Genomic DNA, 57,671 nt, shown 5'->3' on the forward strand with positions numbered 1-57,671 from the left:
AAGTGGCCGACTTTTACGCCGCCCGCGACAGCACAATGCCGCCGCTACCGTGGCCGAGTATTGCTCCGCCGTTTACAAACCGAACGGGTCAGGCGAAAAACCTACCGGACCAGAAAACAGGCGCGCGCCGATGTGTTCGATTACATCGAGCGGTTCTACAACCCAACGCGTCGTCACTCGACCATTGGCTATCTAAGTCCTATGACCTTCGAGGAGCGAGCTATGAAAGCTTAAGTTGCCGTCCACGAAACCGGCAGCAGGCCAGTACACGGATGAGACGTCAACATGATCCGTCGCAAACATTGCGACGTAAGCTGTCATCAAGAATGGAGCACCCGGAAGTCGAATCCGCAAGAAAGCCGATCTCTGTGTTCAAACCACCAAGGGACAAGCCGACGCACAATCCAAGCCCAAGCAGAGCAGCAGAAATCAAAGCGGTGGCTATCGTCCAGCCAGACAACATTCTTCACAACATGATCATGCGTGAAGCCTGCGAAATTCACCAAGCCCCGCAAGGCGTTTCAGTCTTATGAACTACGAGGTCTCCGGACTGCCAAGCCTTGCCAACATCGCGTCCAGTGGTGACACTTCAGCTTGGCACAACCAGTGACATTTCAGAATGGTGTTTACAATCTGGAAGATCCAAAACCCCTTGCCGCTTTCCCAGACAGAAACCTGGGGTTCCAAATTGAACTTACCGCTGATTCCGGCGATGTGCATTTTTCCCTTGCCGAAACCGGTTTCGGAACCGACGGTAAGCCTTGGGAGGACGAAAATTGCATCCAGTCATGGAAGAATCGGCACGACAGCCCGCCGCGCGACGCGTCACCATCGCGGATGTGTCTGACGCTCTGGGCCTGACCAAAAGCACGGTCAGCCGGGCCATGAACGGCTATCCCGACATTGCCGAAAGCACGCGCGCTCGGGTCATGCGCATGGCCGATAAGATGGGCTATCGTCCGCTTTCCCACGCGCAGGCGATCCGGACCGGACGGGTCCGGTCCATCGGCTTCGTCATCGAAACCGCCGAGCATGATGCGCACCGTCCGTTTCTGGCCGAGTTTCTGGCCGGCATTTCCTCGGCCGCCAGTCTTGAGGGCTGGACCCTGACCGTCGCGGCCGCGTCCAGTCCCGGCAACACCCTGCAGATCATCGAGCGCCTGTGCGCCGACCGGAAGGCAGACGGGTTTATCCTGCCGCGTACGCTGCGCACGGACGATCGCATTGCGACCCTGCGCCGGCTGCAGGTGCCCTTCGTCATGTTCGGACGCACCGGCGATCCCACGGATTGCGCCTGGTATGACATTGCCGGCGAGGACGCGATGCAATCCGCCGTGCAGAAACTGGCCGCCTTGGGGCATCGGCGCATCGCCTTCGTGAACGGCGGAAAACAGTACAATTACACACACTTGCGGCACGAAGGCTATGTTGCCGGGCTGCAAGCCGCCGGTCTGACGTTTGACCCGGCGCTGGTGCGCGAAAACTGCATGTCCCCCGAAGACGGCCGCCGGGCCACCCGCGACCTGCTGGCGCTAGACCAGCCGCCCACGGGGATCGTCTTTGCGATGGATCGCGCCGCCCTGGGGCTCTACGACGCCGCGCGGGACCTGGATCTGCAAGTGGGACAGGACATTTCCGTCATCGCCTATGACGGCATCATCGAGGGCGCGACCATGACCCCGCCCCTGACCACCTTTTCGGTCAACATCCGCCGCGCGGGTGAACGCCTGGGGACGCTTCTGATCCGCCGCGTCCGGGGCTCTGCCCCTGAATCCCTGCGCCGGGTGGAACAGGCCACTTTTCTGGATCGCGGCTCGGCAACGGCGCCGGCCCGGTCGTCCGAAGAACTCGCGAACCTGCTTCGAAGCACCGCTGCGAAGCCCTGAACTTTCAATGGGAGGTAGAAGAATGACGAAACCGACTCTGCGCTTGTGGTCCACGGCGGCCCTGGCCCTTGTGCTCGCCGCACCGGGCGTGTCCGCCGAGGAACTGCGCTTCTGGACAACCGAAGAGCAGCCCGAGCGGCTGGCCAAGCAACAGGAAATGGCCGCCGCCTTCGAAACCGCCACAGGCCATTCGGTCGAGGTGATCCCGGTCACCGAAAGCGACCTCGGCACCCGCGCCACGGCGGCCTTCGCCGCAGGCGATCTGCCGGACGTGATCTATCACACCTTGCAATACGCCCTGCCCTGGTACGAGGCCGGAATCCTTGATCCGGACGCGGCCACCGATGTGGTCGAGAACCTGGGCGCTGACACTTTCGCGCAGGGCGCTCTGGCGCTGGCGGCCGTGGATGACGGCTATGCCTCCGTGCCGGTGGACGGCTGGACACAGATGATCGTCTATCGCAAGGATCTGTTCGAAGAAGCCGGACTTGAGCCGCCGTCCTCCTATGCCAACGTGCTGGCGGCGCTGGACGCCCTGCACAACCCGCCCGAGATGTACGGCTTCGTGGCTGCCACCAAGGTGGACGAAGCCTTCATGAGCCAGGTGCTGGAGCATGTGTTCCTGGCCAATGGCGTCAGCCCGGTCGACGAGAACGGCTTCGCACCGCTGGACGAGGCCAAGACCACCGAGATTCTGGACTTCTACAAGGCCATCGCCAAGGCCTCCCCTCCGGGCGAGCTGTACTGGGATCAGTCGCGCACGATCTATTTTGCGGGCGATGCCGCGATGATCATCTGGTCGCCCTTCATCCTTGACGAACTGGCCGGCCTGCGTGACAGCGCGCCGCCCACCATCAACGATGATCCGACCTCGACCGAACTGGCCTCGAAGACCGGTATCGTGACCAACTTCGCCGGCCCGTCCAATCCCGACGGCGCGGCCTGGGGCGACGTTCGGTACTTCGGAATCACCAATGATGCGTCGACCGACGCGGCAATGGAGTTTGTCGAGTTCAACCTGAGCGACGCTTACACCCAGACCCTGTCGATCGCACCGGAGGGCAAGTTCCCGGTCCGTCGTGGCGATGGTGAAAACCCCACCGCCTATATCGATGCCTGGGCCACCCTGCCCGTCGGCGTGGATCGCAAGGCACCCCTTGGCGACCTCTATGATCCGGCGATGATCGCCGAGATCGTCGGCGGTCTGGATGTGGCGCAACGCTGGGGCGTGGCCGAAGGGCAACTGTCGCTGGCCTCGAAGATGATCAACAGCCAGGTCATCAACCGCATCGTGCGGCAGTACATCGACGACGAGCTTGACGCCGCTGCCGCGGTCGCCGCGCTGAACGAGGAGCTGGGCGCGATCCAGTAAGGACCGCTTGCTTCTAACGGGGGTGCCGTGACCCAACGGTGCCCCCACCCCGAACACATCGGACTGTCACAATGACCACTGCATTGCCGCCTACGGGCACCGGGCCGCTCGCCAAGCGCGAGGCCCGGCTGGCCTGGGGTTTGCTTTCTCCCACCATCACCGCGGTCGCCCTTGTGGTGATCCTGCCGCTGCTGGCGGTGTTCTGGATCAGCGTCAAGCCCGTGGGGCTGGCCGATCTGCGCGCCGCCGCCCCCGTGGTGCGCGCCGACCTGCGCGGCGACGCCGCTGCCGCGGGCGACGAAATCACCGTGCGCTACCGCATCCGCAATACCAGCCAGGACAAGGAAATCCGCAAAGTCACCATGACCGACGGCTGGCCCGATGGCCTGACCCCGGTTGAACTTGATCCGCGCTGCGCCATTGACGAGGCCCAGTTGCGCTGTGACTTCGGCACCATGGAGGGCGGTTTTCGCGACCAGATCCTCATCCCCGTCACCGTCGGACAGGCCTTCCTGGACGCCGGCGGAGAGCTGGACGACATCGACCCGGTGTTGACCGGCAAGGCCGACAGCATCCTGACCAGCGGCGAATTCACCTTCGACAACTTCTCGCGCATCTTCGACGGGGACGAGTTCTGGGGCGTGCTCGGCGTCACCCTGTTCTACACGGTCTTCGGCACCATCGGCGCGCTGGTCTTCGGGCTGTTCGCGGCGCTGCTGCTGAACAAGTCGTTCCGGGGCCAGGGCATCCTGCGCGGGCTGTATCTGTTTCCCTATGTGGCGCCGGTGATCGCCGTTGCCTTTGCCTGGATCCTGCTGTTCGACCCGTTTTCCGGATCGGCCAACGCGCTGCTGATCCAGATGGGTGTGACCGAAGGGGCCATCAACTTCTTCGGCGAACGCCCGCTGGCCCTGATCATGGTGACGGTGTTCGAGATCTGGCGCTATTTCCCGCTGTCCTTCCTGTTCATCCTCGCCCGGATGCAGTCCATCGACGGCGACATGTACGAAGCGGCGGACATGGACGGCGCCTCTCCCTTCCAGAAATTCTGGTATCTTTCGGTGCCGCAACTTCTGGGCATTCTGTCGGTTCTGTTCCTGCTGCGCTTCATCTGGACCTTCAACAAGTTCGACGACATCTTCCTGCTGACCGGCGGCAACGCGGGCACCCGGACGCTGACTGTGAATGTCTATGAACAGGCCTTCGCGATCTCGAACATCGGCGCGGGCGCGGCGGTGGCAGTGGTGATCTTCTTCTGCCTGCTGATCTTCTCCTACGTCTTCTTCCGTTATGGCAATCAGGAGGAAGGGCTATGAGCTTCCTGCGCAACGGCCTTGTTACCAGCCCGCTTCTGGGCGCGCTGTGGACCTTCATCATCGCCACCACCGTGGCCGTGGCCATGTCCTTCATCACCGGGGCCGAGTTCCGCCCGTCGCTGCTGCTCTCGCTGTTCTGGGGCGCGGGGCTGGGTGTTCTGTGCCTGCCCGGACCACGGTGGAAACCGCTGGCCGGACTGGCCCTGCTGACGGTGCTGTCGCTGGTGGGCTTCGGCCCGCTGGTGATCGGATCCGAGGTGTCTTTCCTGTCGGGTCTGATCGGTGCGGTGGCAATGGCCGGGTTCAGCGCGCTGGGAATGGTGCGTATCCTGACGGAGTGCCCGCAAGGCACGCTGAACCGCCATGAGTTCGAGGCCGCGGTGATCCGCTTCCTGACCGGCTTTGGCTATATCTTCTTCACCGCCATCGTCGTCATCCCCTTCTACGTGATGGTGATGACCAGCCTGAAGAACCAGTCCGAGCTGATCCAGAACCCGCTGGATTTCTCGCTGGACCTGTCCAAGGGCTTTGACCTGTTCCGCAGCTACACCGAGTTGTTCAGCCAGTTCAGCTTCGGCTCGTACCTGTGGACCTCGTTCTACATCTCGGTGCTGACGGTTCTGATCACCCTGGCTTTCGCCGTTCCCGGTGCTTATGCGGTGGCCCGGCTGCGGTTCAAGGGGCGGGCGGCGTTCTCACGCTCGATCCTTTTGATCTACATGGTGCCGATGATCGTTCTGGCGCTGCCCATCTACATCGCCTTTTCCATGGCCGGGCTGCGCAACTCGATCACCGGGATCGTGATGATCTACCCGGTTACCACCATCCCCGTGGCATTGTACATGCTGCAGGGCTATTTCCGCGGCCTGCCCGCGGAGGTCGAGGAAGCCGGGCTGATGGACGGGCTGTCGCGACTGGCCGTGATCTGGAAGATCACCCTGCCGCTGTCGCTGCCGGCCATGGCTTCGGTGTCGCTCTATGTCTTCATGATTGCGTGGAACGAATTCCTGCTGGCCTTCATGCTGCTGGATGATCCCACGAAATTCACCCTGACGCGCGGCATCGCCTCGCTCAACTCTTCCGAAATCCCTCGCCAGCACCTGATGGCCGGTTCGGTGATCGCCACCGTCCCGATCATGGCGCTGTTCCTGGGGCTTGAACGTTTCATGACCAAAGGTCTCACAGCAGGATCCGTAAAAGGATGACACACCTCAACGAAACCGCCCGCGACATCCTTCGCAAGAACGATCGCGGAGGCTACACCGTGCCCACAGACGGGCTCTATCCCTACCAGTGGAACTGGGACAGCGTCTTTGCCGCCTGGGGGTTCGCAACCTTCGACAACGACCGCGCCTGGACCGAGGTCGAGACCCTGTTCTCGGGCCAATGGGACGACGGGATGGTGCCGCACATCATCTTCCACCAGTCCGATCCGGGATACTTCCCCGGCCCGGATGTCTGGGGCACCAACAAGACACCGCAGACCTCCGGCATCAGCCAGCCGCCGGTGGCCGCCACGATGGTCCGCAAGATCTACGAGATGGACCCGGAAGCCGGGCGGGCCCGCCTCGCCGCGCTCTATCCCAGGATGGTGGCCTGGCATCGCTGGTGGCACGACGTGCGCTGCGCCCCCGGCCCGGCCTGCATCACCCACCCTTGGGAATCGGGCCGCGACAACTGCCCCGACTGGGATGTGGGCATGGCCAATGTGGATGGCTCCAACGTCGGCCCCTACCAGCGGCGCGACACCGGCCATGTGGATGCCTCCATGCGCCCCGGCAAGGAGGACTACGACCGCTACATCGCGATCCTGCAATTCGGAAAGGCCTGCGGCTGGAACCATGCCGAGATCATGGCGAACGGTCCCTTCCTGATGGCCGATCCCGGCATCACCTTCATCTTGCTGCGCGCCCATCGCGACTTGATCGCGCTGGGGCAGGAACTGGGCGAGGATGTGTCCGAGATCACCGGCTGGGCCGACGCGCTGGAAGCCGCCGTGCCCAGCATCTGGAACCCGGATCTTGGCGCCTATGACGCCCGCGACATCCGCACCGGCACCTGGGCCAACAATCTCAGCTCGGCCGCCTATCTGTTCCTCTATGCCGGGATCGAGAACCCGGACATGGACGCGCAGATGCAGCGCACCTGGGACGCCGTGACCTACGGCATCCCCTCGTCCGATCCCGAGGCCGCGCATTTCGACCCCCGCCGCTATTGGCGCGGGCCGATGTGGCCGGTGGTCAACTCATTGATCGCCCTGGGCCTCAAGGACAGCGGCCGGGACGCCGACGAGGCGCGCCTGCGCCGCGAAACCGCCACCCTGATCGAGAAATCGGGGTTCTACGAATATTTTGATCCCGTCGACGGCACCCCCTGCGGCGGATCGAACTTCACCTGGACAGCCGCCATCTGGCTGACCTGGGCCGGGAGGGACTGATGGCATCCATCGAACTGAAATCCGTCGAGAAATGGTTTGGCGAGGTCCAGGTTATCAAGGGCGTCGACCTGACCATCAACGAAGGTGAATTCGTCATTTTCGTCGGTCCTTCGGGCTGCGGGAAATCCACGCTTCTGCGGATGATCGCGGGGCTGGAAGAAACCTCGCGCGGGCAGATCATCATCGACGGGCGCGACGCCACCGCCGAACCGCCGTCGAAACGTGGGCTGGCCATGGTGTTCCAGTCCTACGCGCTGTACCCGCACATGTCGGTGCGCGACAACGTCGGCTTTCCGCTGAAATCCGCCGGTGTTCCGAAGGAGGAGATCGACGCCAAGGTGGCCGAGGCCGCACGGGTTCTGAAACTGGATCCCTACCTCGATCGCCGGCCCAAGGATCTGTCGGGCGGGCAGCGGCAGCGTGTGGCCATCGGGCGTTCCATCGTACGCGACCCCACCGCGTTCCTGTTCGACGAACCGCTGTCGAACCTCGATGCGTCCCTGCGGGTCGAGATGCGCTACGAGATCGCCAAGCTGCACCAGACCCTGAACGCCTCGATGATCTATGTGACGCATGACCAGGTCGAGGCGATGACCCTGGCCGACCGCATCGTGGTGCTGGAGTTCGGCAAGATCGCGCAGGTCGGCACCCCGCGCGAGTTGTACGACAGCCCGGCCAATCTGTTCGTGGCGCAGTTCATCGGCAGTCCCAAGATGAACATCCTGCCCTGCTCCTCGAACGGCGGGCAGTACACCGTGGCCGGTGGCCGCGGCGGGCCGGTTTCGGGTGCAGCCGTGCATCTGGGCATCCGCCCCGAGCACATCGTGCTGGGTGCCGAGGGCACCGGGCAGGTCGATGGCGTGGTGGATGTTCTGGAATATCTTGGCGCTGACACCTTCCTGATCTTCGACTGCGGCGAGGCCGGGCAGGTGACGGTGCGGATCAACGGAGACACCGATCTGAAACCCGGTGACCGCCTGGGGCTGACGTTCGACCCGGACCGGCTGCATTTCTTCAGCGCGGATGGTTTGGCCATCTGAGGCTAAGTGCAAGCTGACAAGACACGGATGCCGCCCGAAGTCCGGGCGGCATCCGACACTTGTTATACTTCAAGTTGTTTTCTGTTTTATTACAGTGTGTTGCATCTATTTTCTCGCGCATATCATCGCATGATAAACCGACGTTTCCCCGGCGCAGCCCGTCGTCCAGCTCCAGCCTGACCCGTTGTCCCACCTTCCGCCCTTGCAGGACCCGCGCCGGGCGGGCAAGAACCAAGGCAAGGATCGCACGCCACGCGATACCACGGGAAGGGAGCGGGACATGTCGCCCACGGGCTGGCGCTCACAGATGACGACACGCGTCTCCGGCCTTGGGGACGTCGGCGACCGCTGGGCCGTCTGGCTGGCGTCGGGCCTTTGGGCGATCTGGGCATGGGCCACTGCATCGGGCAGTTGGACGGCCTTCACCCCCACAGACTTCCCCGTGAACGGTCTGCCGCACCCGGTTGCAGCCGCGGCGGCGCTGGCGGTTGTCCTTTTTTTCGGGGGACGAAGGGCGCTCGCGTTGCTCCTGCCATTGGTGCCGCTGGTGCCGCTGTTGGATCTGAACGGTGGGCTGCTTGCCGCCTCGCTCGGCAGATCCGACCTTGTCCTGCTGGTCCTGAACCTGATCCTCGGCACCAGCATCGGCGTGGCGGCGCTGTGGCTATCACGCCAGCGGGTCTGGCCCGATCCCTATCCGGTATTGATCGCGACAATGGCGGTCGGGCTTTCAGCGCTTGGGCCCGGGCTTTGGGGCATCCTTTGGTTGCTGTCGCAGGCCGAGCCTTCGATGCGCGCCGATCCTTCCGCCCTGCCACTGGCGTTGCAGCAATCGGTTCTGGCCGCCCTCGTCACCACGGCCGGGCTTGTCCTGATGGCCAGCGGCCATCGCTGGCTGTTGCGGTTGTCGGATCTGTTCGGCCTGATCCTGCTGGGACTGACGGCATTCCTGCTGACGCTGCCCGGCACGGCCCCCGGATTGACCCCGGTCCTGCTGGCGCTGCTGCCTGTCCTGTTCCTGCCTCTGCCGGTGGCCACACTGGGCCTGATGCTGGTGGCAGGCGCGATTGCGCTGTGGCCGTCGATCCTGACGGTCCTGCCCGCGCCTGAGCCCCTGGCCGGGCAGATGATGCCGCTGGTCGCCACAATGGCAATCTGGGGTCTGGTCAGCCGTCTGGCCAGCTTGCGGATGCGAGACTATCTGGCCCGGAGTGGGGCCGATGTCCGCCATCTCCTGCGAATGACCGACAGCGGGCGGCTGACTGTCGACCCGGACAAAGGCCTCGTCCACGCCGACCCCGATGCCGCGCAGCTGTTGGGGCTACCGCGCGAGTTTCCCTTGCAAACCCTTCTGGCCCGCCTGCCCGACACCCCGGATCTGTCAGAATTTCTGGAAGGCCTTGCCCTGCCGCCCGCTCCAACAGAACGGATCCGCCTGCAAGGCGCGGGCGCGGCGACTTTGGCCGGCTTCTGGCGCACCCCCGGCGGACGGGTCGAGGGGGTCGTGAGCGCCCTGCCCGCCACGACCAGCCCCTGAGTTTCAGACCAGGGACACCAACGCTTCGCAGATCCGAACCGGGTCATAGCGCGCCGCTGCCGCGCCGCCGCACAGGTTCAGACCGACGCAGGGCAGACCGTGTTCATTCGCGATCCGCCGCACATCAGCGTCGCGCAGTCCCCGCTTGTCACAGAGAACCGCCGTCAGCAATCGGTCCGCCGGACAATCCTGCCCGGCATCGGCGCGCAGGGCGGCCAACAGGGCCGTCACCTGGTCGGGCAGATCCATCCCCAGACATTCGGGATCGGCCCCGAGGCTGGGGATATAGAGCTTGGGCACCGCGCGCTGCGCCACGCTGCGGCCCACGCCGTGCGGCAGAAGGTTGGCAATGACGCTGGTGAACAGGCTGCCCGGCGGATAGCAAATCAGGTCGGCGCGTTCGATCAACCGGCGGTTGCGTTTGGGCAGTTTCACCGCGTTGCGCTCCAGCCGCACACCATCTCGGGTCAGGAACAATTCGCGGATGGGAGAGCCGATGGGTGGCACTTCCTTGCCGGTGATCTCGCGCTGGCCCTGCACCGTCTGACCGTCCGCCAGCACCGCGCCAAGGCCCAGGTTGCTGTCGATGATCGACCGTACCGTGCCCTGCACCGCCACCATCTTCGACATGATGAACAACACCGGTTCCAACGCCCGGTCGTGGGTCAGATAGCCGCCCGCCAGGATCAGGTTGCCGACGCTGGCTCCGGCGAAGTCGAACCCTTCTGGGCAATGCGCCGCGAAGGCCCGCAGATGCGACAGGATCAGGCTGCGCATGGGCTGGGACACGGCATCCATCAGCGGGTGGGTGGTGTCCAGAAGGGCGGCGAACTCCCGCTCCAGCTTCGCCCGGCTGGCCCCGACGGGAAAGCGATGGGTGAACAGGGCGAAGATATCGGGCTGGCCCAGATCGCTTTCATCGGCCAGCGCCATCAGGCGGCTGCGCAGATCGCCCACCGCGGGCATGTCGAAGGCCCGGCGCAGCACCTGCGAACTGCCGCCGCTGTCGAACGGCGTCATCAGGTGGATCGAATTGTGGGTATAGGCCTTCAGCCGGCGCGAAATGCCGTTCAGGGCGCTGCCGCCGCTGAAAAACAGCAGCCGTGGCCCCAGCCCCGGCGTGCTGCGCGCCCGCGCCACCCGCAATTCGTCGGGGATTTCGGCAGTCCGCGAGATGTGCAGGTGTGACACGGTGGTTCTCCCAGAAAATCGCCACACGGCCAGCGAATTGACATGCAACTGTTCTATCAAGGCTATATCACCCGCCCATGTCCGGCTTGAACCGCTTTCTCGACCAGATCCGTCCCACCGTGCGCGCCGTCATTCGCCGCGACGGGCGCTTGCTGGTGCAGGTCAAGCAAAAGCCCGGACAACCAACCTATCTGACCCTGCCCGGTGGGCGGCAGGACCCCGGTGAAACCCTGGAGGCTGCGGTTGCACGAGAATGCCGTGAGGAAATCGGCGCCGAGGTCGTGGTCGGCCCGCTTCTGCATGTGGCCGATGTTTTCAAACCCAAGCACGGCAAGCTGCGCCACCAGATCGAGGTTCTGTTCGCCTGCGAGGTGGCCGCGAACTACATCCCCCGCCTTGGGCTGAAACCGGACAAGTCCCAGATCGCCACCATCTGGGTGTCGCCGGATGATCCCGTGCGAGCCTTTCACCCGAATTATGGCACCGCCCTTGGCGACAGCGCGGCACCGATCTACCTCGGGCGGCTCGATGGCTAGGCTGCCGCACGCGATGGACGAGAACCTGCATTTCCTCTGCGCCGAGGTGGAGGGTCAACTGACCAGCCTGGAGGGATATTTCACCCGTCCCGACACCGCGATGGCCCGACAGTTGCTGTTACGGGCGGGTTATTCCCACAACCTGCAATCGCGGGTTCTGCGCGCCAGCCAACAGGCGCTGAGCCGCGGCAAACCGGCGGCGGCCCGCCAGCTTGTGCTGCGCAACGCGGCCCTGGTGGCGCGCAACCTCGATCTCATCAGCCGCATGGCGCGCCGCAGCCTGCTACATGCGGAGGAGGTCCGGCATACTCCGCTGCTGCGCCCCGAGGCCTACCCCAAACCCATCAAGCGCGTGCGCCAGGCGGTGACCGGGATCAATGCAGCGATCGATGCGCATGACAGCAGCGGCGCGGTAAAAATCGGCCAGGTGAAGGGCGATCTGGACGCGCTCTATGAGCATCTCTTCGCGGTCTACACGCAGGATATGCGCAAGTCCAAGCAGACCGAAGATCTGTCGAACGCCCTATTGGCCGCCAATGAAATCAGACGGATGGGCGACGCGCTTCAAGGGATCAGCGAGGCAATCCTGTCGGTCTCCATCGGCCAGCCGGTGCAATTTGAACGCTATTTCGCCCTCAAAGGCATCCTGTCGGATCAGACCATGGACGAGGCCGATCTGACCCTGAAGCCGCTGGCCGAGACCCGCTCTGGCAGCGGCATTTCGGGACTACGCGGCAAGACCGCTGCGGGCGATGAAATCAACGCGGTGTTCAAGGATGGCGAGATCGCCAAGGTGAAGGAGGAACGCCAGGGCGTCAAGAAATGGGACTCGGTCTATCCCGGTCTGGCGCCCAAGATCCTGTCCTATGAAAAGCGCGGCCAATCGGCGGCGCTGTTGATCGAATACCTGCCGGGGCACACCTTCCAGCATGTGCTTCTGAACGAAAGCGATGCGCTGCTGGCCGAGGCCCGAACCGCCCTGACCCGCACCCTGCGCGATGTCTGGCGCCGCACCCGCACCGAGGAACCGGCGGACATGGCCTCGATGCAGCAGTTGGCGCGGCGGATGCCCGATGTCTACCGCGTGCATCCCGAGTTCCGGCGCGGCGAGACACGTCTGGGCAAGCTGTCCCTGCCCGCGTTCGATGCATTGATCGCGCAGGCCGGGGCGCGCGAAACGGCTTTGCCCGCGCCGTTCTCGGTGCACATCCATGGCGACTTCAACCTCGACAACGTGATCTATGACCCGGCGGATCGGAAGATCCATTTCATAGACCTGCACCGGTCGCGCTTCATGGACTACGTGCAGGATGTGTCGGTGTTCATGGTGTCGAACTATCGCTTGCAAATCCAGGACGCGCAGTTGCGCAACCGGGTGGCGGTTGTTGCGGGCGATGTGCATGCCATGGCCGCGAAATTCGCCCGCGCGCAGGGGGACAAGACCTTCGAATACCGGCTGGCGCTGGGGCTGGCACGCTCCTTCGCGACCTCGACCCGTTTCGTCTTCGACAAGGCCCACGCCCGGCGGATGTTCCTGCGCGCGCGCTATCTGCTGGAACTGGCGCTGGCCTGTCCGCACGGCAAGGAAGCGCGGCTGCGGCTGCCCATCAAGGATCTGTTTGGTGACTGAGAAACGCATCGGGGTGATCGGCATTCCCGGCAAATGGTCGACCGAGGCGCTGGCCGATGCGGTCGCGGCGCGCACCGGGTTCCGTCTGGTGATCGACATGGCGCAAGTGGTGCTGGACCTGGGTACGGGCAAATTGATGTTTCAGGGTCAGGATCTGTGCCAATTGGACGGGCTGATCGTCAAGAAGATCGCCGAGGTCTACAGCCCCCACGCGCTGGACCGGCTGGAGATGCTGCGGCTGGCCGAGGCGCGCGGCGTGCGGATCTTTTCGCGGCCCGAAGCGATCCTGCGCCTGATCGACCGGCTGGCCTGCACCATGTCCCTGACCCTGGCCGGCGTACCGATGCCCGACACCGTCGTGACCGAGGACGCAGGCAAGGCGCGGGAGGCCGTCCGGACCTTTGGCACCGCCGTCTTCAAACCGCTCTACAGCACCAAGGCGCGCGGCATGTGCCTGATCAAGGACGGGCCCGGTGCCAAGGCGAACATCGCGGATTTCGCCGCCGACAACCCGGTGATGTACATCCAGAAGAAGCTGGACCTGTCGGGGCAGGATCTGGGCATGGTGTTTCTGGGCGGCGAGTACCTGTGTACCTATGCGCGGGTCTCCGGCGGCGGCACCTGGAACACCACCATTCACGACGGCGGAGTATACGTGCCCTTTTCCCCCGACCCGGCCCTGATCGCGTTGGGCCACAAGGCGCAAGCGCCCTTCGGGCTGGACTTCACCACCGTCGACATCGCCCTGACCGGTGACGGCCCCATCGTGTTCGAAGTGTCGGCCTTCGGCGGATTTCGCGGCGTGCGGGACGGCTGCGGGATGGATGCCGCTGCCCTGCTGACCGACCACGTATTGGCAAGGATCCCCGCATGACCCCGCTCACCAACACCGCCGAGGTTCTGGACCTGCTTGACCGGACGCCCCTGACCGATGTGCCACCGCTGTGTATCGCGGTCGGCCCGTGGCGCCTGCGCCTGCTGTGCCAACCGCCGCTGAGGGACGACCTGGCCGAATATTTCGCGGAAACCCTGGCCGGTGACGGCCCCTCTGATGCCACCGTCGAGGTTCTGGAAGGCCAGACCTTGGACCCGGCCCCGATCTGGCGCGACTGGCGGCGCGAAGCCGGCAAGACCGGCCGCAAGGATGCCACCTGGGATCTGACCGATGGCCGGCTGATCCACAAACGCCGCACCGGCATGACCTTCCTGCAATCGCCGCGGGCTCTGATTGCCTTCGGGCCGTGCCGCGCCAACCCGCAGCAGATCATCAATTTCATCAACACCCAGATCCTGAACCACGGCCAGCGCGCGGGCTGGCAGATGTGCCATGCGGCGGCGGTCACCAACGGCCCGTGCGGCCTTGCCATCGCCGGGTTGTCGGGGGGCGGGAAATCGACCTCGATCCTGCGGATGCTGGACATTCCCGGCACCGCCTTTGTCACCAACGATCGCCTGCTGGTGCGCGCTGCGGACCGGGGCACCAAGGGCCTTGGCATTCCCAAGCAGCCGCGCATCAACCCCGGCACCATCCTGCACAACTCGCGTCTGCATCCGCTGCTGTCCAAGGCCCGGCGGGCTGAATTGGCCGCTATGCCGCCGGCAGACCTTTGGGCGCTGGAAGAAAAGCACGACCTGATCGTGCCCCGGATCTACGGGCCGGGCCGGGTGCGCCACGATTGCGCGCTGACCGATTTCTGGGTGCTGAACTGGCAGCATGACAGCCCCGCACCCGCCACGGTGCGCGACGTGTCCCTGCCCGACCGTCCCGATCTTCTGGCCGCGATCATGAAGGCCCCCGGTCCGTTCTATCAGGATGCCCAGGGCCGCTTTCGCGCGGATACCGACTCGCTGGATCCGGCGGCCTATCTGGCCGCGCTGGACGGGGTGCGGGTGCGCGAGGTCGCGGGCCGGGTCGATTTCGACACGCTGTATCGGGCCGGTGTGGATTTTCTGGCACCGGGTTGAGAGGGATTGGCGCAGGCGCCGTCGTGGGCTATCCCCGCCGCATAAACACGCAACAGGAGCAGGCAGCCCCATGGCCGCGACCGACGGAAAGTTTCGCCACGAATCCCTGCAGGATCGCAAGTCGATCAAGGCCTTGCTGGAAGCCATCACCAAGGGCATCGGCAAGGGCGAACTGACGTTGAGCGAGGGCGACGACTGCCTGACCCTGCCGCTGGACCAGCTGATGACCCTGCGCGTGAAGGCCGACCGCTCGGACGGGACCTGCCGCGTCGATCTGCGCATTTCCTGGAGCGAGCGCCAGACCGATCTGGCAGAACGCCCGGCCCCCACGGTCAAGTGAGCCACGGAAAAGGCCGCCCCGAAAGGCGGCCTTTCAACGCGCGTCCGACGGCTCAGGTGCGTTGCGAGAACACCGCGCCCTTCACCAGGTTGCCATAGGGCCGCGCGAGGGTGAGGTAAGCGTTGTAGCTTTCCTCGACCTCGGCGAACACCGGGTTCTCGGCGGCAAGGTCCTGCATGACCTCGGCGACGGCGGTCTTCAGGGCGTCGATGACATCCTCGGGAAACACGTCGAATTGCACGCCCTGTTCCTTCAACTGCTGGTAGGCCACCGCGTTGAAATATTCGAACTGCGCCGTGGTCTCGACCGATGCCGCTTCGGCCGCATTGGCGATCACCGCCTGAAGATGCGCGGGCAGGCTGTCATAGGCGTCCTTGTTGACCACAATCTCCAGCGCCGCCGAAGGCTCGTGGAAGGCGGGCATGTAGCAATAATTGGCGACCTTCTGCAGACCGAAGGCCTGATCCAGCAGCGGGCCGACCCATTCGGCGGCGTCGATGGCGCCGGACTGGAAAGCCGGGAAAATCTCGGGCGGCGGCAGCAGCACCGCGTTGACCCCCAGCTTGCGCATGGCCTCGCCGCCCAAACCGGCGATGCGCATGTTCAGACCGGCCAGGTCGTTGACAGTGGTGATCGGGGTCTTGAACCAGCCCGCGGCCTGCGCGCCCGAGTTGCCGGAATAGAAGGGCACCAGCCCGCGCTCGGCGTAGATCCGGTTCCACAGGTCCTGCCCGCCGCCATAGCGCAGCCAAGCTGTGGTTTCGACGGCGGTCATGCCGAAGGGCACCGCCGAGAAGAAATGCAGCGCCGAGTTCTTCGAGGCCGCGTAGTAGGGCGTCGAATGACCGATCTCGGCCGTGCCCTGCTCCACCGCATCCTCGACGCCGAAGGGCGGCACCAATTCGCCGCTGGAGAAGACCTTGAGGGTCAGCTGGCCGTCCGACATGGCCGCCACACGCTCGGCAAAGGTGGTGGCATTGGTGCCCACCCCCGGCGCGCGGGCCGGGAAGGAGGTCGGCATTTTCCAGGTGATGTTGCCCTGGGCAATCGCCGGCACGGCCAGCGCGGTGGCGGGCAGCGCAAGCGCGCCGGATTTCAGAAGGTCACGCCGTTTCATCACGGTCTCCCTGTGGTTGGATTTGGTCAGAACAATACTCCGGGCAGCCATGTCGCCAAGCCCGGAAACAGCGCCAAAAGTCCGATTGCGGCAATCTGGATCGCCACGAAGGGCACGATCGCGTGATAGATCGCGGCGGTGCGGATCTGCGGGGGCGCGACCGAGCGATAATAGAACAGCGCGAAGCCGAAAGGCGGCGTCAGGAAGCTGGTTTGCAGGTTCATCGCCACCAGCACAGCGAACCACACCGGGCTGATGTCCTGTTGCAGCAGGATCGGCCCGACGATGGGAATGACGATGAAGATGATCTCGACGAATTCCAGAAGGAACCCCAGCAGGAAGATCACCAGCATGGTCAGCGCCAGCATCCCCCAGGTGCCACCGGGCAGACCCTGCAGCAGGTCAGCCACCATCTCGTCGCCACCGAAACCGCGAAACACCAGTGACAGGATCGACGCAGCGATGATGATCCCGAATATCATGCCTGAGACGATCAGTGTCTCGACAATGGCCGGGCCGAGGACCCCGGCGCGCAGCAGCACCGCGCAGGCATAAAGCAACCCCAGCCCCAGCAGCGCCACCAACCCACCCAACAACAGGGTATGCGGCCCGATCATCAGCGCGCCCGCGCCGAATTCGGCCCGGATCCCTGCCGCCGAGGCCAGCAGCAACAGGCAGGTCAGCCCGGCCAGCGCCCCGGCCAGCCACGCATGGCGGCGTCCGGTCTGGGCCAGCGCGATCAGCAGGGTTCCGGCCACGCCCACCCCCGCGGCCTCGGTGGGCGTGGCGACGCCCATCAGGATCGATCCCAGAACCGCCACGATCAGTGCCAGCGTCGGCAGCGTGCCCAGAAGCAGTTCGGACAAGGCCATCGGTTCAGGCGCGGGCGCCTTGGGCGCAGGCGCAGGCCCGCCGCGCAAGCGGACCACAGCGTATAGCGCATAAAGCACCACCAGCAGCAGCCCTGGCAGCAGGGCACCCGCGAACAGGTCGCCCACCGTTACCGGATCGGGGGCAAAATTCCCGGCGATCTGCTGCGCCTCGATATAGGCGTTGGACACCTGATCCCCCAGCAGGATCAGCACAATGGACGGCGGGATGATCTGGCCCAGCGTGCCGCAGGCGCAGATCAGCCCGCTGGAGGTGCGCGCGTCGATCCCGGCGCGCAGCATGCTGGGCAGGGTGATGGTGCCCAGCATGACGATTGTGGCCCCGATGATCCCGGTCGAGGCCGCGATCAGGGCCGAGACAAGGATCACCGACAGGGCCAGCCCGGTGCGCGATCCGCCCACGGCGCGGGTGATGTTGTTGAGCATCCGCTCGGCCTGCTTTGAGCGGTCCAGCATCACGCCGACCAGCACGAACAGCGGCACCGCCAGCAGCAGGCGGTTTTCCATGATGCCGAAGATCCGCTGCGGCACTGCCTGGAAATAGACCGGCTCGAACGCGCCGAACAGGGCGGCGATCAGCGCGATCAGGGTCGGCACCCCCGCGATCACGAACAGCACCGGCACCCCGGACAGCAACGCGGCCAGAAGCGATCCGGCCAGAAACAGCACCCACAGGGTTTCAGCTTCCATGTTCGGCCCTCCGCCGCCGCAGCAGCGGCACCAGATCGGCCAGTGCGATCAGGATGACCAGCAGACACAGCACCACCACGGTGGACTTTACCAGGAACAATCCTGCCAGCCCTCCGGTCTCGCGCGAGCCTTCGTGGATCGCCCAGGACGCGGCGACCAGAGGCCACGCGTTGACCAGCAGCAAGGCAAACACCGGCAAGGTCAACAGCAGATGCCCGGCACGATCCACGCCGGCCTGCCAGCGCGGCGGCATCCGTTCGCGCAACACATCGACACGCACGTGACGGCCCGCGCGCATGGCCAGCGGGATGGTCAGCACCACGAGGCAGGCGAAGGCATAGCTGACCGCGTCCTGCAGCTCCAGAAACCCGACGCCCAGCACATAGCGCAGCAGCACGATCGTCACCTGCCCGGCGAACATCACGGCGAAAAGCCCGGTGCAAAGGGCCAGAAGGCCACGGTTCAAGACATCGACCAACTGGTTCACAACAGGGCCCCTTTCGGGCCGAGCCATGCCCGATTTCCAGTGCCGACGCAAACCGCTTTGCAGCATGCCTGCGGCCCGGTTCTAGAAGGCGCGGCTCAGCAACAGGCAGGTTTCGCTGTTCAGGATGCCGGGGATTTCGCGGATCTCGCACAGGACCCGATCAAAGTCCTCAAGGCTGGTGGCTTCAAGCTGCGCCACGAAGTCCCACGCACCGTTGGTGGAGTGCAACTGCCCCACCTGTTTCAGCCGCCGCAGCCGCACCGTCACCTGCCGGGCCAGATTGCCCTGAACCTCGATCATCATGATGGCGCGGATCAGATCCTCGGCACTGGTGTCGGCCAGATCAACGGTAAAGCGCTGGATCACACCCCGGCGCTGCAGCCGGTCCAGATGGGTCTGCACGGTGCCGCGCGTCACGCCCAGTGCAGCCGCCAGCGCGGTGATCGAGGCGCGCCCGTCCAGCCGAAGCTGTCCGATCAGCGCCTTGTCAAGGGCGTCCAACTCACTCACGACCGACCACTTTGCATGCCAAGCTGAACAATTTGCTGGATCTCCATCGCAATTCGATCACCTTTCGATCTAAACGCACACCACCCCGGCGGGTCAATATGGGGCGACACTTCCTGCGAGTTGACCCATGACCCGAAAAACCTGTTGCCTGATTGGCGCCCCGGTAGATGAAGGCGCGGTGCAGCGCGGATGCGTGATGGGCCCAGACGCCTATCGCACCGCCGGGCTGGCCGAGCAGTTGCGCGACCTTGGCCATCTGGTCGAGGATCGCGGCAACCTCTCGGCGGCACCCCGGCCCGCGTCCCATCCCAACGCCGCGCTGAAGAACCTGCCCGAGATTGCCGGTTGGGTGCCGGTGCTGGAACAGGCCGCCTATGAGGCCGCCGCCTGCGACATGCCGATCTTTCTGGGCGGCAACCATGCGTTGTCGGCGGGCACCGTGCCCGGCGTGGCACGCCGGTCTGCCGAACGTGGCCAGCCGCAATTCGTGCTGTGGCTGGACGCGCATCCCGACCTGCACACACTGGCCAGCACCCGCTCGGGCAACCTGCACGGCACGCCCCTGCGCTATCTGATCGGCGATCCGGGGTTCGAGGATGTCTTCCCTCCCATCACCGCCCCGGTGCCCGAGGCGCATGTGTGCTTCATGGGTCTGCGGTCGGTCGATCCGGCCGAGCAGGCCCGGCTGCACGGATCGGGCATGGCGGTGCACGACATGCGCGCGCTGGACGAACGCGGGGTCAGCGCGCCGCTGCTGGCGTTTTTGGACCGGGTGAAACAGGCGGGCGGCGCCTTGCATGTCAGCCTTGATGTGGATTTTCTAGATCCGGCCATCGCCCCTGCCGTGGGCACTACGGTGCCCGGCGGTGCCACCTTCCGCGAGGCCCATCTGATCATGGAACTGCTGCATGAAAGCGGCCTCGTGACCTCGCTCGATCTTGTGGAACTGAACCCGTTTCTCGACGACCGAGGCCGCACTGCCCTGCTGATGGTGGACCTCTGCGCCTCGCTTCTGGGCCGCAAGGTGCTGGACCGTCAAACCCGCAGTGCCGCCTGAACCGGAGACCCCGCATGAATGCTCTCACGCCCCAACCCTCGCATCTGGCCATGGTGCCTTTCGTCAGCGTCGCCAACATGCTGAAGATCGTGAACCGCATCGGCCCGGCGCAGATGATCGCCGGCATCGCCGCCTATCTCGAGGACGACTTCCGCCGCTGGGAGCAGTTCGACAAGACCCCCCGCATCCCGGCCCACAGCCGCGACGGGGTGATCGAGTTGATGCCAACCTCGGACGGCGAAATCTACGGCTTCAAATACGTCAACGGCCACCCGGCCAACATGGCGCGCGGCTATCAGACCGTAACCGCCTTCGGCGTGCTGTCACGGGTCGAAAACGGTTATCCGGTGCTGCTGACCGAGATGACGGTGCTGACCGCGCTGCGCACCGCCGCGACCTCGGCGCTGGCGGCGAAACACCTGGCCCCCCAAGGCGCCACCACCATGGCGATGATTGGCAATGGCGCGCAATGCGAGTTTCAGGCGCTGGCCTTCCAGAAGGTTTTGGGGATCGACACCGTGCGGCTGTATGATCTCGACCCGGCGGCCACCGCCAAGGCAGTCCGCAATCTGGCCGGATCGGGCCTTACAGTCGTGGCCTGCGCCAGCGCGGAAGAGGCGATCACCGGTGCCCAGATCATCACCACCTGCACCGCCGACAAGCAGAATGCCACCGTGCTGACCGACAACATGGTCGGGGCCGGGGTGCACATCAACGGCATCGGTGGCGATTGCCCCGGCAAGACCGAATTGCATCGCGATATCCTGCTGCGGTCAGATATTTTCGTCGAATACGCGCCCCAGACCCGGATCGAGGGCGAGATCCAGGCGCTGGACCCCGACCACCCGGTCACCGAGCTGTGGAAGGTCATCACCGGGCAGGCCGAGGGCCGCCGGGACGCGCGGCAGATCACGCTGTTCGACAGCGTCGGTTTCGCGATCGAGGATTTCTCGGCCCTGCGCTATCTGCGCAACCAGTTGAGCGACCCCGGCGAGTACATCGAACTGGATCTTCTGGCCGACCCCGACGATCCCCGCGACCTGTTCGGCATGGTGCAGCGCGCCCGGCCCTGAGACCGGGACCGGGGCCAGACGTCATGCCTGCGTAAAGATCGCCTTGTAAGTCTCTCGCAACACGTTCTTTTGAACCTTACCCATGGTGTTGCGCGGCAGGGCGTCGACCACCACCATCCGGCGCGGCTGCTTGAACCGCGCCAACTGTCCGTCCAACGCCGCGGCGATGGCCGCCAGATCGGGCGTCGCCCCGGCCTCGGGCACCAGAACCGCCACCACGCTTTCACCGAAATCCGGGTGCGGGGCGCCGATCACCGCGCTTTCCATCACGCCGGGGGCGGCATCCAGCAGCAATTCGATCTCTTTGGGATAGATGTTGTAACCGCCCGAAATGATCAGATCCTTGTTGCGTCCGACGATAGTCAGATAGCCGTCTGCGTCCAACCGGCCCAGATCGCCGGTGATGAAGAAGCCGTCCGCGCGCAGTTCCTCGGCGGTCTTTTCCGGCATCCGCCAGTAGCCCTTGAACACATTCGGCCCGCGCACCTGGACCACGCCGATCTCGCCCACCGGCAACGCTTGCCCGGTCTCGGGATCGCAGACCTTCACCTCGACCCCCGGCAGCGCCTGACCCACGGTTCCGGCGCGGCGGTTGCCATCATAGGGGTTCGAGGTGTTCATATTGGTCTCGGTCATGCCATAGCGTTCCAGGATGCGATGGCCGGTGCGGGCCTCGAACGCCTCGTGGGTGGCGGCCAGAAGCGGGGCCGAGCCCGAGATGAACAGCCGCATATGCGCCGCGAGATCCCCCGTGAAACGGGCATCATCCAGGAGCCTTGTGTAGAACGTCGGCACCCCCATCAGCGTAGTTGCTTTCGGCATCCAGTCGATCAGTTGATCCACGTCCAGCTTCGGCAGGAAGATCATCGATCCCCCGGCCAGCAGGATCACATTGGTGGCCACGAACAGCCCATGGGTGTGAAAGATCGGCAGCGCGTGCAACAGCACGTCGTCGCTTGAGAAGCGCCAGACGTCCACAAGGGTCCGGGCATTCGACAGCAGGTTGTCCTGCGTCAGCATCGCCCCCTTGCTGCGCCCGGTGGTGCCCGAGGTATACAGAAACCCGGCCAGATCATCGGGACCGCGCGCCACCGTCTCGAAAGTCTCGGGTTGGGTGGCGGCCAGATCCGTCAGACTGCCCCGCCCGTGGGCCAGCGTTTCCAGCCGCGCACCGCAGGCCAACGCGACCGGGGCCAGATCGTCAGCCTTCTCAGGAGCGCAGACAAACAGCTTTGCCTCGGAGTTCTCGACGAAATAGGAAACCTCAGCCGGGGTATAGGCGGTGTTGAGCGGCAGAAACACCGCGCCGCTTTGGGCGCAGGCGGCAAACAGCGCGATCATCTCGGGGCATTTGTCCACCTGCACCGCCACCCGATCACCGGTCTGCACACCGCAGGCCGCAAGCGCATGGGCAAACCGCGCCGCCTGCCGCAGGAAGGCGTCATAGGTGATCTCGGTCCCGTCGGGCAGGATCAGAAACGGCTTGCGATTGCCCCGATGAACGCCGAACAGCGCGTCGTACAGATGGTTTGCCATGGCCCCGGCCCCCGGTCACTGCGATCCTTGCTGGTCCGTCTTAGGCAAGCGCGTCCGCCCCATCCAGACGCAAAAGAGACGCGCCCGCAGGCGTTCCCTTATCGCTCGGGCGCCAGATGGGTCAGGCTGTGGTCGGCATATATCTGGGCAATGCGCCCCGATTGCAGGGCATCCAGAATGGCGTCGTCGACCATGTAGGACAGCGGGCGATAGCGGAAATGCACCCCCACGCCCAGCGTCCAGTCCCCCACCGCCAGGCCCGGCAAGGGCGGCTGGTGCAGGGCTGTGGCCGGGGTCAACCCGTGCTCCAACTGACCGCGCGGGCCCATCACCGCCATGACTTCGCCCGCCGCCAAGGCCGCCATGGCCTCGGCCACATCCGGGAAGCGGTGGATGTTTGCGGCCATCTGGCCACCGGCGAAACTGGTCAGATAGAAATCCGCGATCGAGTCGTTCTCGACCCCCACCGTGTCGAAGCGGAAATAGGCCGGGGTCGGACGGTCGTCGGGGTCGGGATAGGCGGCGGTGGCATAGGCGATGGCCAGCGCTTCGCCGGCGTATTGACCGGTGAAGACCACCTGCTCGACCCGGCATTTGAAGGCGCTGTCATAGGGGATGCGCATCATCACGTTGGACACCGCGCCGCCGACAATCGGGCCCTTCCAGATGTTGTGGCGCAGGTCGGCTTCCAGGTTTTCGCCCGCCGCCACGAAGTGGAACCGCGGCGCGACGCCGATATACTCGGCGATCAGGCGGGCGATTTCCACATCGACCCCGCGCGCCGTGCTGCCGTCTTGCCAGGAATAGGGCGGATAATCTTCGTACAGCGCGAAGGTCACGAACCCTTGTTCATGGATCTGGTCCAGATCCTGTCCGACGATATCGCGCGAGGCATTCTGCGGCTTGGCCTGCGGCACCCAGTCGGCACAAGGATCGGCGGCCCATCCGGGAGCCGCCGACAGGGCCAGCGCCAGCAGGACGCCGCCCAGGGGGATCGTGAATCCCCGCCGCATCAATGCGCGACAGACAGGCCGACCGTCAGGATCTCGGCCGCCTGATCCAGATTGCCGCTATCCAGGTTCAGCACCAGCGCCGCGCGCAAGGCCACGCTGTCGGCCACCGGCGCCCCCGAGAGAGTCTCGATCTCGTTGGCGATCTCCATCAGCCGGTCGGCGGTTGCAGCGGTATCGACCTCGGCCGCTCCGCTTGCGGCGGTGGCCAGAAGATCCCGGATTTCCTTCAACTCGTCGGACCGTTCGGCGACGGCCTCGTCATCGGGGCGGGTCTCGATGAAGGTGCGGATCGCCCAGGCGGCTTTCTGGCCCAGCAATTCGCCGAAGGCCGGCATCTTGGTGGTGCCATTCTGGGTGTAGCCGAACTGGAAGCGCTCAACATACCACTCGTCGCCGAATTCCTCGGCCTCCAGGAAGCGCAGGTCGGGGGCGAGCCCACCCGAGATCACTTCCAGCCCATGGCACCGGGCGCAGTTCTGGTTGTAGCCGGAGGCGCCGATCTTGACGGCTTCGCTCCAGATCTCCTCGCCCACTTCTTCCACACGGTAGGGGTTCTCGGTCAGCCATTCCTCGCCCACATCGGGCAGGACATCGGTGTTCACCGGTTGCGGGGCGACATCGCCATGGGCAAGGGCCAGGCTCGGGGCCATGGCCAGGGTCAGGGCGGTCAGCGCGGGACGGATCAGGGTCATGTCGGGTCCTCCTCAGGGCAATCCATGCCATCGAGAGCCGTTGTACGCAGACAGCAGCAGTCGCGGTATTCGACCTTGGTTGGCCCCTCGACCATGGTCGTATGGCTGACATCGGGGCGATCCGTATCCTTGGACGCGGAGGAGATGATTGCATGAAACCACTTGCTGCCATGGTGCTGTCGCTGGTCCTGTTGCCCTGGGCCGCGATCGGCGAGACCCGCATCGATGTCACCTACCTGCACGTGGAAACGCCGCGACCGCCGGTGCTGTCCAACCTTGACCCGGAACCCGCCGACCTTGGCCTCGCGGGCGCGCAACTGGCCGTTCGGGACAATGCCACAACCGGCCGGTTCCTGGGCCATGCCTACACGCTTGACACGGTGTCGGTTGCCCTGGGCGAAGATCCCCTGGCTGCGGCGCGTCGGGCCCTGTCCAGCACGGACCTGCTGGTTCTGGATGCGCCGGCAGAGGTGCTGCTGGCCATCGCCGATCTGCCCGAGGCGGCCCGGGCGCTGATCTTCAACACCTCTGCCGAAGACACCGACCTGCGCGGCCAGAACTGCCGCGCCAACATTCTGCACAGCGCGCCGTCGCTGGCCATGCGCACCGACGCGCTGGCGCAGTTCCTCGCCCAGCGGCGCTGGACCAGGCTGGCGATGATCGAGGGCAGCTATCCTGCAGACAAGGCCTTCGCGGCGGCACTGGAGCGTTCGGCCAGGAAATTCGGCCTGAAAATCGGCGCCCGGAAAACATGGGCCTTCGACGCCGACATGCGCCGCCACGCGGCCCAGGAAGTACCGCTCTTCACCCAGGATCTGGGCAAATATGATGCCCTGCTGGTGGCCGATGAAACCGGAGATTTCGGGCGCTACATCGCCTACAACACCTGGTTGCCGCGCCCTGTCGTTGGTTCGGAAGGGCTGACTGCAGCGGCCTGGGCACCGGTGGTCGAACAATGGGGCGCGGCGCAGCTACAATCGCGTTTCCACGAGATGACCGGCCGCCAGATGTATCCGCAGGACTATGCCGCCTGGGCCGCGCTGCGCAGTATCGGTGAGGCGGTGACACGCGGCGCAGCCGGCGACGCGCCTTCCCTGCACGGATTTCTGATGTCCGGCGACTTTGAACTGGCCGGGTTCAAGGGCCGCCCCCTGACGTATCGCGCCTGGAACGGGCAATTGCGCCAACCCATTCCGCTGACGCAGCCCCGCGCGCTGGTCACCCAGGCGCCACTGGAGGGGTTTCTGCATCCGCGTACCGAGCTGGACACGCTGGGGCTGGATGCCCCGGAAGCCGGCTGTGCCGCCTATGCGGCCTGAACCCCCAGCGGGGGCCAGCCCCCGCGCCCCCGGAGTATTTCACCAAGAAAAAAGTCTCCCCTTCTTTTTCTTGTTCTGAAGTACTCGCCAGGGGTGTGGGGGTGGCAAACCCCCACGCTGCCCCTCGTCGAAAAGGACCGAAAATGACCCCTTTGCGAATTGCCGCTCTGATTGCCATGGTCACTCTGCCCACCAGCGCTGCGGAGATCTGGGTGACCAATGAAAAAGACGACACCATCAGCGTCATCGACGTGGAGACGCTTGAGGTGATCCGCACATTGCCAACCGGGGAGCGGCCACGCGGGATCACCTTTTCCAGGGACTTCAGCCGGGTCTATATCTGTGCGTCGGACAGCGATACTGTTCAGGTGATGGATCCTGTCTCGGGCGAGATCCTGCACGATCTGCCGTCGGGCGAAGATCCCGAACAGTTTGTTCTGCATCCCGACGACCGCCATCTCTACATTGCCAATGAGGATGACGCGATCACCACCGTGGTGGATACCGAAACGCGCCGGGTTGTGGCGCAGATCGACGTCGGCATCGAGCCCGAGGGCATGGCGGTCAGCCCCGATGGCAAGGTGGCCATCACCACGTCTGAAACCACCAACATGGCGCATTGGATCGACACCGAAACGCAGCAGTTGTTTGCCAATACGCTTGTGGATTCCCGGCCTCGACACGCGGAGTTCGTCAAGGACGGGCGTGAGTTGTGGGTCAGTTCCGAGATCGGCGGCACCATCACCGTGTTCGATACCGCGACACAGTCCGAGATCGCGAAGATTTCTTTCGAGGTGGACGGCATCCATCCCGACCGGGTTCAGCCCGTGGGATTCGAGTTTACCCAAGGCGACACCCATGCCTTCGTGGCGCTTGGACCATCCAACCATCTGGCGGTGGTCAACGCCGATACCTACGAGGTCGAGGATTACATCCTCGTCGGGCGCCGGGTCTGGCACATGGCGTTCTCGCCCGACAAGAATCTGCTGTTCACCACCAACGGCGTGTCGGGCGATGTGACCGTGGTGGAGGTGGCCAAACGCACCGCGATCAAGTCCATCAAGGTGGGCCGCTTTCCCTGGGGCGCCGCGCTGCGCCCTTGACACCGGGGGGCCGTGGGCCCGACACAGTTTTCCAGGATACGAGGATCACTTCATGAACACGCGGATTGCCGCTTTGGCCCTGATCGCCCTGCCTTTCGCTTCGGTGGCTGTCGCCGATGAAGACAAGGGGTTCGGACTTGCCGGCATCCTGTCGGCCAGCAACAAGCAGGACCTGCCGCCCATCCAGCTGTCGGCGGGGATGCCGCTGACCGATGCGCCGTGGGAGTTGACCTCGGGCACCTACTACGAATTCGAGATCCAGGGCGACGGCAGCCAGGAGCTGGCGCTGGTGGGGCCGGAGTTCTTCCGGGCGATTTGGATCGACGAGATCGTCGTCGAAGGGCTGGAGATCCGCCCGCTGGGTCTGGACAGCATCGAGTTTGACGAGGCCGGGGAAATGGAGATCGGCTTTGTCGCCATCAAGCCCGGCCGGTACTACCTGAAGATCCCCGGATCCACCGGCGAGACACAGCGGCTGGAGATCACCATCAAGTGACGGCGGCACCCGCTCTTTCCATACAGGGTCTTGGGTTTTCCTATGGCGCCAAGCGGGCGCTGGACGGGGTTGCCTTCAACCTGGCGCCGGGCGCCTTCTGCGCTCTGCTGGGGCCGAACGGGGCGGGGAAATCGACGCTGTTCAGCCTAATGACCCGGCTGTTCACCACACCCGAAGGGCGGATCGAGGTCATGGGTCACGATCTGTCGCGGGCGCCCAATGCGGCGCTGGCCACCATGGGCGTGGTGTTTCAGCAAACCACGCTGGATCCGGACCTGAGCGTGCGCCGCAACCTGGCCTATTTCGCGGCGCTGCATGGCATCGCGGGCCGCGACCGCGACCGCCGCATCGACGCGGTGCTGGATCGGCTGGCGATGCGCGCCCGGGGCAACGAGCGGGCGCGCGACCTGAACGGCGGCCACAAGCGACGGGTCGAGATTGCCCGCGCCCTGTTGCACGACCCCAGGGTGCTGCTTCTGGACGAAGCCACGGTCGGGCTGGACGCCGCAACGCGGGGCGATATCACCACCCATGTGCACGCGCTGGCCGCAGAACAGGGCATCACCGTGCTGTGGGCCACCCATCTGACCGACGAAGTGCTGCCCGACGATCGGCTGCTGGTGCTGCATCAGGGGCGTATTCTGGCCGATACCACCGCCGCCGGTTTTGCCCCGCATGGCCAACTGCGCGAGGCTTTCCTTGACCTGACCGGCGGAGCGCCCCATGCTGCCATTTGATCCCCGCGCCGCGCGCATTGCCCTTGTGGCCATCGTCACGCGCGAGGCGCTGCGCTTCGTGCACCAGCGCGAGCGGTTCCTGGCGGCGCTGGTGCGGCCACTGGTCTGGCTTGTGGTGTTTGCCGCCGGGTTCCGGGCCGCACTGGGCCTGTCGATCATCCCGCCCTACCAGACCTATATCACCTACGAGACCTACATCGTGCCGGGGCTGTGCGGGATGATCCTGCTATTCAACGGGATGCAATCTTCGCTCAGCCTGGTCTACGATCGGGAAACCGGTGCGATGCGCTTGCTGCTGACCTCGCCGCTGCCACGCTGGTGGCTGCTGACCTGCAAGATCCTTGCCTCGACCCTGATCTCGATGCTTCAGGCGCTGGTGTTTCTGGCCATTGCCGCGGCCTTCGGAGTACGGGTGAGCTGGACCGGATATATCGCGGTTCTGCCCGCTCTTCTGGTGGCGGGGCTGATGCTGGGCGGCCTGGGGCTGGCCCTGTCGAGTCTGATCAAGCAGTTGGAGAATTTCGCGGGCGTGATGAATTTCGTCATCTTTCCGATGTTCTTCCTGTCCTCGGCCCTGTACCCGCTGTGGAAGATGGCCGAAAGCTCGCAGGTTCTTTATGCGATTTGTGCCTCAAATCCATTTACTTACGCGGTGGAGTTGATCCGGTTTGCCCTCTATGGGCAGTTCAATCCGCTGGCCCTTGCGGTCACCATCGGCACGGCCGTTGCCTTCATGGGGTTGGCCTTGCGGGGCTATGACCCGGCCCGCGGGTTGATCCGCCGCAAGGGCTGATCGCCGCCGCAGGCAAGCCCCTCGAACATTGGGGGCTTCAGGCCGGTCGCAGAGTTGCGGGTTTGCCGTCCAGCCGCAGGACACGGGATGCCAGCCTGTCAATCTCAACCGGCGAATGGGTGACAAGGATGGCGGCGCTGCCACGTGCGGCGCGCATCCGGGCGAACAGCGCCATCATGCCGTCGGCCAGATCCGGGTCCAGCGAGACGAAGGGCTCATCCAGCAACAGCAGTTGCGGCGCGCGGGCAAAGGCGCGGGCCAGTGACAACCGCCGCTGTTGGCCCAGCGACATCTGACCGGGATAGTGGCGATCCTTCCCGGCCAGCCCGACCTCGGCCAGGGCCTTGGCCGCCGCCGTGCGGGACAGGCCCGTAGTCAGCGTGAGGTTGTGGCAGGCGCTGCGCCAGGGCAGCAGGGTCGGGCTTTGATACACCATGCCGATACTGCCGCGCGTGGTCAGGCGTTGGTCCGGCGCAGTGATCTGCCCGGCGACAAGGTTGAGCAGCGTGGACTTGCCGATGCCCGAGGGACCGGTGATTGCCAGCGTTTCCCCCATGGCCACCGACAGGGTCACGGGGCCGAGAATCCCGGTCCCGTTGAGCGACAGCCCCGGCAGCGACAGATCCAGCACCGGGCGCCCGGCATCCGGCGCGGCCAGGGCCATGTCGCGGGAATGCCGGGTCATCGGGCTCAGGAGCCGGGCTGCAGGAACACGCCGTCAGGCAGTTGCGTGGCACTGCCAAGCAGGTCTTCGCCGCCCAATTCCGCCATCAGCCGCAGCATGCGGTCGGCGGCAGCTTCATCCACCGGGCCGGGAGCCGGGATACCGGCGCGGAAACCGGCTTTCAGGGCTTCGAATTGCACGTCTGACGTGGCTTTCATGCGCGGACGCAGGCGATCCCATTCGGCATCGTCGCTAGCCAGAAGCGCCTTGGCATCGCCCGAAGCCGCCGCAAGTCCCTGAACGATTTCTGGGTTTTCGGCCACCAGCGCGCCGGTCACCACATAGCCCAGAAGCGGGGTTTCCGGGTCCAGTCCAAGGGCGGCGGCGGCATCGGAAACATCGACCAGACGCCGCATCCCGGCGGCCTCCATCTTGGCCATGAAGTGCCAGTAGTTGATGGCGCCCTGGGTCTGCCCCTGCAGCGCGGTCTTGAAGATCAGCGGCGGCGCGCCGAACACCTGTTCGGTCTCGGCAGCCAGATCCATGCCGTATTCCTGCGCCGCATAGGCCTGCAGGATCAGCCAGCTTTTGTCGAGCGGCCCGCCGGCAATGCCGATCTTCGTGCCCTTGAGATCCTCGATCGTCTGGGCCGGGCTGTCCTGGCTGACCAGAATACCGCCCACGGCCTTGGAATAGGGAATGAACACATAGTCCTTGCCCGCCGCGCGCTGCCGCGCCACCCAGAGCCAGTCCGACACGATCACATCCGCCTCGCCGGCCTGGAAGGCGACCTTGGCGGCCGCGCCCCCGGCCAGGCCCTGCACCTGCAGGTCGAACCCGTGGGCGGCGTCAAACCCGTGGTGCTTAATGGTGTCCAGCTCCCAGTTGACGGTTCCGAATTCCAGAACCGCGGCCCGCAGGACCGGTGTTTCCGCCAAGGCCGCGACGGCGCTCAGGGCCAGCCCGAGGGCGGCACCGGTCAGGGTTTTCATCGTGATCATCGTTCCCTCCTCCAAAGGTCTGCGCGAGGGTACCACGATCGGGCCGGTCAGAAATACGACCAAAGCACCGACTGCCAGATGGTCGTAGTTTTGACTCCGATCAAGATCGGCTCTGTGGAACGCACGATAGCTGAAACCTCCCCAATCCACAGGAGATACCAATGTCCAAGACCAAACGATTGATGACACCGCTGGCCCTGACGCTGGCCTGCGCCGGCGCGCTGGCCCTGCCCGCCGCGGCGGAAACCCGCTATGAGCAGATCAAGGTCGACGCCGGGGCGGCCCTGTTCGACGCCGAATGCCGCCGCTGCCACGCCGTCGATGTCGAGCACGCCTCCTACGGGCCGCCGCTGGAGAACATCGTCGGCCGCACCGCGGGCAGCTGGCCCGACTTCGACTATTCCGACGCGCTGGTCGCCTCGGGCATCGTCTGGACCCCGGCGGCCCTGCGCGCCTGGATGGAAGACAACGACGGCTTCATGCCCGGCACCCGGATGCGCCATGTGGGCATCGAGGATCGCACGGTGCAGGACTTCATCCTGGCCTATCTGGACAGCCTGAGCGTCGAGACGTCGCACTGAGCCGTCCGGCGCAGGCAGCATTGCGGCCATGCCCGGCGGTACGAAAGAACGACAGGGGGCGCTGCAGCGCCCCTTGCCATGTCGCGCGTGTGAAGCAGGTTCAGCGGGTCGGGGTCCGCAGGTCTGAATCGGCACGTCCTGGCACGCGCGGCCGGTGTCAACAGGGTAAAAGTCGTACGACCTAAGCAGCGTTGAAGGAAATGCCCCCGCACGTAGGCTTGCGGTCTGACGGATGTGCCCGAACCGGCCCATCTGCACCGGAACCCGAGGGAGGACCCCCATGAACCGATTTATTGCCACCGTAGTCATGACGACTCTGGCTGCTGGCGCGGCCCAGGCCGGCGTCACCGAGGCCGATCTGGCCAACGACCAGACCATCACCACCAGCGTGCTGACCAACGGCATGGGCCGCCACCTGCAGCGCTACAGCCCGCTGGAGACGCTGAACAAGGACAACATCGCGAATCTGGTGCCGGCCTGGGCCTTCAGCCTTGGCGGGGAAAAGCAGCGCGGCCAGGAAACCCAGCCGCTGGTGCATGACGGGATCATGTATATCACCGGCTCGTATTCGCGGCTTTATGCCATCGACGTGAAGACCGGCAAGGAAGTCTGGCAGTATGACGCGCGTCTGCCCGAGGGCATCCTGCCTTGCTGTGACGTGATCAACCGTGGCGGCGCCATCTATGGCGACAAGATCTTCTTCGGCACCCTGGATGCGCGCCTCGTGGCGCTGGATCTGAAAACCGGTGACGTGGTGTGGCGCGACAAGATCGCCAACTACAAGGAAGGCTATTCCTATACCGCAGCCCCCCTGATCGTGAACGGGCTGGTCATCACCGGCAACTCGGGCGGTGAATTCGGGATTGTCGGCGAGGTTCAGGCCCGCGACGCGGATACCGGCGATGTCGTCTGGACCCGCCCGGTGATCGAAGGACACATGGGCACGCTGAACGGCGAAGAATCCACCATGACCGGCACGCTGAACGCCACCTGGCCCGGTGACATGTGGAAGACTGGCGGCGGCGCGACCTGGCTGGGCGGCTCGTATGACATCGACACCGACACGCTGATCTTCGGCACCGGCAACCCTGCACCGTGGAACAGCCACCTGCGCAACGCCGGCACCCCGGTCGAAGGCAACAAGGGTGACAACCTGTATGCCGCCAGCCGCCTTGGCATCGATCCGGCCACCGGCGAGATCAAATGGCATTTCCAGACCACCCCGCGCGAAGGCTGGGACTATGACGGCGTGAACGAAGTGGTCGCCTATACCGATGCCGACGGCAACAAGCTTTTTGGTACCGCCGACCGCAACGGGTTCTTCTACGTTCTGAACCGCGAGGACGGCAGCTTTGTCGATGCCCATCCCTTCGTGAAGGACATCACCTGGGCATCGGGCATCGACGAGACCGGGCGTCCGATCTTCGTCGAAGAAAACCGCCCCGGCGATCCGGCGGCCGCCGCCGAAGGCAACAAAGGCCAGACCGTGTTCTCGGCCCCGGGCTTCCTGGGTGGCAAGAACTGGATGCCGATGGCCTACAGCCAGAACACCGGGCTGTTCTACGTGCCTTCCAACGAATGGGGCATGGACATCTGGAACGAGCCGATTTCCTACAAGAAGGGCGCCGCCTATCTGGGGTCGGGCTTCACCATCAAGCCGATGTACGAAGATCACATCGGCAGCCTGAAGGCGATCGATCCGGCCACCGGCGAATGGGTCTGGGAATACAAGAACGACGCGCCGCTTTGGGGCGGGGTCATGACCACCGCTGGCGGCCTTGTCTTCACCGGCACCCCCGAGGGCGAGTTCCTGGCGCTGGATGACGAAACCGGCGAGATCCTGTGGAGCTTCCAGACCGGGTCCGGCATCGTCGGCCAGCCCATCACCTGGGAACAGGATGGCGAGCAATATGTCGCCGTGATGTCCGGCTGGGGCGGCGCCGTGCCGCTGTGGGGCGGGGAAGTGGCCTCGAAGGTCAACTACCTCAACCAGGGCGGGATGCTGTGGACCTTCCGCCTGCCCAAGCAACTGGCCGCGGCCAACTGAGCCACACCACGACCAAGGGCCCAGGGCCCTGCGACGCACTCCGGGAGACCGGGGTGCGTTTTTCTATCCGGGGGGATTGCGGGGCGCGGCGCGAAAGAGATTTCTTGCCTCCGGCGGGAGTACTTTTGCCAAGAAAAAGTGGTGGGGCAACGGGGGGCGTGTCACCACGGCGGTGCCTCCCGTGCCGGGGGTGGCAGGTCGGACGGGTTGCGGCTGTCGACTGCGGCCCTGACAGGAAGCCCCGCGATCAGCTTGCGGTGGCTGCGGCCTGCCAGCGGCGGCTGCGGCGGTCGAGCGGTTGCAGCAGCCCGTATTCCAGGGCCAGCATCACCGCCACGAAGCTGAGCGCATATGCCAGCACATGGCCGGTCTCGAACAGTTGGAAAAACAGGTGGATCTGGAACCCGACGCCGTTGGAGCGTCCAAGGAATTCCACCACCAGCACGATCTTCCAGATCATTGCCAGACCATTGCGGGTGCTGGCCGCGACATAGGGCCAGAGCTGCGGCCAGATCACATGGGCAAAGCGCGCCAGCGGTGACATGCGGTGCAGGCGGGCCATGGCGCCGAGTTGCGGATCGAGGCTGCGCACCCCTTCGCGGATGGTCACCGCCACCATGGCGGTCTTGTTGACTGCGACTGCGAGGATGGCCGCGGGCTCGTTCAGGCCGAGCCACAGGTAGCACAGCACGATCACCACCAGCGCCGGAAGGTTCAGAAACACCGTCACCCAGGGCGAAATCCAGCGGTCGAGCGCGGGCCAGCTTCCCAGCGCCAGCCCCAGCGCGCCGCCCAACCCCATGGCCAAGGCAAAGGCCGCCGCCACCCGGCCCAGGGTGGCCAACACGTGATACTGAAGCTGGCCCGACGCGAATTCCTGCGCGGCGATCTTCAGCACCGTAAGCGGGCCGGGCAGCACCGAAGGATCGTCGGTCAGATGCGCGGCCACGATCCACAGCAGCAGCAGGCCGGCCAGCGAGACGGCAGGTTCGACCCCTTTGGGCAGGCGGATGGGGGATGATGTCATGGCAACCTCCTCTGGCTGGCTGCGATCATAGTCGAAGGCGGGGACAGCCACGTTTCGACCTAAGTCGCATTTGGCGGCACTGGAGCGGCGACTAGGGTCGGGCCATGACCATTCTGTCGCGCCTTGTGCTGTGTCTTGCCCTGTTGGCCTGCGCCCTGCCGCTGGCTGCAGAACCCATGCCGCGCGACGAAATCGCCGCGCGCATCGTGCCGCCGTTCTCGCTGGGCGAGCGGCTGAACGGGCAAGGGGTCTACAGCCTGATCAACTCGGGGGGTGCCGAGGCGGGGTTTGTCTTCGAGACCGAACCGATGGCGCCCCTGCCCGGCTTTTCCGGCGCGCCGATCAACATGCTGGTCACGCTGGATCTGCAGGGCACCTTCCAAAACGTCCAGCTTGTAAGTCACAACGAGCCGATCTTCGTCTCCGGTCTTGGCGAGGCGCCGTTTCACAGGTTCTTCGAACAGTATCGCGGCCATTCGATCAGTGACGTGCTGGTGGTGGGCACGCCCTATGGGGCCGGTGGCGATGGCAGCGCGTTAGTCTATCTGGACGGGGTGACCAAGGCCACCGCCAGCGTGCGCATCGCCCATGAAAGCCTGATGGCCGCCACCCTGCAGGTCGCGCGCGAGAAGATGCAGGGGATTGCCGCCGGTCCCCCCGCCCATCCCGACCCCGACCATGCCGAGGATCTGGACTGGCATGCGCTGGTCGAACAGGGGCTGGTCGGGCATCTGCACGTCACCAATGCCGAGGTGCAGGAGGCCTTTGCAGGGACGATCTGGGTCACGGATGATCCCGAGGCGCTGGCCGACCCGGAGGGCGCCTATCTGGATCTCTGGGTCATAGATATCGGGCCGCCGGCGATTGCGCGGGCGGTTCTGGACCCCGACTCGCTGGAGGACCTGGCGCGTTTCCGGGCCGTGTCGGGCAGCGACGAGCCGCTTCTGGTGATCGACACCGCCCGTCACGGGCTGGTGTCGGACAATTTCGTGCGCAACACCGCGCCCGACCGGCTGACCGCGGACCAGGACGGGTTTCCGGTGGCGTTGCGCGATGCCGATCTGTTGGTGGAACTGGCGGCGGATCTGCCCGAGGCGCTGCACGATGGGGTGAGCATGATCCTGCGCACCGATCGGCGGCTGGGATTCGACCCGACCCGCCCGTGGCAGTTGCACGCCCAGGCGGTGCGGGCGCATGGCATGTTCCAGCCCGAACTGGGCTCGGCCAGTTTCAGCCTGACCCACACTACGGATCCACGGTTCTTCATCCGGCCCGAACCGGTCACCCCCCTGCCCCCATGGCGCGAGGCCTTGCTGAACCGGAAGGCCGATCTTCTGGTGCTGGGGGCCTTTCTGGCCGGGCTGCTGCTGGTGCTGGGCACCGCGCAGAACCGGGTGGCGGCCCTGCGCGGCTTCACGCCCCTGCGGCTGGCGACACTGGCCTTCGTGCTGGGATTCGTCGGCTGGTGGGGCCAGGGGCAATTGTCCATCGTCACGGTGCTGGGCGTCCTGCGCACGGTGACCGAGGGCGGCAGCCTGTCCTTCCTGCTCTATGATCCGTTCTCGCTGCTGGTCTGGATCGCGGCCCTGCTGGGCCTGATCGCCTGGGGGCGGGGGTTTTTCTGCGGCTGGCTGTGTCCCTTCGGCGCGCTGCAGGAGTTTGCCCATCACATCGGACGCGTACTGCGCCTGCCCCGGATCGAGCCTGCGCCGCGTTGGGATGCCCGGTTGAAGCTGGTGAAATACGGGCTGCTGGCGGCCCTGGTATTGACCGCGCTGCTGGTGCCTGCCGAGATTGATACCGTGGCCGAGATCGAACCCTTCAAGACCGCCATCACCGTGCATTTCCGGCGCGACTGGCTGTATGTCGCCTATGCCGGGCTGTGGCTGGCGCTGGGGTTGGTGCTGTTCAAGGGGTTCTGCCGCTATGCCTGCCCGCTGGGCGCGTTCATGGCCGTGGCCGGCGCGACCGGACGTGTTTTTGGCAAGCGCAGTTGGATCGCCCGGCGCGTGGAATGCGGCAGCCCCTGCCAACTGTGCAAGGTGCGCTGCAACTACGGCGCCATCGATGCATGGGGCAAGGTCGACTATGCCGAATGCTTCCAATGCCTTGACTGCGTTTCGATCTACCAGGACGAGGCCACCTGCGTGCCGCTGGTCCTTGCCGGGCGCAAGGCCGCGCGGCCCCCGCGCACAGTGTCAAAACCCGGAGATGTGGTGATTCCATGAGCCAGACGCGCCGCCGTTTCCTGACCATTCTTGCCGCGGCCAGCGCCTCCGGCATGGCCCTGCCAGCGCAGGCCCGCGCCATCTGGACCGGGCGCGCCCTTGGCGCCGAGGCGCGGCTGGTGCTGCACGGGCCTGCCGATCAGACCGCCGCCGTGATGGCTGAGGTGCAGGGCGTGTTGCGGCATGTGGAGGCGCAGTTCAACCTGTTCGACACCGCTTCGGCCCTGTCCCAGTTGAACAGGACGGGCCAGCTGCCCGACCCGCACCAAGACTTCAGCCGGCTGATCGATCTGTCCAACCGGCTGCACCGGGCAACGGGCGGTCTGTTCGACCCGACGGTACAACCACTGTGGCGTGCCTTGGCCGAAGGGCGCCCCCCCGCCCGGGCACAAGCGCTGGTAGGTTGGTCCGGGGTGCAGCAGGGGCCCGCGGCGATCACCCTGCGGCCCGGCCAGCAACTGACGCTGAACGGCATCGCGCAGGGGCTGGCCACGGATCTGGTGGCAGATGTCCTGCGGCGGCACGGCATGGCGAAAGGGCTGGTACAGGTCGGTGAACTGGCCGCCCGTGGCGGGCCGTGGCGCATCGGGATCGAGGATCCCGCCCTTGGCCCGGTCCTGACCCGCCGGTTGAGCGATGGCGCCATGGCGACCTCAAGCCCCGACGCCATGCGTCTGGGCACCAAGGGGCATATCCTTGGCCCGCAAGGCCAGCCCGCGCTGTGGTCCACCGTTACCGTCGAGGCTGAAACCGCAACACTGGCCGACGGGATGTCCACGGCCCTGTGCTTTGTTCCCGCCCCCGCCCTGCGCGACATGGCCAAGCGCCTGCGCTGCGACCTGGGCCTGCGGCAGATCATAGCCATCGACCACGACGGCAACATCCGCACTTTCTAGGCCGCGCGCTTCGTCCTATAGGGAGGCATCCGCCCCAATTTCCCGGTTCCGCGTGTCCTCCGTCACCATCCTTCTTTGCACCCACAACGGCGCCCGCTTCCTGCAGGCGCAACTGGAGTCCATCGCGGCCCAGACGTGGACGGACTGGGCCCTGTGGATCAGCGATGACGGCTCGACCGATGGCACGCTGGACATCCTGAGGGACTTCCGCGAGGCGCATCCGGGTCGCGAGATCCGCCTGCTCAGCGGCGCGGGGTGCGGGGCGGCGGCCAACTATCTGGCGCTGCTGTGTCACCCGGACCTTGGACCGCGCCGCATCGCCTTTTGCGATCAGGATGACATGTGGCTGCCCGAGAAGCTGGCCCGCGCCGTGGCGCGCCTGAACAAATACGGTGACAACGCCCCGGCCTGCTATGCGGCGGGCAGCACCGTCACCGATGCCGACTTGACGCCCATCGGACGCCTGCACACCGAAGGCACCACGCCCAGCCTTAAAAATGCGCTGGTGCAGAACGTCCTGCACGGCAGCACCATCGTCCTGACCGCTGCCGCCCATGACCTGCTGCGACAGGCCGGGCCGGTATCAGTGCCGTTTCACGACTGGTGGTGCTATCTGGCGCTAACCGCCTGCAATGTGCCCATCGAACTGGAGGACGCGCCCGCCCTGCTGTACCGCCAGCACGGCGACAATCACATCGGCTATAACAAGGGCGCGGGGGCCGGCCGCAAGCGGTATCGGCTGATCGCCGAGGGCATCTTTCGCGGCTGGCTGACGCAGAATGCCGAGGCGCTGCTGCACGCCGATCTGCCGATGACGCCCGACGCCCGAACCTTGTGCCGGGACTATCTTGCCTTGCAGGATCGCCCCGCCGTTGCGCGCATGCTGGGCTATCGCAGGCTTGGCCTGCGGCGACAGTCCCGACCCGGAACGCTGCTTCTGCACGCCTTTGCCGGTCTGGGCTATGTCTGAGCGGCCAACCCGGCGCGCCTGAGCATTGGTACCCGTTCCTTCGCAGCGCCGATCACACCCGCTTGCTCCATGCCCGCAGCAAAGGTCACCGCATCGCCGCCCGGCACGAAGGGCAGCGGATGACCATTGGGCGCCGCCCGCAGGGCATCGCCCTGCCCGCCCAGATCATAGGCAAACACCGGCAGGCCGGTGGCCAACGCCTCATGGGTGACGAAAGAAAAGGTCTCGGGCCAGATCGACGGGATCATCCAGCAGGTGATGCCATAGCGCCGGACCAGTGCCGGGATGTCCGAGGTACGATAGGCGCCGTGGATGGTCGCGCCACGGGCCAGACGGAACGACGGCTCTACCGTGCCCAGCACCACCAGTCGCGCCTGACCTCCGCGCGCCAGGCGATGCGACATGTCCCGCAACAGGGCCGCGCCCTTGTGTTTGCGTATGTGGCCCAGCACCCCGACCACCGGAGCGGCATCGGCCTCGGGCCGCGGCAGCGCGGGCGGCAGGTTGCCCAGCGGGTGCGGCTGCACGACGATCCTATCCACGGCCTTGGGATAGACCGCCGCCATTATGTCGAAACTGGATTGCGAGAAAACGGTGACGCGGCTGGCCGCCCGCATCACGCCCTGCCAGTTCGCCTGCCAGGCTTCCAGCGGCACGCGCAGCCCGCCGCGACCCCGGAACACATGCGCACTGCCCGCGTCGGGCGGGTGCGGAACCCCGGTGTAAAAGCCCTGGCCGTCCAGCAGGGTCTGGGACGGCGAGATCGGGAAAAAGTCGTGGACCTCGATCTCGAGCAGGTCCGAGGGCCGCCGGCGCAGCCAGGCCAGATGGCGCGGCAGTTCATGCGCCCAAGGATCGCCCACCCCGCAGGCATAGGTGACATGGCGCGAGGTGACCCCGGACAGAAGCTTCTCGATCATGGCGAAATCGCCGGTGGCGCCCTTGGTGACACCCTGCGGCGTGTGCGCCTCCAACTGCCAGCGCTGCACGCCGCCGACACGCAGGACCACGGCCCCCAGCCCGGCCCGGGTGCGCGCCCTGATCCGCGCCTGCACCATGGCATCGGCCCCGCCGCCCAGCGAATGGGCCAGGAACACCGGCACCGGCGCGTCGCCATGGGCGCCGATCCAGGCGCAGGCCAAAAACAACCGTTCAGTCAGCAACGGGTCGTCGCTCACAAAGCGCTGCACTTGCCGGGCAAACTCGGGATGCCGCTGCGCGATCAGGCGATCGTTCTCGCGAATGCGCGCGGCCTTCTGTTCGATCCCGAAGGACGCCGCGCCCCGATGTTCGACGAAAACACCCGGATGCGCACAGTGGAAGCCGCCCAGAGCGCGGATCTTCTGACACCAGTCGACCTCTTCGCCATAGCCGGTGCCGAAAGCGGTGTCGAAGGCTGGAGCCTTGCGCAGGTAGTCGATGTCGATGGCCATGCAGAACCCGACGCCCGTGGGCAGCGGCGTCAGCGAGGGCGGCAGTTCGGCCATGCGGGCGGCCGCGTCGATGTGGTCCACCGCGCCCTCGGCCAGCGGGCCGCGCCGCGCCAGCACCGGCACCGACAGAAGCTCGGCATCATTGGCCATGGGCGTGACCGTGGCCACATGGCGTTGCGCACGCAGCGGCGCCAGCATGCGGCTGGCCCAGGCCTCCGGCAGGAAGCAATCGGAGTTGAGCAGCACCACGTCCTGCCCGATCTCGACCGCCCGCGCGAAGGCGGTGTTGACGCTGGCCACGAACCCTTGGTTCTGGTCCTGCTCGATCAGTTCGACCCGGCCCGCTTCGATCTGGTTCATCTCGGCCGCCCAGTCGCGCAGCAAGGGCCGGACCCGGTCGTCGGTCGAGGCATCCTCCACAAGGATCATGCGCCATGGCACATCGGTGTGGCGATGGATGCGGTCCAGCACCGGGGCCAGCAGGTCGAAGGCGTTGTGCACCGGCAGGATCACGGTGACGGGCCTCAGATCGGGCGCCCGGGTCTCTTCCGGCGCGGGGTCCAGAAACCGGGGGTCCAGATCGGTCCAGACGGCCTGCTGCGCAAATCCCAGACGGCGCTTGATGCGCTCGCGCGCTTCAAGATCCTGCGCAAACCGCCAGCGGATGCCGTCGGGCAAAAGCCGCGACGTGGTTCTCAGAAAGCGCGGCAGTACCGCCACGCGCGACCATATCCGACGCGTCCGCGAGATCGGGGGCAGCGGGTATTCGTGGCGTTCCCCATCAACCTTCAGCACCAGCCACGGCGTCGAATGGCCCACCGGCAGGTCCAGCACAAAGCGCCCATCCGCGGACATGGTGCCCAGATCCGCCCGGGCCTCGGCGCGGGTCGACTTGCACACCAGCGCCACTTCGGCCCCCGGCGCCACGCCTTCGACGATCCGGCGGCAACGCTCCACACGGCTGCCGGTGACAATTCCGAATTGTCCGCCCCCCGGTGCTTTCAGAAGGAAGCCCGGCTGCTCAATTCGAGCCTGTTCATCGGCAAACCGATGGAAAAGGCGCACAAGAAGGGTCACAAAATCCTGCCAGTCATCTGAAATCCGGCGACAATGGGGGATGCCGCAACTGCGAAGACCCTACTACTCTGCCGCCTTGGAATCCAAGGTCTGTTTTTCCGGCGACTTTGGCAGGCGGATCAGCGCCTGTGCCAGCGCGTGCGGATCGTCGGCCAGCACCAGCGGCAGCAGGTGACCGTTGTCCGCGGTCGCCACCCCTTCAGCCTGCCCGCCCAGATCGAAACAGAAGACCGGCAGACCGGTCGCGATCGCCTCGCGCGTGGTATAAGAGAACGTCTCGGGCCAGATCGACGGGATGAACCAGCGGTCGATTCCGTAGGCCGCCGCAAGCCGGGGAAGATCGTCCAAAGCATAGCGCCCGTGGACGGTCACATGGTCAGGCGGCGCATAGGCCGGATCGACGCGTCCGATGATGGTCAGGCTTTGCCTTTCGGGATTCAGCACGCCGCCCAGCTTTGCCACGACCTCGGCCCCTTTCTGGAAGCCGATGTCGCCCAGCACACCGATGCCGGGCTTGCCGGTCGCGGGGACCGGAATGCGCGGCACGGCGTGCGTATCGTCATGCGGGATCAGCCGGAGGCGTTCTGCTGCCTGCGGATAGGCTTGCGCCACGATGTCCCGGCTGGCGCGGGAGAACACCACCAGCGTCTCGGCGGCCGCGACCAGACGCCCCCATTCCGCCCGCCATTGGTCCAGCGATACCGGCGTGCCATCGGGGCGCGACGTGGCATGGGCCGCATCTTCCGTGCCCGGGTGCGGAACGCCGCGATAGTGTCCGTCCTTGTCCAGCAGGGTGTAAGAGGGGCTGACGGGAAAATAGTCGTGAAACAGGATCTCGATCGCGTCGCGACCGGGCTGAACAAGGTCCAGCAGCGCGGCAGGCAAGCCGACCGGATCGCCGTCGCCAACGCCGCAGGAATAGATCAGGCGGCGCGCACCGGGGCCCGCAAACAGGCCGCGCAGGGTGTCGGTGCTGCCGGTCGCGGCGCCCAGCACCTCGTCCGGCGTGTGCAATTCGACCCGCCAGCGGCGATCCCCGCCGACCCGCACCACCACCACGGCGCCATAGCGGGCGAGGTCACCCTGCACCCGTCGCGCCAGATAATGCTCTGCCCCGCCCCCCAGAGAATGTCCCAGGTAGACCGGCAGCGGCGTGTCCTTCAGGGTCAGCGCCCAGGCGATCCCCAGCGCCAGTCGCGGTGCGGACAGGGGGTCGGCACGGATGAAATCCTGCACCTCGGCATCATAGGACGGATAGCGCCGCGCCACGGTGGCGTTGTTCCTGGCCACCAGCGCCTGCTTGGCGGCGCTGCCGAAAGAGGCGCCGCCGCGATGCTCCACGAAGAGACTGGCCAGCCCGATGTGACGCCCGCCAAGCGCGCGCGCCTTCTGGCACCAGTCGACTTCTTCGCCGTATCCCTTGCCGAAGGCGGTGTCGAAGCCTGGCAGCTTTTCCAGGAACCCCCGGTTGATCGCCATGCAGAAGCCCACGCCGGTGGGCACGTCGGCGCGGGCCAGCGGGGGCGACAGGGTGGCGGCAACCGCGTCCAGTGCATCGACCTGATCCTTGGCAAGATCGCTGCGGCAGACGATCCTTGGCACCGAGAAGATCTCGGCATCGTTGGACATCGGGGTGACCGTAGCGACCTTGTCCATGTCGGACAGCGGCGCCAGCAGGCGCGCGGCCCAGCCTGCGGGCACCATCGCGTCCGAGTTCAGCAGGATCACCGGATCGGGATGCTCCAGCGCCTTGGCAAACGCCCGGTTGACGCTGCCGATGAAGCCAAGGTTTTCGGGATTTTCCAGCAGTTCGACCTGCATGGGCAGGCGCGCGGCTTCGGGTCCCTTGATCCAATCACACAGGAATGGGCGCACCCGATCGTCGGGCGAGGCGTCTTCGACCAACAGCAGCCGGCCCGGCACATCCGTATGGCGCGACAGGCGCGACAGAAGTTCCGGCAGCAGGTCGAATGCATTGTAGATCGGGACGATGATCGTGGCGGCGGGCCCGGGATTGGCGGTGACCGGAGAGGTTGCGAACAGGTCCTCCGGCAGGTCGCGCGTGCGCGCGGTCAGGGCCGTGGTCAGCCCCAGCCGATCGCGCATCCGCGCGTGGGCGGCCTCATCGCCGCGCCCCACGGCCGCGATCACGTCCGGCGCGTTCCGCAACCCCAGCCAAACCAACTGAAGGGCCGCGATGGGCATTCGGACGCGCCGCTGCCACAAGCCGGGACAGGGCAGATCGATGACCCGCACCCGCCCTGCCGTTTCGCAGGCCAGTCGCAGGGCATTTCCATCCCAGGGGGCATCGATCAGAAAACCGGGTTCGGCCAGGTCAGAGCCTGTCGGGACATCGCCACGGGCAAAGCGGTCGCTGACCGGCAGATCGCCCCCCTTCATCAAGAGGTAAAGGCGCTGATCCCTCGACCATCCTTCGACGCGCACGCGGCCCTGTGCAAAGCTGATGCTGTCCACGCATCCGATGATATCGCCAAGCCGGTTCCGGATGACCTTGGGGCCCGCGCGCATCCGCAGCCTTGTGGTCACGAAACGCCGGAAAAGAGAAAGGGCTCTGCTCATCATTGGAAAGACTCGGTACAAAAGCGCCGTCATGCGCGACGGTGTTACAGGTTTGCCAACTCGTAAACAAACACATGTCCGCCAAATTGGACCGACAACTGCACCACGCCGCCGGAACAGACCAGATCTTGCCGAAACCCGGCCGTGTTTCGTGCGCCAAGGCACAGACTGGGGTCGGGTTCGGCAATGGGAAACCGCTCGATGATCGGTGCACTGCCGGTTTGGGAGTCCAGCACCAGCCCCTCGCTTCGGCACCAGCCCTCCACGCGGATCGATTTTCCGTTGAAGGACAGCCTGTCGACTTGCCCCAACGTCCTTCCGTCAAAGCTTGTCAGAACAATGGGTCCGGGCAAGATGTTCCAGGCAAGTCTGCGGGCCCGTCGTACCAGCCTGCGTCTGATCCCGATCATGGTCCCGCGCGCACCGCTCTTAGCGCGCGATGCGGCGGGCGATGGTTTCGGCCAATTCCGTGATGGCGCGCGACTGGGCCTGCGCAACGGCGCGCGGTGTGTCGCCGGTCAGCGGCGTGGTGATGTCGAACTGGCCAGAACGGTCGGCCAGCCCCGAGGCCACCGGCGAGATCGCGTATTGGCCTTTCAGGCGAAACACGCCGCTGGCATCGCCATGCATCTGGCTGACACGAACTTGCACCTGGGCAGCGGGCGAATCTGTAAACGGCCAGGGTTCGGCCGCGACCCTTGCGCCGGTGATGGTGCCCAGGGCGTCCGCCAGCGCATAGGTGCTGGCGCGCGACGGGGTGTCGGCCCAAAGGTTGCCGGACAGTGTTTCCAGCCCGCCATCTTCGTTCAGCAGAACGATTTCATCGGCGTCCGCATAGCGGGGCAGCGACATGTCGCGCACCTCGATCGAGGACACCAGCGGGCGCAACCTCAGGCTGGTCGCGGTATCAGGCAGGGGAATCTGCGTGTCGAATCCACCGCACCCGGCAAGAAGGCCAAGCAGGATCACGGCGAAAGGGCGGAAAATGCGCATGGTTATCGTCCAACAAGCAGGGAATTGGGTTTGCGTTCTATGGTGCGGGCCAGCGAGGTCACCGCCTGCGCCGCATCGCGCATGTCGCGGATCGCGGCCAGGGTCTGGGCGCTGAACTGCGACCGCTCGCCATAGGTTGCCATCAGGGCCTCGGACTGACGCACCAGCCCGTCCAGACGCGCCGCAAGCTCGGGCAGATCGGCGGCGGCGGCGGCCACCGCGTCGGCGGCGGAACTGGCCGAGGCCAGCATGGCGTTGGTGTTGGCCACCGCGCCGCCTTCGCGCAATTCGGCCAATGCCGCGCCCAATTCGTCCAGTGCATAGGCCAGCGCCGGCGGGATCTGTGCGGTTTCATCGGAACTGACCAGCGCCTCGGCGCTGTCGACCAGACTGCTGGCCGAGGCCATCAACTCGTTCAGCGGCAGTTCCTCGGCGGTGCGAGCGACCGCGTCGATGCGGGCCACAAGGTCCGGCAGGCCGGCAGAGGCGGATTCGATGGACTGCGCGATCTGGTCGGTCCGGCCGAGAGCCGCCAACAACGCGTCCACCTCGGGGCCTTCGCGCAGGCGACCGGTGATCTGTTCCACATCTGCCACCGTTGCGGTCACCGTCTGAAGCGCCGCGTTCAACTGACCCGGCAGCGCCTGGGTGTCGGGCGAGGAGGCCACCGCATCGACCGAGGCCACCAGCGTTGCCGCCCGCGACACCAGATCCTGCAAGGGCAGCCCGGCTGCGGTGCTGGCCAGCGTCTGGATGTTCGCGATGACCGGATCCAGCCCGGACACCGTGCCTTCCACGTCCCTAGCGATGGTCTCGACCCGCGCCATGGCTGCCACCAGCGAGTCCACGGCGGTCGAAGCCGCGACCTCGTTGACCATCTTGCGCACGTCGCCGACCGAGGTTTCCACATCCGCAAGGATGCGCGTCAGGCTGTCGGGCATGGTGGTGAAATCGGGGCTGCTGATGACCGTATTGGCCGAGGCCACCACGGCCGTGGCTTCCTCGATCAACTGGTCCAGCGGCAGATCGTTGGCCTTGACCAGCAACGCCTGAATTTCTGCGGTGATCTGGGGCAGGCCGTTGCTGACCTCGGCCACACGGCTGGCGACCTGTTCGGTGCTTTTCAAGGTGGCCACGAGGCTGGCGGCGGCCTCGCTTTGCTGCACCTGATCCAGGATGGACTTCAGGCTGACCAGCGAGGCCGCGGCATCGGTCACGGCTTCGGTCACTGCATCCGACCCGACAAGCTTGCGGAAGTCCTCGATCAACCCCAGCACTTCGGCCGGTGCGTCCTGCACTCCGTCCGAGGCGACCACGCTGTTGACGTGGTCGATCAGGTCGGTGACCGCCTGGAACATGTCCTCATAGGGCAGGTTCACGATACGCTCGGCGGCGGTCTGCATGGACCCCGCGACATCGGTGATGTTGGACGCCGTGGCCGGGATCACCGGGCGTCCGGTGGTCAGGCTGGCAAGAGTAGCGGGCGGTGCGTCCGGCACCTGCACCAAATCGACACGCAGCGAGGTGCCCAGCAGCCCCTGGCTGACCAATTGCGCGCGGTATCCCTTGGCAACCTGTTCGGCCACAAGGTCGATCGTGCGCCTCTCGGCATCGTCGCCCGAAATCCCCAGTCGGTCCGGCAGAAGGCGCACATCGACGCGCATCATGACCTTGGGCTCATCGCCGCTTTCATCCAGGAAACTGCCCAGCCCGATCACCGTGCCCACCGTCAGGCCGCGGAATTTCACCGGGGCACCGGTGGCCAGACCATCGATTGACCCATCGAAGAGGATCGAGAACGGCACTTCGGCACCAACCACTTCGATCACCGAGGCACTGCCGGCGGCATCGCGCGAGGCGAAGACACTGAAGGAATGTCCCTTGCTGATTTCCCGCGCGTCCAGCGCCAGGTTTTCGAAGGCGACCCCGCCCTTGATGATCGATGTCAGGTTGCCGATGTCCAGTTTCAGCCCCCCGGCGCCCAGCGACACGTTGATGCCAGAGGCCCCCCAAAAACGCGTGCCCGTGGTGACCAGGTGGTGATAGGGTGCGCGCACGAAAGCCTGCGCCGTCACCAGCGAGCCGTCGTCCGACAACACCGGACGGTCGATCAGACCGACCTCGACACCCTTGTAGAGGATCGGCGCGCCGGCCGCGATACGTCCGCCCAGTGGCGCGGTCAGAAGGAACTCGATCCCTTCCTCGTTCTGCGAGAACAGCGGCTGCTTGGCGAGACCGACGAATTTCGACCTTGGCGTGCCCGGATCCGCATCCCATGCGCCTTCCAGGAAAACGCCGCCCAGAAGCGTCGCCAGACCGCTGACGCCCTGCGCGGAAACCTCGGGCCGGACGATCCAGAACTCGGCCTCTGTATCCACGTAAGGCGCGATGGACTTGTCCAGACGGACACCGACGACCACGTTGGTCAGTCCGTCGCCGAAGGTAACGGTCTCGACCTTGCCGACGGTGACATCGCGGAATTTCAGCTCTGTCTCGCCGGCGACCACACCTTCGCCATTGATGAAGGTGATCTCGATCAGCGGACCGCGCCCGGCCAGCGATTGCCATGTCATGAACCCGGCCAGCGACAGCGCGATTATCGGCACCAGCCAGATCATGGTCAGCCCGGCCATGCCGCGCGGCTTGCGCATTTCGACTTCAAGCTCGCTGGGTCCGCTTTCGCTCACTCGGTTTTTCCCCGTAGGCGTCCCAGATCAGCCGGGGGTCCAGACTGAGTGCCGAGAACATTGTAAAGATGACGGTTGCCGCAAAGCAGACCGCCGCGATGCCGGGATAGATATCGGCAACGCCGCCAAGATGGACCAGCGCCGACAGAATGGCCACGACGAATACGTCGATCATCGACCAGCGGCCAATGAATTCCACCACTTCGTACAGAAGATGCAGCCGGTGCGGGTCGCGCTTGGCGGGAAACTGGATCATCAGGGCCAGATAGGCGACGGCAAAGAATTTCGCCACCGGGATGACAACCGAGGCCAGAATCACCACCGCCCCCACGAACACGTCACCGTGGTGGATCAACTCCAGCGCGCCGCCCAGAATTGTCGAGGAAAACCGCGCCACAAGGGTATCGGTGATCATCATTGGATAGATGTTGGCCGGAATGAAGGCGATCAGCCCGGCGAACCACCACGCCCAGACCCGTTGCAGGCTGTTGACATAGCGGCTTTGCAGCGGCGACCAGCAGCGGGCGCATTGCTTCTGCGTGATCGGCGCCACCTGTCCGCAATGGCCGCAGCCCACCAGCCCGGCCTGTCGCGCGGTCACTTTCTTGCCAGAATGCGCCATATGGACCTTTCACAGATCATGGTGTCTTTGGCGGCGATCAGCAGGACCAGCCCGACGAACGCCCAGAAGGCCGAGCCGAATTCGACCGACGCCAGCCCGACGATCTTGACCAGCGCGACGGCGACCCCGAGGATGAAGATCTCGGCCATGGCCCAGGGCCGCAGGCGCATCGCCACACGGAACGCCAGCCCGGCATGGGCGGCGGGCTGCCGTCCCATGGCCAGCGGCCCCAGCGCATAGATGATGCCCACCAGCCGCCCCACCGGCAACAGGATGATCAGCGCGCCGACGATCGCCGACAGCGGCGCCATCATCCCCGACGCCTCGGCGAAGGCGGTGACCGCGTCGATGACCGAAGCCGCGCTGGAGATCCCCGAGGCCTCGATTTCCAGGAACGGAAAGGACACCGCCGAGATCATCAGGATCAGCGCCCCGAAGGCCAGCGACACGATAGTGGCAATTGCCCCCCGGCGCGGCGACAGCAGAACCGAATGGCACCGAGAACAGCGCGCCGTGGCACCCACCGGCACAGAGGCCAGAGTGTGCAGGCAATCGCAGTGCGGGCAGGCGATCAGGGTGTCCAGCCGATCAGGGCGCAGGGACGGTTCAGCAAGGGTCATGCGCGGATAGTGGGATGTGTCGCGCCCCGGCACAAGCCCCTGCCTTCATCGCAGGCGCGGGGACCGCCTCACGACGACAGGCATTCGATCAGAGCATCGGCCAGCCCGGTCAGCATTTGCGGGTACAGCTGCGGGCCGGGATCAAGCCCCGCGCCCAGCGGATCCATGATCCCGATCCTGGCACCGCTGGCGTCGAACACGGTCTGCACCAGCTTGGGATCGAACTGGGGTTCGGTGAAGACACAGACGATGCCCTGTTCGGCCACCTCTGCCTTGATCCGGGCGATCCGCGCCGCCCCCGGATCCTGGGCGTCCGAGACCGCCACGGCCCCCGTGGCCGGAATATCGAAGGCGGCTTCGAAATACTGATAGGCGTCGTGGTAGACGATGAACGGCCGATCCCGAACAGGTGCCAGCGCCGTTTGGATCTGTGCGGAAAGCTGGTCAAGCTCATCCCGCGCGGTATTCGCGTTGGCGCGATAGGCGGCGGCATTGTCGGGATCATGCGCTGACAAGCTGTCGGCGATGGCGCCGAGCCAGGCCAAGGCATTGGCCGGGTCAAGCCACAGGTGCGGATCGACGGCCCCATGCGCATGCTGGTGGTCGTCGTCGGTGTCCGCGTCGTGATCCTCGTGGTCGTCCTGATGGCCATCGTGATCCTCGTGCTCGTCGTGGTCGTCGTGGTCTTCGTGGTCATCATCACCTTCGGCAAACACGGCCAAGTCGCGGCTGGGCAGTTGCCGCACGCCGGGCACGTCGGCTAGCGCAACAACCGCCTCTTCCGACGAGAGCGATCCCAATGCCTTGTCCAGCCAGGGCGTCAGCCCGGCGCCGACGTGAAAGACCAGATCCGCCTGCTGCAGCGCCCGCGCCTGCGAGGGCCGCATGGCGTGGTCATGCGGGCTGGCGCCGGGCTGGACCAGCATTTCTGGCGCGCCAACGCCGTCCATCACGCGGGCCACCAGCGCATGCACAGGCGCAATATCCGTGACCACATCCGGCGCGGCATGGGCGGGGGCGGCGGCCAGAAGGCTGGCGGTCAGAACAGGGACAAGACGGTCAAGGGGCATCATGCACGCTCACGTTATTGTATAACACTCGCGCCCGATGTAGAACCTTCCGACAACCAGCGCAACCCGGAGCCGTCCTTGTCCCGCCCCGTCACCCCCCTGGAAGGGTTTTCCACCCACGATCACCGCCGGTGCCGCACCGAGACCCTTGCCGTGGCCGAACGCCTGAGCGCCGAGCGCGGCCTGAAGTTGACCCCGATCCGGCGACGCGTGCTGGAGATCCTGCTGGAAGGGCACCGCGCCTTGGGCGCCTATGACATCCTGCACCGGTTGGCGCAGGACGGGCTGGGCAGCCAGCCTCCGGTGGCCTATCGGGCGCTGACGTTCCTGCGCGAGCTTGGCGTCGTGCATCGGATCGAGAAACTCAACGCCTTCGTGGTCTGCACCCATCCGCGCGATGCCCATGTGCCGGCGTTTCTGATCTGCCGGAAATGCAGTTCGGTGGCCGAAGCCTCGGCCCCGTCACAAGGCGGCTTGCTGGGACCGGCGGCACAGGCTGCGGGGTTTGCCATCGAAACCTCGGTGCTGGAAGCCGAAGGCCTGTGCCCGGGCTGCCAGGGATAGGACGCGGCCACCGGCGTCCCCGCGCCTTGCCGGACCTGCGGTCAATGGGCGCGCTTTCACGCGCGTCTGTTTGACAAGTCACACAGTTGCTTTGTAAGTCCGTTGGACCCCGGTCATCCCAGCCAGCCCGACCGGACCCACCGATGTCGCACGCGGAACCTCTTGCATGAACCGATCTGCCTTTGCTGCCCTGTTTTCAAGGAAATCGTCGGGAAAGGCAGGCTCGGATGATGGCAGTGACGACAGCGTGTCCGACGTTGACCTGATCGCACAGGAATTCGACACCATTTACTACGCCGCCCAGTTGCAGGACGCGCTGTCGCCGGAGCAGAGCGCGCCCGAACACTATCTGGCGGTCGGCTGGCAAGAGGGGCTGGACCCGACTCCGAAGTTTTCCACCCGGTTCTACCTCGACGTCAATGACGACGTGCGCGAAAACGGCATCAACCCGTACCTGCACTATCTGCGCTACGGACGCGCCGAAGGCCGCCTGTCGCAAGCCCCGGAAGCCGATCCGGATCTGCCGACGGCGGAAACCACGTCAGAAGCCGTGGAAGATGCGCCGCAGGACCGCGCGCCGGACCTGCACAAGCTTAAGCACATCGCGCCGCATTTCGACGAGACCTACTATCGCGCAAACAACCGGGACGTGGATTTCACCGACATCTCGCCGGTGCAGCACTACGCCTCCGTTGGCTGGCGCGAGGGGCGCAACCCGACGGCCAAATTCTCGATCAGCTACTACCTGATGACCAATCCGGATGTGGCTGCACATGACATCGATCCGTTCTGGCACTACATCGTGGCCGGTCGCAAGGAAGGCCGTGCGGCGACTCATCCAGCGGGCTTCAAGCATGAGGTTCTGCGCTGGCTGCGCCCACTGGACGAACAGCGCGCGGCATGGCGGGTGGCGCACACCGAAACCCCGCCCGATGCGGGCGATACCGACGCTCTGGACGCGGCCCTGCGCAGCGCCCTGATCGACACCGGCACGCTGGTTCTGAGCATCGGGCACGATGACTTTCAGGCCAACGTGGGCGGCGTACAGTTCTGCATCCAGCACGAACGCGACCAGTGCCGGGACCAGGGCATCACCCATCTGAACCTGCGCCCCGCCGTCCCGCTGCCCACCTTTGCCGATCCGGGCACCGACACGACTTTCGTTGCAACGCTGGACGGCCGGGCTCTGGGCGCGTTCGAACCGGCGACCCTGATGGACAGATTGTCCGCGCGGACCGAAGATATGGCCGTGACGATGGTGATCCATTCGCTGATGGGCCACGCACCCGAGACCATCATCGCGCTGGCCCAACGGGTTCATCCGGCCTCGGTCCTGCTGTGGGTGCATGATTATTTCACGCTGTGCCCCTCCTACGCGCTGCAACGCAACAACGTGGCCTTCTGCAACGCGCCCGATCTGGCCTCGACCGCCTGCACGATCTGCGTCTACGGGTCCGAGCGGCAGAACCATCTGGACCGCATGGGAAAGCTCTTCGCGGCGCTGACACCGCATGTTCTGGCGCCGTCGCGCGCGGCGGCGGATGTCTGGACCCGACACAACAGCTATGCCCCGGCGCCGGTCTCGATCCTGCCGCATCTGACCCTGACCCATGGCCCAGCCACGCAAGCCGAGCCCGCCGAAGACGGGCCCATTCACATCGGCTTTGCCGGCAGCCCGGCCCCGCACAAGGGCTGGAGCGTCTTTCTGGAAATGGCCGAGCGTTTCGCGCTGCGCGACGACATGAGTTTTCACTATCTCGGCAGCGAGAATCCGGGCATCGGCGCGATCCGGTTCCACCCGGCGTCTGTCTCGACCGATGACCCCCGTGCCATGATCGACGCAATCCGAGAGGCCCGCATCGATCTGGTCCTGAACTGGGCCAGCTGGCCGGAAACCTTCTGCCTGGCGGCCTATGAAGCCGTGACCGGCGGCGCGCGGCTGGTCTCCCGCGCCGGGGCAGGCAATGTGGCCGACCTGATCGCGGCAGAGGACTGCGGTATCGTGCTGCCCTCAAAAGCCGCGCTGATCGCGTTTCTCGAAACCGACGACGTGGTCGAGGAAGCCCGGAAGGCCCGCGCCGACCGCGCCACCAGAAGTCTGGACATGGACCTGTCAGACATGGGGCTTGGCCATGTCAGGATGGGGGAATTCGCATGACCATCGCCGCCTTCACCAGCTTCTCGCTGAACTACTTCGGACGCGCGAAGACATGGGCCGACAGCGTGCGGCGCGTGCATCCGGACTGGAAACTGGTGGCGGTGCTTGTGGACGAGGCGCCGGAGGGCTTCGACATGGCCCCGATCGCGGCGGCTTTCGACGAGGTGCTGACCCCCGACCGCTTCATGGGCGAGGATCATCGCCCGTGGCTGTTCGGCCATGACATCGTCGAGGCCTGCACGGCGGTCAAGGGCGCCGCCCTGCGTTATCTGCTGGACGACCCCGCGCACGCGAAAGTGCTGTATTTCGATCCCGACACAGCGGTGTTTTCGCCGCTGGATCCGCTGATCGACCAGTTGGATCATTGCAACATCATCCTGACGCCGCATCAGGTCGAGCCGGATGAAACGCCGCTCGGGATCTCGGACAACGAGATCACCTCGCTGCACTATGGCACCTACAACCTTGGCTTCATCGCCGTGGCGAACACCGAAGAAAGCCGCCGCTTTGCCGCCTGGTGGGAAGCCCGGCTGCACGACTGGTGCCATGATCGTCTGGATGTGGGCCTGTTCGTGGATCAGAAGTGGTGCAACCTGGTGCCGTGCTTTTTCGATGGCGTGATGACCTGGCGCGATCCGGGCTACAATGTAGCCAGCTGGAACATCAGCCGCCGCGACATTCGGTTTGACGACGCCGGTGACTTGCTGGCCAATGACCGCCCGCTGACCTTCTTCCATTTCACCAAGCTGGGGCCGGTCGGGGACATCATGACCCAACGCTACGCCGGCAGCGATTCGGACGTCTACGAGCTTTGGGCCTGGTACAAGATGGCGGTCGAGGCGAATGAACCCGACGGCCTGCCCGAGAAATGGTGGAAATACGACCGGTTCTCGGATGGCGAGAAAATCCCCAAACCGGCGCGGGTTCTGTACCGCGACCGCCCCGACCTGCGCGACACCTTTCCCGACCCCTTCGACAGCGACGGGGACAGCTACAGCGCCTGGCTGCGGCAGAACACGGACCTGATGAATGCCTGAAATCAAGCCGCTTGCGGACAAACCCACCTATGCCGTCGTCTACCAGTTCGGAAAGGTGGCCAGCACCTCGATCGTGGCGGCGCTGAACCTGCTTCCGGACGTCGAGGCCGTGCAATCCCATTTCATGGGCAAGCAGGCCCTGGGCCAGATTCTGGACAGCCTGTTTGCGCCCGGCATGTCAGAGTATTTCTACTTTCACCAACGCGGACAGCTTGTTGAAAACATTGACATCACGCGCAAGGTGACGCAGCTGCGCGCGGGGTTGGACACCGATCAGAACCTGCTGATCTTGTCCATGTGCCGCGATCCGATGGACTGGTTCCGCTCGGCCCTGACACAGGATGCAAAGGCGCATCTTGAGACCATGAAGACCTATCTGGCCCAGATCGGCCAGACCGTGCCCGAGGATGGCGATGCGGTGATCCGGGCCGCACTTCCGGCCATGCTCGACGAGATCTCGACGCTGTTTTCCACATCGGACACTTTCTGGGACATCTCGGTGCAATCGCGGGCCTCGGCGGCCGAGATCAAGGAGGGGCTGACCCCGGCGCTGGTGCTCTTCACCTATCTCGTCCTGCGCCCGTTCAACTGGTACCGCACCCATTTCCAAAGCGCCCTTGGCGTCGGGATCGGAGAGTTGAGCGCGCGGGATGGCCTGTGGCTGCGCCAAGACGAAGGCGAAACCATTGCCGTGCTGCGGTATGAGGATATGGCCCAACAGCTTCCGGGTCTGATCGCAGGTCTGGGATTGGGTGACATCGACTTGGGCGTGTCGGAAAACCGCAGCACCGGCAAGCTGCACGCGGACACCATCCGCGAGGTGCTGGACGCCTATGATGACAGCCGTCTGCGCGAGGTTTTCGCGCGGTCCTACTATTCCCGGTTCTTCGGCTATTGACCCCCGGGCCGGAGGGGGTTTTCGCCCCCCCGGCCCCGACATTCAAGGCTTGCGGCGACCGCGATTATCCATGCGCTTGCTCGTGTCCATGGCGCTGACCGGCTCGCCGGTGCTGGCGCGGGCCTTGTTCTTCTTGCTGGTCGGCTTGCCCACCGGTGGCTTGGGGCCTTTCCGGGCATAGCTGTCCTTGCCCGCATCCTTGTCCTTGCGGTACGGGCCGTCCTTCTTTGCCGCGCCGTCCTTCTTGAAAGGCTTGTCCTTCTTGTAGGGGGACGCGGGTGTGTCGCCATCCTTCTTGAAGGGCTTGGCCTTCTTGTAGGGCTTGTCAGCCCGTTCAGGGTCGAACTTGGCCTTGGGGCGGTCACCCGCAGGCCTGGACCCGGCATCATCGCGCGGTCGGTCAAAGCGCTTGTCGCCATCCTTGCCGCCCTTCGCGTAATGGGGCTTGTCCGCCCCCCGATGCGGTTTGCGCGGCCGGTCTTCATAAGGCGTGCGCGTCATCGGGGCCAGCGTCGGGGCGCTGTCCAGACGTTCCAGCGTGATCCCGTCTTCCAGCACACGCTCGGGCCCGATGGCGGCCAGGAAAGCCTCGGCATTGGGTTCGCGGATCTCGAACACGGTGTGATCGTCCTGAATGCGGATCGCGCCGATTTCGTTCTTGGTGATGTCGCCGGCCTTGCACAGCATCGGCAACAGGCGGCGCGGTTCGGCCCGCTGGGTACGGCCCACCGACAGCGAGAACCAGACCGACGGCCCGAATTCGGCGCGCTTGGCGGGGCGTTCGTCGGTGGCCGCCGACAATTCCTCGGGCGCCGTATGCTGCGCCCGGTACAGCGTCAGATAGGCGCGTGCCAGTTGTTCGGAGGTGAATTTCTCGGCCAGACGGGCGACGGTCTCGGGATCGGCATCGCCGGTTTCGGTCCAGATCGGGTCGGCCAGCATCCGCTCTTCATCGCGGGCCAGCACGTCCTCGGCCGAGGGCGCATCGCCCCAGTCCGCCGTCAGTTGCGCCATGCTGAGAATGCGGTTGGCCTTGCGGCGGTTCTTGAAGGTCACCACCATCGCGCTGACGCCCTTGCGCCCGGCGCGCCCGGTGCGGCCCGAGCGGTGCAGCAGGGTCTCAAAGCTGTTGGGCAGTTCCGCGTGGATCACCAGATCGAGGTTCGGCAGGTCGATGCCGCGTGCCGCCACATCGGTGGCCACGCAGACCCGCGCCCGCCCGTCGCGCATCGCCTGCAAGGCATGCGAGCGTTCGGCCTGAGACAGCTCTCCGGACAGGGCCACCACCTGAAAGCCGCGGTTCGACAGGCGGGTGGTCAGCCGGTTCACCATCTCGCGGGTGTTGCAGAACACGATGGCATTGGGCGCCTCGTAGAAACGCAGCGTGTTGATGACCGCGTTCTCGCCATCGCGATCCGACACCGACATCGCGCGATAGTCGATATCGGCGTGCTGGGTCGTTTCCGACTTGGTAACGATGCGCTCGGCGTTCTTCTGGTAGCTTTTGGCCAGTTCCGCGATCGAACGCGGCACGGTGGCGGAAAACAGCAGGGTCTGACGCTCGTCCGGCGCTTCGCCAAGGATGAATTCCAGATCCTCGCGGAAGCCCAGGTCCAGCATCTCGTCGGCTTCGTCCAGCACGATGGCGCGGATGCCGCTCAGGTCGATGGAGCCGCGGGTGATGTGGTCGCGCAGGCGGCCCGGCGTGGCGACGACGACATGCGCGCCCCGCTCCAGCGTCCGCCGTTCGGTGCGCATGTCCATGCCGCCCACGCAAGACGCCATGACCGCCCCGGCCTTTTCGTACAGCCAGCCCAGCTCGCGCTTGACCTGCAAGGCCAGTTCCCGCGTCGGCGCGATGATCAGCGCCAGCGGTGTGTCCGCCCGCCCGAAGGTCTCCGCGTCGCCCAGCAGGGTCGGCGCGATGGCCAGCCCGAATCCCAGGGTCTTGCCCGACCCGGTCTGGGCCGATACCAGAAGGTCCACGCCCACCAGTTCGGGCCGCGAGACGGCCTCTTGCACCGGGGTGAGCGTTGTGTAGCCGCGCTGCTGAAGCGCATCTGCGAGAGCTTGTTTCACGAAGTGGTCGTCTTTTCTGGCAAAGCCGGAGCGGCTGCTGTTGCAAACAGCCGCGCGGTCCGGGGACCCGCGGCGGCGCGAGTCAAAATTGGGTGATCGATGGCACCTAACGGGTTCTGCGCCCGTTGTATAGGTTCAAACGTTGCGGCACGCCGTGACGGGACTTGAACGCCGGGGGACGCGGTGGCAGTTGAAAAGCTGGACCCGACCCGTGGCACGCCTGAGAAAGGGCCCAAACCGTGACAATGCACCCTTTTCCCGACCGCGCCGGGCCGTTCCTGTATTTCCGCGGGTGGCGGGATGGGCGGCTGGCCCTGGCCGCGCTGAGCCTTCTGCCGCCGGGCGAAACCCCGCCCCCGGTTCAGGCCGGCGGGCACAAGATCGCGGCGGTCAAGCTGCGCGAGTTGGGCGAGGTCACCGCCTGGCGGCACGACTTCGACCTTGGCGCGACAGATGACGGCTATGATTTGGGCGACAGTCACTATCCGGTGCAGACCGATCTGACCGGCGATCTGCGCATCGCCTTCGCCTCGTGCAATGGCGAGGAAAACGGCGACATGGATCGTGCGCCCGAAGAACGCAATGCCATGTGGGAACGGCTTGGCCGGAACCACGACCGCGCGCCCTTCGCCCTGTTGCTGCAGGGGGGCGACCAGATCTATGCCGATGAAGCCACCCACGGCCATCCGCTGACAGACGGATGGCCCGGCGACACCCCACCCGATCTGGACGACGCCCAGCAGGCCGAAATCACCGAACACCTGCGCGCGGCCTTTGTGCAGCGCTATCTGGGCGCCATGGGCAACGAGGCCTACGGCTGGCTTGCGGCGCGCGTGCCCAGCCTGTGTGTCTGGGACGACCACGACATCTGCGACGGCTGGGGTTCGCTGCCCCGCGACCGCACGTCCTCGACCCTTGGGCAAACCCTGTTTCGGGTGGCCCGCGAGATGTACCTGATGTTCCAGCATGCCGCCACCGAGGACGACGTGGCCACCCTGTTCCTGGACCCGCAGGGCCGCAGTCTGGGCTGGGCGCATGAATTGCCCGGCCTGACCCTGTTCGCCCCCGACCTGCGGTCGGAGCGGAGCCGCCGCCATGTGATGCGCGAAGCCGGCTGGCAGACGGTCGAGGGTCTGGAACCGCAGGGCGATCATGTGATGATGGTGTCCTCGGTGCCGCTGCTCGGGCCGCGCCTGTCGCTGCTGGAAGGGGTCATGCTGATGATCCCGAAGATCCAGCAGTACGAGGACGATCTGCGCGACCAATGGCAAAGCCGTGCCCACCGCGCCGAATGGGTGCGGATGCTGAAACAGATGCTGCGCCTGCGCAAGAAAGCCCCCGTGACGGTTCTGTCGGGCGAGATCCATCTGGCCACCCGCGCCGAGATGGGGCGCGGTCCGACCCTGATCCATCAGCTTGTCGCCTCGGGCATCGCGCACCGGGCGCCGCCACAGGCCTTTGCGCGGTCGCTGGGTACGCTGGCCGGGCTGGGGTCCTCGCCGATCCCGGAGCAGAAAATCCGCATCCATCCGCTGCCGGGGCGAAAGCAGCGCTATATGGCCGAGCGGAATTTCCTGGTGCTGGAGCGGACGGGACGCGACTGGCAGGCGGTCTGGCATCTGGAAGACAGCGGCGCCACGCCGGCCCTGGCGCTGACCTGAGACACCTCCGGGCCG

The 57,671-nt window shown here is 65.5% G+C and carries 50 protein-coding genes; 30 read left to right on the forward strand and 20 right to left on the reverse strand.

Annotated elements, in window-relative coordinates; translation table 11 throughout:
- From AB0T83_RS14690 to AB0T83_RS14725, 8 genes are all read left to right on the forward strand, one after another.
- On the forward strand, positions 1 to 234 hold a 234-nt coding region (locus AB0T83_RS14690; RefSeq protein ID WP_366193966.1), incomplete at its 5' end, for an IS3 family transposase.
- A 554-nt stretch (positions 235 to 788) separates the two neighbouring features.
- A complete protein-coding gene (locus tag AB0T83_RS14695) occupies positions 789 to 1,886 on the forward strand; it encodes a LacI family DNA-binding transcriptional regulator (protein ID WP_366193968.1) in 1,098 nt (365 codons plus the stop codon).
- Between the two features lie 22 nt (positions 1,887 to 1,908).
- Positions 1,909 to 3,258 carry an ABC transporter substrate-binding protein gene (locus AB0T83_RS14700; RefSeq protein ID WP_366193970.1) on the forward strand — a complete coding sequence of 450 codons (1,350 nt, stop codon included), beginning with the start codon at positions 1,909 to 1,911 and terminating at the stop codon, positions 3,256 to 3,258.
- Positions 3,259 to 3,329: 71 nt separating this feature from the next.
- Positions 3,330 to 4,574, forward strand: coding sequence for a carbohydrate ABC transporter permease (locus AB0T83_RS14705; RefSeq protein ID WP_366193972.1), 1,245 nt, complete (start codon positions 3,330 to 3,332; stop codon positions 4,572 to 4,574).
- Complete coding sequence (locus tag AB0T83_RS14710; RefSeq protein WP_366193973.1) at positions 4,571 to 5,779, forward strand: carbohydrate ABC transporter permease; 1,209 nt, start codon at positions 4,571 to 4,573, stop codon at positions 5,777 to 5,779. The genes AB0T83_RS14705 and AB0T83_RS14710 overlap by 4 nt, the downstream gene beginning before the upstream one ends.
- Positions 5,776 to 7,011: an MGH1-like glycoside hydrolase domain-containing protein gene (locus AB0T83_RS14715; protein WP_366193975.1), complete on the forward strand. Its 1,236-nt coding sequence runs from the start codon at positions 5,776 to 5,778 to the stop codon at positions 7,009 to 7,011. Before AB0T83_RS14710 ends, AB0T83_RS14715 begins: the two co-directional genes overlap by 4 nt.
- A complete protein-coding gene (locus tag AB0T83_RS14720) occupies positions 7,011 to 8,051 on the forward strand; it encodes an ABC transporter ATP-binding protein (RefSeq protein ID WP_366193976.1) in 1,041 nt (346 codons plus the stop codon). Before AB0T83_RS14715 ends, AB0T83_RS14720 begins: the two co-directional genes overlap by 1 nt.
- A gap of 307 nt (positions 8,052 to 8,358) precedes the next feature.
- Positions 8,359 to 9,588: a hypothetical protein gene (locus AB0T83_RS14725; RefSeq protein WP_366193977.1), complete on the forward strand. Its 1,230-nt coding sequence runs from the start codon at positions 8,359 to 8,361 to the stop codon at positions 9,586 to 9,588.
- A gap of 3 nt (positions 9,589 to 9,591) precedes the next feature.
- Here the strand turns inward: AB0T83_RS14725 and AB0T83_RS14730 are convergent, their stop codons facing one another.
- On the reverse strand, positions 9,592 to 10,779 hold the full coding sequence (locus tag AB0T83_RS14730; protein ID WP_366193978.1) for a GAK system CofD-like protein: 1,188 nt from the start codon (positions 10,777 to 10,779) through the stop codon (positions 9,592 to 9,594).
- A 77-nt stretch (positions 10,780 to 10,856) separates the two neighbouring features.
- On the opposite strand from AB0T83_RS14730, the gene AB0T83_RS14735 reads away from it, so the two are divergent.
- The 5 genes from AB0T83_RS14735 (at position 10,857) to AB0T83_RS14755 (ending at position 15,250) form a co-directional block, all read left to right on the forward strand.
- Positions 10,857 to 11,315 (forward strand): NUDIX domain-containing protein, encoded by a 459-nt coding sequence (locus AB0T83_RS14735; RefSeq protein WP_366193979.1) that lies wholly within the window; start codon positions 10,857 to 10,859, stop codon positions 11,313 to 11,315.
- The gene (locus AB0T83_RS14740) at positions 11,308 to 12,945 is read left to right on the forward strand and encodes a phosphotransferase (protein ID WP_366193980.1); all 1,638 of its coding nucleotides are present in this window, start codon (positions 11,308 to 11,310) and stop codon (positions 12,943 to 12,945) included. Before AB0T83_RS14735 ends, AB0T83_RS14740 begins: the two co-directional genes overlap by 8 nt.
- A complete protein-coding gene (locus AB0T83_RS14745; RefSeq protein WP_366193981.1) occupies positions 12,938 to 13,819 on the forward strand; it encodes a GAK system ATP-grasp enzyme in 882 nt (293 codons plus the stop codon). Before AB0T83_RS14740 ends, AB0T83_RS14745 begins: the two co-directional genes overlap by 8 nt.
- Complete coding sequence (locus AB0T83_RS14750; RefSeq protein WP_366193982.1) at positions 13,816 to 14,910, forward strand: HprK-related kinase B; 1,095 nt, start codon at positions 13,816 to 13,818, stop codon at positions 14,908 to 14,910. Before AB0T83_RS14745 ends, AB0T83_RS14750 begins: the two co-directional genes overlap by 4 nt.
- Before the next feature lie 70 nt (positions 14,911 to 14,980).
- Entirely contained in the window at positions 14,981 to 15,250 is a 270-nt protein-coding gene (locus AB0T83_RS14755) for an amphi-Trp domain-containing protein (RefSeq protein ID WP_366193983.1), read from the forward strand.
- 52 nt (positions 15,251 to 15,302) lie between these two features.
- On the opposite strand, the gene AB0T83_RS14760 is transcribed toward AB0T83_RS14755, so the two are convergent.
- The 4 genes from AB0T83_RS14760 to AB0T83_RS14775 form a co-directional block, all read right to left on the reverse strand.
- Positions 15,303 to 16,367, reverse strand: coding sequence for a TRAP transporter substrate-binding protein (locus AB0T83_RS14760; protein ID WP_366193984.1), 1,065 nt, complete (start codon positions 16,365 to 16,367; stop codon positions 15,303 to 15,305).
- 26 nt (positions 16,368 to 16,393) lie between these two features.
- Positions 16,394 to 17,947, reverse strand: a complete 1,554-nt coding sequence (locus tag AB0T83_RS14765; protein WP_366193985.1) for a TRAP transporter large permease — start codon at positions 17,945 to 17,947, stop codon at positions 16,394 to 16,396.
- Entirely contained in the window at positions 17,937 to 18,434 is a 498-nt protein-coding gene (locus AB0T83_RS14770; RefSeq protein WP_366193986.1) for a TRAP transporter small permease subunit, read from the reverse strand. Before AB0T83_RS14770 ends, AB0T83_RS14765 begins: the two co-directional genes overlap by 11 nt.
- 81 nt (positions 18,435 to 18,515) lie before the next feature.
- Positions 18,516 to 18,944 (reverse strand): Lrp/AsnC family transcriptional regulator, encoded by a 429-nt coding sequence (locus tag AB0T83_RS14775; RefSeq protein WP_366193987.1) that lies wholly within the window; start codon positions 18,942 to 18,944, stop codon positions 18,516 to 18,518.
- Between the two features lie 127 nt (positions 18,945 to 19,071).
- On the opposite strand from AB0T83_RS14775, the gene rocF reads away from it, so the two are divergent.
- Together rocF and ocd are read left to right on the forward strand one after the other, a co-directional pair.
- On the forward strand, positions 19,072 to 20,001 hold the full coding sequence (gene rocF, locus AB0T83_RS14780; RefSeq protein ID WP_366193988.1) for an arginase: 930 nt from the start codon (positions 19,072 to 19,074) through the stop codon (positions 19,999 to 20,001).
- Positions 20,002 to 20,015: 14 nt separating this feature from the next.
- Positions 20,016 to 21,074: an ornithine cyclodeaminase gene (gene ocd, locus AB0T83_RS14785; RefSeq protein WP_366193989.1), complete on the forward strand. Its 1,059-nt coding sequence runs from the start codon at positions 20,016 to 20,018 to the stop codon at positions 21,072 to 21,074.
- A 21-nt stretch (positions 21,075 to 21,095) separates the two neighbouring features.
- On the opposite strand, the gene AB0T83_RS14790 is transcribed toward ocd, so the two are convergent.
- The 3 genes from AB0T83_RS14790 to pedF all read right to left on the reverse strand — a co-directional run bounded on the left by AB0T83_RS14790 (position 21,096) and on the right by pedF (position 24,315).
- On the reverse strand, positions 21,096 to 22,610 hold the full coding sequence (locus tag AB0T83_RS14790; protein WP_366193990.1) for a malonate--CoA ligase: 1,515 nt from the start codon (positions 22,608 to 22,610) through the stop codon (positions 21,096 to 21,098).
- A gap of 98 nt (positions 22,611 to 22,708) precedes the next feature.
- Positions 22,709 to 23,623 carry a substrate-binding periplasmic protein gene (locus AB0T83_RS14795; protein WP_366193991.1) on the reverse strand — a complete coding sequence of 305 codons (915 nt, stop codon included), beginning with the start codon at positions 23,621 to 23,623 and terminating at the stop codon, positions 22,709 to 22,711.
- Positions 23,623 to 24,315 (reverse strand): cytochrome c-550 PedF, encoded by a 693-nt coding sequence (pedF, locus tag AB0T83_RS14800; RefSeq protein WP_366193992.1) that lies wholly within the window; start codon positions 24,313 to 24,315, stop codon positions 23,623 to 23,625. Before pedF ends, AB0T83_RS14795 begins: the two co-directional genes overlap by 1 nt.
- Before the next feature lie 152 nt (positions 24,316 to 24,467).
- Here pedF and AB0T83_RS14805 point away from each other — a divergent pair, with 152 nt between their 5' ends.
- From AB0T83_RS14805 to AB0T83_RS14825, 5 genes are all read left to right on the forward strand, one after another.
- Positions 24,468 to 25,634 carry an ABC transporter substrate-binding protein gene (locus AB0T83_RS14805; RefSeq protein WP_366193993.1) on the forward strand — a complete coding sequence of 389 codons (1,167 nt, stop codon included), beginning with the start codon at positions 24,468 to 24,470 and terminating at the stop codon, positions 25,632 to 25,634.
- Between the two features lie 143 nt (positions 25,635 to 25,777).
- Positions 25,778 to 26,737 carry a YVTN family beta-propeller repeat protein gene (locus AB0T83_RS14810; protein WP_366193994.1) on the forward strand — a complete coding sequence of 320 codons (960 nt, stop codon included), beginning with the start codon at positions 25,778 to 25,780 and terminating at the stop codon, positions 26,735 to 26,737.
- 52 nt (positions 26,738 to 26,789) lie between these two features.
- Positions 26,790 to 27,233 carry a cupredoxin domain-containing protein gene (locus AB0T83_RS14815; protein WP_366193995.1) on the forward strand — a complete coding sequence of 148 codons (444 nt, stop codon included), beginning with the start codon at positions 26,790 to 26,792 and terminating at the stop codon, positions 27,231 to 27,233.
- Entirely contained in the window at positions 27,230 to 27,970 is a 741-nt protein-coding gene (locus tag AB0T83_RS14820) for an ABC transporter ATP-binding protein (RefSeq protein ID WP_366193996.1), read from the forward strand. The genes AB0T83_RS14815 and AB0T83_RS14820 overlap by 4 nt, the downstream gene beginning before the upstream one ends.
- A complete protein-coding gene (locus AB0T83_RS14825; protein WP_366193997.1) occupies positions 27,957 to 28,763 on the forward strand; it encodes an ABC transporter permease in 807 nt (268 codons plus the stop codon). The genes AB0T83_RS14820 and AB0T83_RS14825 overlap by 14 nt, the downstream gene beginning before the upstream one ends.
- Before the next feature lie 37 nt (positions 28,764 to 28,800).
- Here the strand turns inward: AB0T83_RS14825 and AB0T83_RS14830 are convergent, their stop codons facing one another.
- Both AB0T83_RS14830 and AB0T83_RS14835 read right to left on the reverse strand, forming a co-directional pair.
- Entirely contained in the window at positions 28,801 to 29,448 is a 648-nt protein-coding gene (locus AB0T83_RS14830) for an ATP-binding cassette domain-containing protein (RefSeq protein ID WP_366193998.1), read from the reverse strand.
- Between the two features lie 5 nt (positions 29,449 to 29,453).
- Positions 29,454 to 30,419, reverse strand: a complete 966-nt coding sequence (locus tag AB0T83_RS14835) for an ABC transporter substrate-binding protein (RefSeq protein WP_366194036.1) — start codon at positions 30,417 to 30,419, stop codon at positions 29,454 to 29,456.
- Positions 30,420 to 30,589: 170 nt separating this feature from the next.
- Between AB0T83_RS14835 and AB0T83_RS14840 the strand changes: the two genes are divergently transcribed.
- Positions 30,590 to 31,009 (forward strand): c-type cytochrome, encoded by a 420-nt coding sequence (locus tag AB0T83_RS14840; protein ID WP_366193999.1) that lies wholly within the window; start codon positions 30,590 to 30,592, stop codon positions 31,007 to 31,009.
- Positions 31,010 to 31,289: 280 nt separating this feature from the next.
- A complete protein-coding gene (locus AB0T83_RS14845; RefSeq protein WP_366194000.1) occupies positions 31,290 to 33,056 on the forward strand; it encodes a PQQ-dependent methanol/ethanol family dehydrogenase in 1,767 nt (588 codons plus the stop codon).
- A gap of 247 nt (positions 33,057 to 33,303) precedes the next feature.
- Here the strand turns inward: AB0T83_RS14845 and AB0T83_RS14850 are convergent, their stop codons facing one another.
- A complete protein-coding gene (locus tag AB0T83_RS14850; protein ID WP_366194001.1) occupies positions 33,304 to 34,083 on the reverse strand; it encodes an ABC transporter permease in 780 nt (259 codons plus the stop codon).
- Between the two features lie 104 nt (positions 34,084 to 34,187).
- Between AB0T83_RS14850 and AB0T83_RS14855 the strand changes: the two genes are divergently transcribed.
- From AB0T83_RS14855 to AB0T83_RS14865, 3 genes are read left to right on the forward strand one after another with little or no spacing between them, the layout of a single operon-like run.
- Complete coding sequence (locus AB0T83_RS14855) at positions 34,188 to 36,311, forward strand: 4Fe-4S binding protein (protein WP_366194002.1); 2,124 nt, start codon at positions 34,188 to 34,190, stop codon at positions 36,309 to 36,311.
- Positions 36,308 to 37,207 (forward strand): FAD:protein FMN transferase, encoded by a 900-nt coding sequence (locus AB0T83_RS14860; protein WP_366194003.1) that lies wholly within the window; start codon positions 36,308 to 36,310, stop codon positions 37,205 to 37,207. Before AB0T83_RS14855 ends, AB0T83_RS14860 begins: the two co-directional genes overlap by 4 nt.
- Positions 37,208 to 37,259: 52 nt before the next feature.
- Positions 37,260 to 38,177, forward strand: a complete 918-nt coding sequence (locus tag AB0T83_RS14865) for a glycosyltransferase (protein ID WP_366194004.1) — start codon at positions 37,260 to 37,262, stop codon at positions 38,175 to 38,177.
- Here the strand turns inward: AB0T83_RS14865 and AB0T83_RS14870 are convergent.
- From AB0T83_RS14870 to AB0T83_RS14905, 8 genes are all read right to left on the reverse strand, one after another.
- Positions 38,168 to 40,687, reverse strand: a complete 2,520-nt coding sequence (locus tag AB0T83_RS14870) for a glycosyltransferase (RefSeq protein WP_366194005.1) — start codon at positions 40,685 to 40,687, stop codon at positions 38,168 to 38,170. The genes AB0T83_RS14865 and AB0T83_RS14870 overlap by 10 nt on opposite strands.
- 63 nt (positions 40,688 to 40,750) lie before the next feature.
- Positions 40,751 to 43,234 carry a glycosyltransferase gene (locus tag AB0T83_RS14875; protein ID WP_366194006.1) on the reverse strand — a complete coding sequence of 828 codons (2,484 nt, stop codon included), beginning with the start codon at positions 43,232 to 43,234 and terminating at the stop codon, positions 40,751 to 40,753.
- A 77-nt stretch (positions 43,235 to 43,311) separates the two neighbouring features.
- Entirely contained in the window at positions 43,312 to 43,578 is a 267-nt protein-coding gene (locus tag AB0T83_RS14880) for a hypothetical protein (RefSeq protein ID WP_366194007.1), read from the reverse strand.
- A 118-nt stretch (positions 43,579 to 43,696) separates the two neighbouring features.
- Positions 43,697 to 44,260 (reverse strand): PqiC family protein, encoded by a 564-nt coding sequence (locus AB0T83_RS14885; protein WP_366194008.1) that lies wholly within the window; start codon positions 44,258 to 44,260, stop codon positions 43,697 to 43,699.
- 2 nt (positions 44,261 to 44,262) lie between these two features.
- Positions 44,263 to 46,947 carry a PqiB family protein gene (locus AB0T83_RS14890; RefSeq protein WP_366194009.1) on the reverse strand — a complete coding sequence of 895 codons (2,685 nt, stop codon included), beginning with the start codon at positions 46,945 to 46,947 and terminating at the stop codon, positions 44,263 to 44,265.
- Positions 46,919 to 47,548 carry a paraquat-inducible protein A gene (locus tag AB0T83_RS14895; RefSeq protein WP_366194010.1) on the reverse strand — a complete coding sequence of 210 codons (630 nt, stop codon included), beginning with the start codon at positions 47,546 to 47,548 and terminating at the stop codon, positions 46,919 to 46,921. Before AB0T83_RS14895 ends, AB0T83_RS14890 begins: the two co-directional genes overlap by 29 nt.
- Positions 47,545 to 48,189 carry a paraquat-inducible protein A gene (locus tag AB0T83_RS14900; protein WP_366194011.1) on the reverse strand — a complete coding sequence of 215 codons (645 nt, stop codon included), beginning with the start codon at positions 48,187 to 48,189 and terminating at the stop codon, positions 47,545 to 47,547. Before AB0T83_RS14900 ends, AB0T83_RS14895 begins: the two co-directional genes overlap by 4 nt.
- A gap of 68 nt (positions 48,190 to 48,257) precedes the next feature.
- Positions 48,258 to 49,262 carry a zinc ABC transporter substrate-binding protein gene (locus tag AB0T83_RS14905; RefSeq protein ID WP_366194012.1) on the reverse strand — a complete coding sequence of 335 codons (1,005 nt, stop codon included), beginning with the start codon at positions 49,260 to 49,262 and terminating at the stop codon, positions 48,258 to 48,260.
- A gap of 75 nt (positions 49,263 to 49,337) precedes the next feature.
- Here AB0T83_RS14905 and AB0T83_RS14910 point away from each other — a divergent pair, with 75 nt between their 5' ends.
- The 4 genes from AB0T83_RS14910 to AB0T83_RS14925 all read left to right on the forward strand — a co-directional run bounded on the left by AB0T83_RS14910 (position 49,338) and on the right by AB0T83_RS14925 (position 53,916).
- A complete protein-coding gene (locus AB0T83_RS14910; RefSeq protein WP_366194013.1) occupies positions 49,338 to 49,823 on the forward strand; it encodes a transcriptional repressor in 486 nt (161 codons plus the stop codon).
- A gap of 166 nt (positions 49,824 to 49,989) precedes the next feature.
- The gene (locus AB0T83_RS14915; protein ID WP_366194014.1) at positions 49,990 to 51,981 is read left to right on the forward strand and encodes a glycosyltransferase family protein; all 1,992 of its coding nucleotides are present in this window, start codon (positions 49,990 to 49,992) and stop codon (positions 51,979 to 51,981) included.
- Positions 51,978 to 53,018 carry a hypothetical protein gene (locus tag AB0T83_RS14920; protein WP_366194015.1) on the forward strand — a complete coding sequence of 347 codons (1,041 nt, stop codon included), beginning with the start codon at positions 51,978 to 51,980 and terminating at the stop codon, positions 53,016 to 53,018. Before AB0T83_RS14915 ends, AB0T83_RS14920 begins: the two co-directional genes overlap by 4 nt.
- A complete protein-coding gene (locus AB0T83_RS14925) occupies positions 53,011 to 53,916 on the forward strand; it encodes a hypothetical protein (protein WP_366194016.1) in 906 nt (301 codons plus the stop codon). The genes AB0T83_RS14920 and AB0T83_RS14925 overlap by 8 nt, the downstream gene beginning before the upstream one ends.
- Before the next feature lie 42 nt (positions 53,917 to 53,958).
- On the opposite strand, the gene AB0T83_RS14930 is transcribed toward AB0T83_RS14925, so the two are convergent.
- Positions 53,959 to 55,995 carry a DEAD/DEAH box helicase gene (locus tag AB0T83_RS14930; RefSeq protein ID WP_366194017.1) on the reverse strand — a complete coding sequence of 679 codons (2,037 nt, stop codon included), beginning with the start codon at positions 55,993 to 55,995 and terminating at the stop codon, positions 53,959 to 53,961.
- A 245-nt stretch (positions 55,996 to 56,240) separates the two neighbouring features.
- On the opposite strand from AB0T83_RS14930, the gene AB0T83_RS14935 reads away from it, so the two are divergent.
- Positions 56,241 to 57,656, forward strand: a complete 1,416-nt coding sequence (locus tag AB0T83_RS14935; RefSeq protein WP_366194037.1) for an alkaline phosphatase D family protein — start codon at positions 56,241 to 56,243, stop codon at positions 57,654 to 57,656.
- The last annotated feature ends 15 nt before the right edge of the window (positions 57,657 to 57,671 follow it).

Origin of the sequence: Meridianimarinicoccus marinus, from assembly GCF_040689105.1 — a bacterium.
In the GTDB taxonomy this organism is placed as follows: Bacteria; Pseudomonadota; Alphaproteobacteria; order Rhodobacterales; family Rhodobacteraceae; genus Meridianimarinicoccus; species Meridianimarinicoccus marinus.

Coding starts and splice junctions, on each gene's coding strand:
- AB0T83_RS14695 (WP_366193968.1), top strand. CDS start 789: ATGGAAGAATCGGCACGACAGCCCGCCGCGCGACGCGTCACCATCGCG.
- AB0T83_RS14700 (WP_366193970.1), top strand. CDS start 1,909: ATGACGAAACCGACTCTGCGCTTGTGGTCCACGGCGGCCCTGGCCCTT.
- AB0T83_RS14705 (WP_366193972.1), top strand. CDS start 3,330: ATGACCACTGCATTGCCGCCTACGGGCACCGGGCCGCTCGCCAAGCGC.
- AB0T83_RS14710 (WP_366193973.1), top strand. CDS start 4,571: ATGAGCTTCCTGCGCAACGGCCTTGTTACCAGCCCGCTTCTGGGCGCG.
- AB0T83_RS14715 (WP_366193975.1), top strand. CDS start 5,776: ATGACACACCTCAACGAAACCGCCCGCGACATCCTTCGCAAGAACGAT.
- AB0T83_RS14720 (WP_366193976.1), top strand. CDS start 7,011: ATGGCATCCATCGAACTGAAATCCGTCGAGAAATGGTTTGGCGAGGTC.
- AB0T83_RS14725 (WP_366193977.1), top strand. CDS start 8,359: ATGACGACACGCGTCTCCGGCCTTGGGGACGTCGGCGACCGCTGGGCC.
- AB0T83_RS14735 (WP_366193979.1), top strand. CDS start 10,857: ATGTCCGGCTTGAACCGCTTTCTCGACCAGATCCGTCCCACCGTGCGC.
- AB0T83_RS14740 (WP_366193980.1), top strand. CDS start 11,308: ATGGCTAGGCTGCCGCACGCGATGGACGAGAACCTGCATTTCCTCTGC.
- AB0T83_RS14750 (WP_366193982.1), top strand. CDS start 13,816: ATGACCCCGCTCACCAACACCGCCGAGGTTCTGGACCTGCTTGACCGG.
- AB0T83_RS14755 (WP_366193983.1), top strand. CDS start 14,981: ATGGCCGCGACCGACGGAAAGTTTCGCCACGAATCCCTGCAGGATCGC.
- AB0T83_RS14760 (WP_366193984.1), bottom strand. CDS start 16,367: ATGAAACGGCGTGACCTTCTGAAATCCGGCGCGCTTGCGCTGCCCGCC.
- AB0T83_RS14765 (WP_366193985.1), bottom strand. CDS start 17,947: ATGGAAGCTGAAACCCTGTGGGTGCTGTTTCTGGCCGGATCGCTTCTG.
- rocF (WP_366193988.1), top strand. CDS start 19,072: ATGACCCGAAAAACCTGTTGCCTGATTGGCGCCCCGGTAGATGAAGGC.
- ocd (WP_366193989.1), top strand. CDS start 20,016: ATGAATGCTCTCACGCCCCAACCCTCGCATCTGGCCATGGTGCCTTTC.
- AB0T83_RS14790 (WP_366193990.1), bottom strand. CDS start 22,610: ATGGCAAACCATCTGTACGACGCGCTGTTCGGCGTTCATCGGGGCAAT.
- AB0T83_RS14795 (WP_366193991.1), bottom strand. CDS start 23,623: ATGCGGCGGGGATTCACGATCCCCCTGGGCGGCGTCCTGCTGGCGCTG.
- pedF (WP_366193992.1), bottom strand. CDS start 24,315: ATGACCCTGATCCGTCCCGCGCTGACCGCCCTGACCCTGGCCATGGCC.
- AB0T83_RS14805 (WP_366193993.1), top strand. CDS start 24,468: ATGAAACCACTTGCTGCCATGGTGCTGTCGCTGGTCCTGTTGCCCTGG.
- AB0T83_RS14810 (WP_366193994.1), top strand. CDS start 25,778: ATGACCCCTTTGCGAATTGCCGCTCTGATTGCCATGGTCACTCTGCCC.
- AB0T83_RS14815 (WP_366193995.1), top strand. CDS start 26,790: ATGAACACGCGGATTGCCGCTTTGGCCCTGATCGCCCTGCCTTTCGCT.
- AB0T83_RS14825 (WP_366193997.1), top strand. CDS start 27,957: ATGCTGCCATTTGATCCCCGCGCCGCGCGCATTGCCCTTGTGGCCATC.
- AB0T83_RS14830 (WP_366193998.1), bottom strand. CDS start 29,448: ATGACCCGGCATTCCCGCGACATGGCCCTGGCCGCGCCGGATGCCGGG.
- AB0T83_RS14835 (WP_366194036.1), bottom strand. CDS start 30,419: ATGAAAACCCTGACCGGTGCCGCCCTCGGGCTGGCCCTGAGCGCCGTC.
- AB0T83_RS14840 (WP_366193999.1), top strand. CDS start 30,590: ATGTCCAAGACCAAACGATTGATGACACCGCTGGCCCTGACGCTGGCC.
- AB0T83_RS14845 (WP_366194000.1), top strand. CDS start 31,290: ATGAACCGATTTATTGCCACCGTAGTCATGACGACTCTGGCTGCTGGC.
- AB0T83_RS14850 (WP_366194001.1), bottom strand. CDS start 34,083: ATGACATCATCCCCCATCCGCCTGCCCAAAGGGGTCGAACCTGCCGTC.
- AB0T83_RS14855 (WP_366194002.1), top strand. CDS start 34,188: ATGACCATTCTGTCGCGCCTTGTGCTGTGTCTTGCCCTGTTGGCCTGC.
- AB0T83_RS14860 (WP_366194003.1), top strand. CDS start 36,308: ATGAGCCAGACGCGCCGCCGTTTCCTGACCATTCTTGCCGCGGCCAGC.
- AB0T83_RS14885 (WP_366194008.1), bottom strand. CDS start 44,260: ATGCGCATTTTCCGCCCTTTCGCCGTGATCCTGCTTGGCCTTCTTGCC.
- AB0T83_RS14900 (WP_366194011.1), bottom strand. CDS start 48,189: ATGACCCTTGCTGAACCGTCCCTGCGCCCTGATCGGCTGGACACCCTG.
- AB0T83_RS14905 (WP_366194012.1), bottom strand. CDS start 49,262: ATGATGCCCCTTGACCGTCTTGTCCCTGTTCTGACCGCCAGCCTTCTG.
- AB0T83_RS14915 (WP_366194014.1), top strand. CDS start 49,990: ATGAACCGATCTGCCTTTGCTGCCCTGTTTTCAAGGAAATCGTCGGGA.
- AB0T83_RS14920 (WP_366194015.1), top strand. CDS start 51,978: ATGACCATCGCCGCCTTCACCAGCTTCTCGCTGAACTACTTCGGACGC.
- AB0T83_RS14925 (WP_366194016.1), top strand. CDS start 53,011: ATGCCTGAAATCAAGCCGCTTGCGGACAAACCCACCTATGCCGTCGTC.
- AB0T83_RS14935 (WP_366194037.1), top strand. CDS start 56,241: ATGCACCCTTTTCCCGACCGCGCCGGGCCGTTCCTGTATTTCCGCGGG.